The sequence below is a fragment of the Caballeronia glathei genome (genome assembly GCF_000698595.1).
Taxonomy (GTDB): Bacteria; Pseudomonadota; Gammaproteobacteria; order Burkholderiales; family Burkholderiaceae; genus Caballeronia; species Caballeronia glathei.
The window spans coordinates 1-51,298 of record NZ_JFHC01000061.1; the positions used below are offsets into that span (position 1 = coordinate 1).

Below are 51,298 nucleotides of genomic sequence, written 5' to 3' on the forward strand. Positions count from 1 at the left end.
CCTGTGCGGCATGGCGAAGGCGAAGTATCACCTGATGCTGTGCGAGCCGGTGACGGGCGAGAAGGCCGAGCAGATGGGCCTCGTCTCGCTCGCCGTCGACGATGCCGAGCTTCAGGAAACCGCGCTCGCGATCGCCGTGCGGCTCGCGAACGGCGCGCCGTCGGCGATCCGCTGGACCAAGTACGCGCTCAACAACTGGCTGCGGCAGGCGGGGCCGATCTTCGACGCGTCGCTCGCGCTCGAAATGTTCGGCTTCGGCGGCCCGGAGGTGCGCGAGGGCGTGGCGTCGTTCCGGGAGAAGCGCCCGCCGGTCTTTCATCACGACGCGGCGCTCTGAAGTCAATCGAACGGGAACATGACAGATGTCCAGGGTCCTTGAAGGAATCCGCGTCCTCGATTTCGGACGCTACATAGCCGGTCCATTCTGCGCCGCCCTGCTGGCCGACTTCGGCGCGGACGTGATCCGCATCGACCGCGTGGGCGGCAGCGAAGACCGCTTCGTGATGCCCGTCACCGAATCGGGCGAAGGGGCGTTCTTCCTGCAGGTCAATCGCAACAAGCGCTCGCTCACGCTCGATATCGACCGCCCCGAGGGGCGCGAGGTCGTGCGGCGGCTGCTCGGCTCGGCTGATGTCGTGGTCGCCAACATGCCGCCGCGAACGCTCGCGAACCTCGGGCTCGACTACGAGTCGCTCTGCGAGGTGAAGGCGGACATCATCCTCACGGCGTCCTCGGCGTTCGGCAATCACCAGGACGCGAGCCATCGCGTGGGCTTCGACGGCGTCGGGCAGGCGATGAGCGGCGCGGTGCACATGTCCGGCCTGCCGCAGAGCCCGATGAAGGCGATGGTGCCGACGGTCGATTTCTCGACGGCGCTCTCGTGCGCGCTCGGCACGGTCATGGCGCTCTACGAGCGGCAGCGCAGCGGCCGGGGGCAGTGCGTGCAGGCGTCGCTGCTGCAGACGGCGCTCAATCTCGCGAGCGGCGCGCTGATCGAGGAAGCCGCGCTCGGCATCAATCGGCAGCCGACGGGCAACCGCAGCCCGATCGCGGGGCCGTCGGACATCTTCCGGGTGGCCGATGGCTGGATCATCGTGCAGGTGATCGGCCAGTCGCTTTTCAGGCGCTGGGCGCGGCTCATCGACAGGCCCGGACTCATCGACGACCCGCGCTTTCTCGACGACCGCCGCCGCGGCGAAAACGGCGAGGCGCTAAGCGCGATGATGGCGGCGTGGTGCGAGTCCCGCTCGCGCGACGAGGCACTGCGCGCGCTGGAGGAAGCGAAGATTCCGGCGGGCCCGGTCTACTCGCCGAGGGAGGCGCTGGAAGACGCGACGATCCGCGCGTCCGGCGCGTTCAGGTGGATGGCGTATCCCGGCCTCGCCGGCGAGGTGCCGATCGTCGCGCCTCCCGCGACCCTGTCGCGCACGCCGCCCGATATCGTGCGCCGCTCGCCGCAGGTCGGCGAGCATACGGACGAGATCCTCGCCGAAGCGGGCTACGGCAGCGCCGAGATCGCGGCGCTGCGCGGGCTCGGTGTCGTCTAGATGCGCATGCTGACAAGAAGAAGGAGGCAGGCTTGAAGCGCCCTCGCACACACATCGAGATGCTTCCCGTCGATCTGCACGGCGGCTGGCAGACGCTCGCAGGATTTCCGCCTGGCCTCGAGGTCAAGGTGCTCGCAGACGACCTCGACGAATCCGCGCGCTCCGGCGCGCGCACGCGGCTCGTGAGATTCGCGCCGGGCGCGGCCACGCATTCGCAACTGGTGCACGCGTACTGGGAGGAGGCCTACGTGCTCTCGGGCGACCTGTACGCGCTCGCCGATACGCCGGGCCGCCACGCGAACACGCCGTCTTACTCGTGCCGGCCGCCCGGCACGCCGCACGGGCCATTCGCATCGGCGCATGGCTGCGTGCTCTTCGAAGTGCAGTACTTCATGCGTCGGCAACATCCCTAACCACAGGAAGCTCACGATGTCCGGTCTCTTCGATCCGCTCACGCTGCGCGGCGTGACGCTGCGCAATCGCATCGGCGTGTCGCCGATGTGCCAATACAGTTCCGTCGATGGCTACGTCAATCCGTGGCATATCGTGCATCTCGGCTCGCGCGCGGTCGGCGGCGCGGGACTCGTGCTGACCGAAGGCACGGCCGTCGTGCCGGAAGGCCGCATCACGCCGTCCGATCTCGGCCTCTGGAGCGACGGTCATGTCGAGCGTCATCGCGAGCTTGCGTGCTTCATCGCGGCGCAGGGCGCCGTGCCCGGCATCCAGCTCGCGCACGCCGGGCGCAAGGCTTCGCGCGTGCCGCCGTGGGAGTCGGACCCGCGCCAGACGCAGGGCCGGCCGCTCACGATCGACGAAGGCGGATGGCGGCCGGAGGGCGCGAGCGAGATCGCGTTCGATGCGGGCTACACCGTTCCGCACGAACTCTCGCAGCAGGAGATCGCGCGCGTGGTCGACGCGTTCGCCGCCGCGGCGGTGAGAGCCGGCGAGGCCGGCTACCGGTGGATCGAAGTGCACGGCGCCCATGGCTATCTGCTGCATTCGTTCAACTCGCCGCTGTCGAACGCGCGCACCGACGAATACGGCGGGTCGCTCGCCGCGCGCTGCCGGATCACGCGCGAAGTGGCGCGGGCGATCCGCCGCGTATGGCCCGCCGACAAGGTGCTCGCGTTCCGGCTCTCCTACACGGACTGGGTGGACGGTGGCTGGAGCCTCGACGACACCGTCGAGCTCGCGCGCTGGCTCAAGGAGGACGGCGTCGATCTGATCGATGCGAGTTCAGGCGGCGGCGTGCCCCGCCCGGCGATTCCGGTCGGGCCCGGCTATCAGGTGCCGGGTGCGGAAGCGGTGCGCCGCCGTGCGTCGGTGCCGGTCGCGGCGGTGGGCTGGATCGACGATGCGCGGCAGGCGGATGCGATCGTGCGCGACGGCCAGGCCGATCTCGTCATGCTCGCGCGCGAGATGCTGCGCGATCCGTACTGGCCGTTGCGCGCCGCCGTCGAACTGGAAAGAAGCGGCAGCGCGCGCATTCCGGTGCAGTACAACTCGGCGTGGGCGCACCTCGGGAGTTTCGCGTTCGACCCGATCACGGCGCCGAAGATCACGCGCTCGGGCATCGACAAGGTGGACGCCGCGCGGCGCAACAGCCTCGGCTGAAGAGGGCGACATGTTTCGGAGGGCCGTTCGCGCGAAGGTGCGAACGGCCTGCGTGCTCAGCGCGTGTTCATGAGACCGTCGCGCGGCCGTTGTTGAGCACGACGACATCCCGCTCTTTCGATTTCGCGCGAAACAGCACTTCTTTGGCCCCGTGCCACATCTCGATGCTGATCGTTTCTCCGGGCATCACCGGTGCGGAAAAGCGCGCGTACAGCATGCCGAGCCGCGCGGGATCATAGTCGCACACGCCTTCCAGGATCGCGCGGCCGGCAATGCCGAAAGTGGCGAGGCCATGCAGGATGGGGCGCGTAAAACCAGCGGCGCGCGCAACGCCGGGATCGGCATGCAGCGGATTGGGGTCGCCGTTCAGGCGATAGAGCAACGCGGCATCAGGACGCGTGCGCAGCTCGCGGATGAGGTCGGGCGCCGTGCCGGGAACGGCGGGCGGCGGAGGGGGCGCGTCGTCGCCGGGTTGCCCGCGCTCGGTGAAGCCGCCATCGCCGCGGCAGAAGTTCAGTTGCTCGACGCTCGCGAGCAGCGCGCCGCTCGGCTTGTCGATCACCTGCCGCTCGATCAGCACCAGCGCGCCCTTGTCGCGCCCCTTGTCCGCGACGGCCTTCACGCGCGAGCGGCCGATGATCGTGCCGCTCGCCGGCATCGGCTTGAAGAGCCGGATGCACTGCTCGCCGTGAACGACCTTCACCCAGTCGATGCCGGTATCGGGATGCCGCATCCATTGTCCTGGAAAGCCGAGTACGGCGGCCATCGTCGGCGCGGCGCGCAGCGCCGGGCCGTAGGTATAGTCGAGCGCCCGCAGGTCGAGGGGATCATCGCCGAAGCCCACGCTGAGCGCATAGAGAATCGCGTCGCGTTCGGTATAGCTGTGCTCGATGTCTTCGAACCGCCAGGCCTTGAGCGCGTGGTAGTGGATTGGCATGTCACGCCCCTTCCTGCGGCGCAACGCGCAACGCATACGATCCGTGGAATGAATGGAGGTCGCCGCGCATCATGCCGGGTCCCAGCTGAACACGTCGCCCGATCGCTCCATCGGCACGAACGATGCCTTCAGTGCGGGCATGCCGTGCGCCGCGATCGACTCGGGACTCCAGCCCTCGCTGCGATGCACGGAGCGCACCGGGCGCGGCTGGCTCATCAGGAAGATCTCGTTGTTGCGCACCGTGAAGATCTGCCCGTTGACGTCGCGCGCCGCATCGCTTGCGAGATACACCGCGAGCGGCGCGATCTTGGCGGGCGTCATCTGTTTGATCTTTTCCACGCGTGCCGCCTGCTCGGGCGTGTCGGTCGGAATGGAGCTGACCATGCGGCTCCACGCGAACGGCGCGATGCAGTTCGAGCGCACGTTGAACTTCTCGAGGTCGAGCGCAATCGACTTCGACAGCCCCGCAATGCCCATTTTCGCGGCGTTGTAGTTGGCCTGCGCGTGATTGCCGATGAGACCCGACGTGGAGGTCATGTGCACGAACGCGCCGCTGCCCTGTTCCTTGAAATGCGGCGCGGCCGCGCGGCTCAGGCCGAACGTGCCGTAGAGATGGACCTTCAGCACGGCATCCCATTCCTCATCCGACATCTTGTGAAAGAAGCGGTCGCGCAGGATGCCCGCATTGTTCACCACGCAGTCGATGCGGCCGAACACGTCGAGTGCATGCGACACGATGCGCCCGCCCGCGCCCGCCTCCGCCACGCTCTCCGTATTCACAGCCGCCTCGCCGCCGGCCTCGATGATCTCGCTGGCGACGCGCGCACCCGGCGTGGCATCGCGGCCCGCGCCATCGAGCGACGCGCCGATGTCGTTGACCAGCACGCGCGCGCCGTAGCGTGCCATCAGCAACGCGATGTCGCGGCCGATGCCGCCGCCCGCGCCCGTGACCACCGCCACCTTGCCGGCCATCAGGTCCCTGTTCGTCATGTGTATCTCCATTGCATGATAGAGGCCGCGGTCACACGTGCCGCGACGCGCATTCACAATGAGTCCGCGCACATCGGGGTGTCAACGCAGCGCCCGCGCACATTCCGTACTCTGGAACGGGCACGTGCCCGCAAGGCCCGCAGCGGCCGCTCATGTCCCTGAAAGAGCCATGTCGATGTACGGAACGATCGTGCGCAGGCCATTGACGGGCACGCCGGCTTCGCGGCAGCATGAGTGACCGGTTACGCAACGCGAAGGGACGACGACCATGATCCGAGACAACGAAACGATGAACGTGCTGCGCGACAACATTGCGCGCTTCGTGCGGGAGCGCCTGATTCCGAATGAGGAGCGCGTCGCCGAGACCGACGAGATTCCGGCGGACATCGTCGCCGACATGAAGACGATGGGCCTCTTCGGCCTCACGATTCCTGAGTCGTACGGCGGCCTCGAGCTGACGATGGAGGAAGAGGTGCTCGCGATGTTCGAGCTGGGCCGCGCGTCGCCTGCGTTCCGGTCGCTGATCGGCACGACGGTCGGCATCGGCTCGCAAGGCATCCTGCTCGACGGCACCGAAGAACAGAAGACGCGCTATCTGCCGCGTCTCGCGACGGGCGAGCTGATCGCCTCGTTCGCGCTGACCGAGCCCGAGGCCGGCTCCGACGCGGCGTCGCTGCGCACGAGCGCGAAATGCGACGGCGACGTCTACGTGGTCAACGGCACGAAGCGCTTCATTACGAACGCGCCGCAAGCCGGCATCTTCACACTGATGGCGCGCACCAATCCCGAGGAGAAGGGCGCGGGGGGCATCTCGGCGTTCATCGTGGAGGCGAACACGCCGGGCATCACGCTCGGCAAGCTTGACAAGAAGATGGGGCAGAAGGGCGCGCACACCTGCGACGTGATCTTCGAGAACTGCCGCGTGCCGGCGGAGAACCTGATCGGCGGCGTGGAGGGGCGCGGCTTCAAGACCGCGATGAAGGTGCTCGACAAGGGCCGCATCCATATCGCGTCGATATGCGTGGCCGTCGCGCAGCGCATGCTCGACGACACGTTGCGCTATGCGATCGAGCGCAAGCAGTTCGGCCAGCCGATCGCGGAGTTCCAGCTCGTGCAGGCAATGCTCGCCGACAGCCGCGCCGAGCTGTACGCGGCGCGCTCGATGGTGGTCGATGCCGCGCGCCGGCGCGACGACGGCGAGAACGTGAGCACCGAGGCGTCGTGCGCAAAACTCTTCGCCTCGGAGATGTGCGGCCGCGTGGCCGACCGCGCCGTGCAAATCCACGGCGGCGCGGGCTATGTGAGCGACACCGGCATCGAGCGCTTCTACCGCGACGTGAGGCTCTTTCGCATCTACGAGGGCACGAGCCAGATCCAGCAGCTCGTGATCGCGCGCAACATGATCCGGGAAGCATCGCGCTGATTTGAAAGCGCACCGCGATCCGCGCGCGACCGACACGGATCGCGCGGATGCGAAGGCCCTGCCTTACGCGCGCAGCAGCGGATCGCCCGCATCGAGCCAGTCGTTGCGCGGCGGATTGAAGATGTCGTATTCCAGCGTGTCTTCGAGCACCTGTGCGCGATGCGGAAGATTCGCGGGAATCACGATCACTTCGCCCGAGCGCACCACGCGGCCGTGCTCGTCGGCTTCACCGCACCAGAACCGCATCGCACCCTCGACGACGAAGGTGAACTGCTCGTTCGGGTGCGCATGAAGCGGCACGAGATCGCCGCGCCGCAACCTCACTTCACCGATCATCATGCGATCCGACGCGATGAAGCGGCGCGTGACGCCGCCCAGAATGGTTTCGCTGGGCCGCTCGGACCACCGGTAGTGGCTTGCGGCTTGTGCGGTGTGTGTGGATTGGGGCAAGGGCGTGTCTCCGGTATCGACGGAATGTCGTGCCCCTACGATGCGTTCCCGCGCCGGCAGGCGTCAAGGAAACCGGCCGGAGATTCCGTACCTTGAAAGCGCGGCGCGGGAAGACTCAGGCCGCATCGGTATCGAGAATCTCGATCACGAAGTCGATGAACGCGCGCACCTTCGCCGCCGGCAGATGGCGCGACGGATAAAGCGCATAGAGCATGTACGTCTCGCCGGTCCATTCCGGAAGCAGTTCGACGAGACGCCCCTTGCCGAGCAGGTCCTGCACGCCGCTCGCCTTCATGCGCGCAATGCCCGCCCCGGCGAGGCAGGCGCCCAGCATCGTGCCGAAGTCGGTGACGAGCAGACGCCCCGTCGTCTTCACGGGGGTGATCCTGCGGCTGATCTTGTACTCCCACTCGAGCGGCTGGCCGGTCACGGGGCTGCGCATCTGGATGCAGTCGTGACCGGCGAGGTCGGCCGGCGCTTCGGGACGCCCGTGCTTCCTGATGTACGCCGGTGAGGCGACGGTCACCGTGCGCGTCTCCATCAGCTTGCGCGCGATCAGCGACGATGACGGCGGCTGACCGAAGCGCACGGCGATGTCGAAGCCGTCCGCCACGAGGTCGCCGAGCTGATCGCGCGTCACCAGTTCGAGCGAGAGCTCCGGATAGCGCTCCAGGAACTTCGCGACGTGCGGCGCAAGCATCCTTCGCGAGAAGAACGAGTCGACGTTCACGCGCAGACGGCCCCGCACCGCCGCGGATGCCCCGGCCGTGAGCGTCACCGCGTCGCCGATACCCGCGAGCAGCGGGCCGATTTCCTCATACAACTGCCGGCCCTCGTCCGTCAGCATCACGGAGCGCGTGGTGCGATCGAGCAGGCGCACGCCGATGCGCGACTCGAGCCGGCCCATCGCGCGGCTCACGCCCGAGGGCGAGAGCCCGAGCGCCTGCGCGGCACGCGCGAAACTGCCGCTTTCCACGATCGCGGCGAGAACACTGACATTTGAAAGCAATCGTCCGTCGAAACTCATTTTTCTGACTCGTGCGAAAAGGTCACTAATTATGTGACGTGGTGTCGATTCCATCAATGATCGCTGGCGCCTATGATTCAACCCATCGCAGGCAAATCATGCCGACCCTCTCTGAACAAAGGGCGTTTCCGCGTTCAGGGACACGGCGACCCGACATCATGCGGCCGCCTGTCGCCGTCAACACTATGCAAGGAGCTTCCATCATGTACGCAATCACTGGCATTACCGGAAAGGTCGGCGGCGCACTCGCAAGCGCGCTGCTCGCGGCGAACGAGCCCGTTCGCGCGGTTGTCCGCGACGGCGAAAAGGGCCGCGCGTGGGCCGAGCGCGGCTGCGAAGTCGCGCTCGCTGACATGGACGACGCCGCCGCGCTCAGCGCCGCCTTCGACGGCGCACGCGGCGTCTTCATCCTCCCTCCGTCGGAATTCGATCCGGCGCCAGGCTTCCCCGAAGCGCTCGCGGTGATTTCGGCGGTGCGGACGGCGCTCGAAACGGCGCGGCCGGGGAAGGCCGTCTGCCTGTCGACGATCGGCGCGCAGGCAGCCCAGTCCAATCTGCTCACGCAGCGCACGCTGATGGAACAGGCGCTCGGCAAGCTGTCGATGCCGATCGCCTTCCTGCGGCCCGGCTGGTTCATGGAGAACGCGGCATGGGACGTCGGACCGGCTCGCGAAGACGGCGTCATCCAGAGCTTCCTGCAGCCGCTCGACAAGCCCGTGCCGATGGTCGCGACTGCGGATGTCGGGCGCGTGGCGGCCGGTTTGCTTCGTCAAAGCTGGGACGGGCGGCGTGTGGTCGAACTGGAGGGGCCGCGGCGCGTGAGCCCGAACGACATCGCGGCGTGTTTTGCCAGCATTCTCGGCCGCCCGGTGCGGGCCGAGGCGATTGCGCGCGAAAGCTGGGGCGCGCTGTTCCGCTCGCAGGGCACGCGCGATCCGGTGCCGCGCATCCAGATGCTCGACGGATTCAATGAAGGGTGGATCGAGTTCGAAGGCGACGCGGCGAGCAGGGTCAAGGGCGAGGTCGAACTGGAAACCGTCCTGCGGGGGCTCGTGCAGGGCGCGGGCTGAGGCGGTCCCGCAGTACCGGCGAGGCGCCGCGCACATGGGCGGCGTCCTCACGCCCGCGGGCCCGGGCGCCCGGAACGAACGATCGCCTGCACGCCTGTGCAAGCGATTGTTCGTTCCGGAACAAGTCGCGGCAATTTCGTCCACCTACTCTCGAACGCGTGCGATGCACCACGCCAGCCACGGCGTGACCATTTTCGTTGCCGCTAAGGGAGTTTCACATGCACGACCATTGTCTCGACGACCGGCACGCCCCGCGCGCCGGAGGCGGCCTTTCGGCGCGCTGGCGCCATGCGCTCGCAAGCGTCGTCTGTCTTCTCACGCTGGCCGTCTGCGGGCACGCCCGTGCCGCCGCGGTCGCCGCGCCGGCCGAGTGCCAGGCCCTGCAGGCCAAATATCCGCAGCTCAAGGGCAAGACGCTCGTCAACGCCATCAATCCGCACACGCCCGGATACGAAGCACTCGATCCCAGCGACCCGAGCAAGTACATCGGCTTCGACATCGATCTGGGCGAGACCATCGGCAACTGTCTCGGCTTCACGATGACCTACAAGCCCGTTACGTTCGCCGCGCTGCTCACCACGCTGCAGAGCGGCCAGGCGGACATCGTCATCTCCGACATCTACGCGACCGAGGAACGAGCCAAGGCCGCCGACTTCATCACCTATTCGAAGGTCTACGACGGCGTGCTGGTCGCGAAGGGCAATCCGAAGAAGATCACCGGCATCAACACGTCGCTGTGCGGCGCGACGGCCGCCGAGAACACCGGCTACGTCGAGATACCGCTGATCCAGAAGCTCGGCCCGGCCTGCAAGGCGGCGGGCAAGCCGGAAGCCGCCATCCAGCTCTACGACAACAACGCGAACTGCATTCAGGCGATCCTCGCGGGCCGGGCGGACACGTATATCAACGACGTCAACACGGTCGACCAGGCGGTCAAGGCCTACCCTGACAAGCTGGAAAAGGCGGTCGCCGTGACCTTGCCGTATTCGGTCGGCATCGGCGTGCCCAAGAACAAGCCCGAGTTCCGTGACGCCATCATGGCGGCGCTGGTTGCGATTCAGAAGGCGGGCATTCAGACCCAGTTGCTCAACAAGTGGGGTCTCGGTGCGGAAAACCTCGAGACGCCGAAGCTGATCGTGGCGAACTGATGGATCTGTTCCTCCACTACCTGAGCCTGCCGTATCTCCTGCGCGGCATCGGCTTCACGATCGCCGTCACGGTGCTGGGGCTCGGTGGCGGGCTGCTGGTGGGGCTCGTGCTCGCCACGATGCAGTTGAGCCGCATCGGGCCACTCGCGGCGATCGCGCGGGGGTACACGGTAATCTTCCGTGGTACGCCCCTGATCCTGCAACTCGTCTTCGCATACGACGCACTGCCGCACATCGGGCTCAAGCTGAGCGCGATGGGCGCGGCGGCCCTTGCGCTCGCAGCCAACGAAGGGCCGTTCATCGCGGAGATCCTGCGCGCCGGGGTGCTTGGCGTCGATCGCGGTCAGACGCTGGCGGGGCAGGCGCTCGGGATGACGCCGGCGGTGCTGATGCGCCGCGTGATCGCGCCGCAGGCGATCCGTACGATGGTGCCGGCGTTCGGCAACGAGTCGGTGAGCGCGCTGAAGAATTCGTCGCTGGCGTCGGTGATCGCCGTCGATGAACTGACGTTGCGCAGCACGCAGCTCGCGTCGTCGACATTCGACTTCTTCTCGATCTTCTTCGCGTCCGGCCTCATGTATCTGCTGCTGACCGGCGCTGTCGCGATGATCCAGCTGATCGCCGAACGGGCGCTCGATCTGGACCGGCCGCCATCGTCGCGGCCGTTCGCGCGCTTGCTGCCCTGGTCGCGGGGAGGCCGTGCGGCGTCACCGTCCCCCGCGACGCCGGGAAGTCCCGGCGGCGATGGACCATCGGCGCTGCCGGCGCACGCGAAGGCCGACCGGGCGAATCGCGCCGCGCAGCTCGCGCGCAACGGCGCCGCCGTTCAGATCAGCGGACTGAAGAAGCGCTACGGCGAACAGGTGGTGCTCGACGGCTTCGATCTTACGATCCGCTCGGGCGAAGTCATCGCGCTGCTCGGGCCGAGCGGCTCGGGCAAGAGCACGCTGCTTCGCTGCATCAACCACCTCGAGCAATGGGATGCGGGCGAGATACGCGTCGGCGGCAGGCGGCTCGGCTTTCGCGACGACGGCAGGCCGCTGGGCGCCCGCGAGCTTGCGAACGAGCGTGCGGGCGCGGGCGTCGGCATGGTGTTCCAGCACTTCAACCTGTTCAGTCATCTGAGCGCACGCGAGAACATCGCCGGGCCGCTGCGTTGGGTCCACGGCGTGCCGGCAGAGGAGGCCGACCGCCGCGCGCTCGCGCTGCTCGAACGCGTGGGCCTGAGCCATCGCGCGGACGCGCTGCCGCGGCATCTGTCGGGCGGGCAGCAGCAGCGGGTCGCGATTGCGCGGTCGCTCGCGCCGAACCCGCGCGTTCTGCTGCTCGACGAGCCGACCTCCGCACTCGACCCGGAGCTCGTCGGTGAAGTGCTCGAAGTCGTGCGGCGCCTCGCCGTGGAGGACGGCCTCACGATGATCATCTCCACGCACCAGTTGCGCTTCGCGCACGAGGTCGCCGACCGCGTCGTGTTCATGAGCGGCGGGTGCGTGATCGAGGAAGGGCACGCGCATGAGGTGCTGACGAGGCCGAAGCATCCGCTGACGGCGCGCTTTCTGCGCGTCATGGCCGCAGACAGCGAACTCGCCGTCACCCCATGAGCGAGGCGTCGCGCGACGCCTTTCGCAAACCGCGCAGCTCTCCCGATGACCGTGCGCGGCATGGACGAAGACGAAGCGAGCCGTATTGATGTCCGTCGATGCGAACGGGGCGCCACGACGGTGCACGCGTGCGCGACGCTGGCGCGGCGGCGCGGCAGGGATGCCGCTGCCGTGCACGCATCGCCGCGGCAGATGCGCGCCTGTCATGGCGTGTCGGGCCGCGGTATCGCTGAAAAGCCCTATGGCGCAAAGGTTGCTTTCATGATCCGGGAGTGCGCGACCGGCACCGGATGCCAACCGGTAACGGGACCGCGCGCGACGCAGCCGCGTCGCTTGCCACCCGCCTGGAGCCTGCCTTGGATTTGCTGCGCTTTACCACCGAGTCCTATCCCGAAGCCGAACGCCAGCGTGCATGGCAACAGGCGCTCGACCGGCTGGGGGTGCGCAGCGACACGCTTCAGGCCGCGCGTTCGCTGCACGGCACGATCGATTCGCAGAGTTCGGCGGGCGGCTTCGACCTGAGCCTCGTGACATCGGTCGCGCAGACGTTCAGGCTGAAGGAGTCCGCCGCCGACAGCCTGACCATCGTGCTGCTTCTCGACGGCGAGGCCACGCTCACGATCGACGGCGACCGCGAGGCGCTCGCGCTGCTCGACATCGCTTATCTGTCGCCACGCGAGCCTGGCGCGCTCGCCTTCACCTCCGATTTCCGCGCGTTCGTCGTTTCCGTGCCGCGCGAGACGATCGGCCAGCGCCTGGTCGGGCCTTCGTCGGTGCGCACGGGGCGGATCGCCGCAGCGACCGGGATCGGCCATGTGTTCTCGGGGTTCCTGCATTCGATTGCCGAGAGCATCGACACGCTATCGGCCGACGAGCTTCGGCCGCTCGAACTCGCGCTCTCCGAGTTCCTCGTTGCGAGCCTCGCGGGGCACGAGCGGGAGGGCGGCTTCAGCGGCCTCACGTCGTCGCAGGCCGCGATCTTTACGCGCGTGTGCCGCTGCATCGAGGCGCGCCTGGCCGACCCCGAGATGAGCCTCGCGCTCGTCGCGAAGGAAGAGCGCGTGTCGCCGCGCTACCTGCAGAAACTCTTCGAAACCGTGGGGCAAAGCTTCTCGACGTATCTGCGGCTGCGGCGCCTCGAACGCTGCCGCGCCGAGCTCGTCGATCCGCGCTTCGAGAAGATGTCGATTTCCAACATCTGCTTTCGATGGGGCTTCAACGATCCCGCGCATTTCAGCCGCGCCTTTCGCGAGCAGTACCGGACCTCGCCGCGCACGTTCCGCCACGAGGCGAGTCTCGCGCTGGCGCGGCATCTGGTGCGGCGCATCTCGCGCGGGCTGCCTGTCAACGCGCAGGGGCTGCTCACGCATGCGCGGCAGGGCGAGCCTGCGGCGGATCGCCGGCCGCCCGCCGCATCGAACGATGCGCGCGCGCTCCTCGCCCAGCCACACGCAGACGAACAGGCCGGCGACGTCGAGACCGTGGTGCGGCGTTCGGGCAAGCCGCGCCATCACTTGCTGCGTGCGACGGCGAACACCGTGCACTGGGGCTATTTCAGCCACGACCTGAAGCCCGTGCTCGAAGTGGAGAGCGGCGACACGGTGACGATCGAGACGCTCACGCAGCACGCATCGGATGACTGGGCGCGCATGGTCGCAGGCGACCCGGGCGCCGAGAGCGTGTTCCACTGGACATCCGAGCGCAAGAACGTCAACCGGCGCGGCGCGGGTCCGATCGATGCATCGATCTATGGCCGTGGGGCGGGCGAGGGCTTCGGCGTGCACATCTGCACCGGGCCGGTCGCGGTGCGCGGCGCGGAACCCGGCGACGTGCTGGAGGTGAGGATCCTCGACATCCACGCGCGGCGCTGCGCAAACCCGCAGTTCGCCGGGCGCGTGTTCGGCAGCAATGCGGCGGCGTGGTGGGGCTTTCATTATCGCGAGCTCCTGACCGAGCCGAAGCCGCGCGAAGTGGTCACCATCTACGAACTCGACGCGGAGCTGACCGACAGCGGCGCCGCGTGCGCTCGCGCCGTCTACAACTTTCGCTGGACGCCGCAGCGCGACCCCTTCGGCGTGATGCATCCGACGATCGACTACCCCGGCGTGCCGGTCGATCATTCGACGGTCGTCGAGAACCACGGCATTCTGAAGGACGTGAAGATCCCCGTGCGTCCGCACTTCGGACTGATCGCGGTCGCGCCGCAGCAGGACGGGCTGATCGACTCGATACCGCCATCGGCATTCGGCGGCAACCTCGACAACTGGCGGCTCGCGCGCGGCGCGAGCGTGTATCTGCCGGTGGGCGTGGCGGGCGCGTTGCTCTCGATCGGCGACCCGCATGCGTCGCAAGGCGACTCGGAGCTGTGCGGCACGGCCATCGAATGTTCGCTGACGGGCGACTTCAGGCTCGTGCTGCACAAGAAGGAGACGCTTGCGAACCAGCCGTTCGCGGACCTGACGTATCCGCTCGTCGAGACCGCCGACGAATGGGTGCTGCACGGCTTCAGCCACGCCAACTATCTCGCCGAGTTCGGCACGCAGGCGCAAAGCAAGGTCTATGAAAAGTCGACGCTCGATCTTGCGATGCGCGACGCGTTCATCAAGACCCGGCGCTTCCTCATGACGACGCGCGGCCTGACCGAGGACGAGGCGATCTCGCTGATGTCCGTCGCGGTCGATTTCGGCGTGACGCAGGTGGTCGACGGCAACTGGGGCGTGCACGCGATCATCCGCAAGTCGCTGTTCGAGGACTAACCAGGCGGCGCCCCAACCGGGCGCTGACGGGGGCGGATCAGAGCATCGGCATGTGCAGATGATGCGGGTCGGCGAGCGTATCGGCGACGCGCCGCAACGCCTCGCGGCAGTCCTCGCGGTCCTGCGGGCCGCCGAGGCACAGGCGCAGCGCGTTGGGCGGATTGCCGTCGGTCGAGAAGGCCGCGCCCGCCACCGCGCCGATGCCCTGCGTGCGAAGCTGGAGCGCGAGTTCCGACGCGCTCCAGTCGCAGCGCGAAGGAATCGGCAGCCAGAGGTGAAAGCCGTGGGGATGCGCGTCGAAGGCGAAATCGCCAAGCGTCTGACGCGCGATCGCCTGGCGGGCGCCCGCCTCGGCACGAATGGAAAGCAGCATGTCGCGCGCGGTGCCGTCGTTGATCCATTGCGTCGCGAGCAGCACGGTGAAGGGGCTTGGCATCACGGTGGTCGCGCGCAGCGCGCCCGCGACGCGCTGCGTCTGCCGCGCGGTCGGCGCTTTCAGATAGGCGACGCGCAAGCCCGCGCCGAGTGTCTTTGACAGCCCTGTCACGTGATAGGTCAGCTCCGGCGCAAGCGCGGCGAGCGCGGCGGGCGCGTCTTCGGGCAGCATGCCGTAAGGCTCGTCTTCGATGATCGGCACGTTGTAGCGCAGCGCCACGTCGGCGAGCGCTTCGCGCCGCTGCATCGAGAGCGTCAGCGTGCTCGGATTCTGCAGCGTCGGGTTGCAGTAGAAGCCCCCCGGGCGCTCGACCTTGCAGAGCGCCTCGAACGCATGTGGCAGCGGTCCTTCGTCGTCGCGTGCGAGCGCCTGCAGACGCACGCCGAGCTGCGACGCGATCGCCTTGATGCCGGGGTACGCGAGCGAATCGAGGCAGAGCATGTCGCCCGGCCGCGCAAGCTGCGAGACCAGCGCGACGAGCGCGCTGTGAATGCCGGGGCACACGAGCACCGTATCGTCCGTGCAGTCCGGCAGACGGTGCCTGAGCCACGCGATGCCTGCAGCGCGGTCGGCCGCGGTGCCGCCAAAGTCCTGATAGCGCAGCAACTGGTACGGGTCCGTGTTCTGCAACAGGTTTGCCGCCGACGCGCGCAGACGCGCGGCGAGCTCGGGCGGCTCGGGCGGCATGTTCATCGACATCTCGATGCTGCTGCCGCCCGCGAGCGGCAGCGTTTGCGTGCGGCCGCGCACGAACGTGCCGCTGCCCGCGCGCGCATCGAGCAGGCCGCGCTTGCGGGCCTCGGCATAGCCGCGCGCGACGGTGGTGTAGTTCAGGCAGAGCGCATCGGCGAGATCGCGCAGACCGGGCAGCCGGTCGCGCGGGCGCAGCCGTCCGCTTGCGAGATCTTCCTCGATCAGATCGGGAATCGTCAGATAAGCCGGCTTGCGGCTTTGCTCCAGCTTTCTGATCCAGTGATGCGCCGGGTTATTCATGACGGTATTTCATCCGTTGAGTTTGATCGACATTAGCACGCGCAATAGGAAAACAAAAAAACATATCGCGCGCATTCTGGTGCATTGATCGCATTGATTGCATCAATGCACGGCTTCGGTGTGCCGCGCACCAGCCGCACGCGCACATGCGCAGAAAACGTGCGTCCCGGCGTTGGCGCGGGAAGCGTGCAACGCCGCCGGACCGCTGTCGCATAGGGCTTTGCGAAAATTTTTTCGGCTCCGCTTCGCACTCGTGTTTTGCTTGATTGCAAAGTGATTGCATTTAACGGGCCAATCATTGGCATATCCGTTGCATTTAATGGCCAGCAGTCTGAATCAACCATCGGATTTTCATTTCATAAACCAGAGATTAAATAGGAGCGCGCCATGCCTGCTGTCAGCCATCCCCTTCATAAAAGCGGCGACTATCTGGTCGACTACGAGGAAAAGGTGTTCGAGGACGTGAAAGCCGAGCCCGGCGAAAAGGCGCTCGTCACCTTTCACACGGTCGCGTTCGAAGGATCGATCGGCTTCGTCAACCTGCTGCAGGCAACTCGCCTTCAGCGCAAGGGCTTCGAAACATCCGTCCTGCTGTACGGACCCGGCGTCACGCTCGGCTTGCAGCGCGGCTTCCCGACGCTCGGCGACGAAGCGTTTCCCGGTCACCTGAACTTCAACAAGCAACTGATGAAGTTCATGGCCGAGGGCGGCAAGGTCTACGCATGCCGCTTTGCCTTGCAGGCGCTCTACGGTCACGGCGAAGCGTCGCTGATCGAGGGCATTCGCCCGATCAGCCCGCTCGACGTGCTCGACATCCAGCTGCTTCACCGCAAGGAGAATGCGCTGGTGATCCACACGTGGACCGTCTAGCGCGAGAGTGACGACCATGCCCGACAAACGCATCGTTCGCGCGGCCGCCGTGCAGATCGCACCGGACTTCGAGCGCCCGGGCGGCACGCTCGAGAGGGTTTGCAGCGCCATCGACGAAGCCGCGTCGAAGCGCGTGCAACTGATCGTGTTCCCGGAAACGTTCGTGCCGTACTACCCGTACTTCTCGTTCGTGCGGCCGCCGGTCGCCTCGGGCGCCGATCACATGCGGCTCTACGAAGAGGCGGTCGTCGTGCCGGGGCCGGTTACGCAGGCCGTGTCCGAGCGCGCGCGCCTGCACCGGATGGTGGTCGTGCTCGGCGTCAACGAGCGGGACCACGGCAGCCTCTACAACACGCAGCTCGTCTTCGATGTGGATGGCCGCCTCGCGTTGAAGCGCCGCAAGATCACGCCGACCTTTCACGAACGCATGATCTGGGGCCAGGGCGATGCGGCGGGGCTGAAGGTCGCGCAAACGGGCATCGGGCGGGTCGGCGCGCTTGCGTGCTGGGAGCACTACAACCCGCTCGCGCGCTACGCACTGATGACGCAGCACGAAGAAATTCACTGCAGCCAGTTTCCGGGCTCGCTCGTCGGGCCGATCTTCGCGGAGCAGATCGAAGTGACGATCCGTCATCACGCGCTCGAATCGGGCTGCTTCGTCGTCAACGCGACGGGCTGGCTCACCGAGGCGCAGATCGCCTCGGTGACGAGCGACCCCGCGTTGCAGAAGGCACTGCGCGGCGGCTGCAATACGGCGATCGTCTCGCCGGAAGGCCAGCATCTTGCCGAGCCGCTGCGCGAAGGCGAGGGCATGGTGATCGCGGACCTGGACATGTCGCTGATCACGAAGCGCAAACGCATGATGGATTCGGTCGGCCACTACGCGCGCCCCGAACTGCTGCGCCTTGCGATCAACGCCGATCCGGCGTCGACCGTCATGCCGATGGCATCGCATCCGAACACCCCATCAACCGGAGAGCCGGACCATGAAAGCGAGCGAGAACCTGTCGGCGTCGAGCCGTCAGCTGATGACTGAACTGCAGTCGGCGGGACTGCGTCTCGTCGATCCTCGCGCGGGCGCGTCGAGCCGGCGCGGTGGCGCGGGGCCGTCGGACCACAAGGCCGTGACCGTGGATGGCGTCACGATCATGGTGCCGGTGCATACGAGCACCGCGTGGAATTCGCCCTTCATCGCGTCGCAGCCGGACGCGCACGGCACGAGCGCGCTCATGCGCGGCACGATTCCGATTGCGAACATCAGCTTTCCGAAGGCGCCGCGCTTTTACGGCATGCAGACGCTTGACGGCGTGCCGTATTCGCATATCGCCACACTGCACAGTGCCGATGTGCTCGCGACCACGGTCCTGCAAACGTGCATACGCTATGAAAGCCGGCGCAAGTCGTGCAAGTTCTGCGCGATCGGACAGTCGCTCGCGGCGGGACGCACCATCGCGCGCAAGACGCCGGAGCAGCTTGCCGAAGTCGCGCGCGCGGCCGTGCTGCTCGACGGCGTGAAGCACATGGTGCTGACCACCGGCACGCCGCCCACGCCCGATCGCGGCGCGCAGATCCTGTGCGACAGCGCGTTCGCCATCAAGGCCGCGGTCGATCTGCCGATCCAGGCGCAATGCGAGCCGCCCGACGACGACCGCTGGTTCGAGCGCATGAAGGCGAGCGGCATCGATACGCTCGGCATGCATCTCGAAGTGGTCACGCCCGCGTTGCGTGAGCGGATCATGCCCGGCAAGGCAAGCGTGCCGCTCGCGCGCTACATGGAAGCGTTCAGGGCGGCCGTTGCGGTGTTTGGGCGCGCCCAGGTGAGCACGTATATCCTCGCCGGGCTCGGCGACAGCGCCGAGGCGATCGTCGATATCGCGCGCGAACTGATCGGCATCGGCGTGTATCCGTTCGTCGTGCCCTTCGTGCCGATCAGCGGCACGCCGCTCGAGGATCATCCCGCGCCCACGCCCGAGTTCATGCGCTCTGTGCTTGCGCCCATCGGCGCGATGCTGGCGCAGGCCGGCATGCGCTCGGCCGACATCAAGGCCGGCTGCGGCAAGTGCGGGGCATGCTCGTCGCTCTCGTCCTACGAGGTCTGACCATGTTCATTGATGCCATCGAGCCCGATGTCTCCGCGCTCGCGTACACGCCCGCCGAGTACCGCATCAAATGGGCGACGCTGCCGTGGGAAGCCGAGGAAGCATACAAGCTCCGGCGCGCCGTGTTCTGCGTCGAGCAGGGCGTTTTTGTCGGCGACGATCGCGACGACACCGACGAACACGCGCAACTGCTCGTCGCGCTGAGCTGCGTGGCCGGCATGCCGGAACAGGTGGTCGGCACCGTGCGCATTCATGAAACGGGGCCGGGCGTGTGGTTCGGCTCGCGGCTCGCCGTGCATGCCGCGTTCCGCTCGCACGGCAAGATCGGCTCGACCCTGATCCGGCTCGCCGTGAGCAGCGCGCATGCGCTTGGCTGCAAGACGTTCCTCGCTCACGTGCAGGCGCAGAACGTGCCGCTGTTCCGGCGTCTCGGGTGGGACACGCAGCGCGAGGAAACGATCTTCGGCCGGCCTCATCACCTGATGCAGGCGCGGCTCGAAGCGTACCCGCCCTGCGCCACGCCCAGAAGCGGCTTCGTCGCATCCGCGCGGAGGGCGTCATGAGCCTGGGCGCGATGATCGCGCGGCTCTGCGCAAGCCGCGGTTTTCTGCACAAGAACGATATCGCGGATGTGGTCGCGACGCTCGCCGAGCGGCTGCCGCGCGGCGAGCGCGATCTCGCGCAGGCGGTCGCGGTGGGCGACGACTGCGCGGCCATTCGCGACGGCGACGGCTACCTGCTCTTCGCGATTGAAGGCATGGTGAGCGACTTCGTCGAAGCGATGCCGTGGTTCGCGGGCTACAGCAGCGTGATGGTGAACATCAGCGATGTCTACGCGATGGGCGGCCGACCGCTTGCCGTCGTCGACGCATTGTGGAGCGACGGCATCGGCGCCGCGGATCAGGTGCTCGCGGGCATGGCCGCGGCGTCGGTTGCCTACGGCGTGCCGGTGGTCGGCGGACACAGCAATGTGCGCAGCACGCAGTCACAGCTTGCCGTGGCGATCCTCGGCCGCGCGCAGGCACTGCTTTCGAGCTTCGACGCGCGCCCCGGCGACCGGCTCCTGATGGCGGTGGATCTGCGCGGCCGATTCGAGGACCCGTATCCGTTCTGGAACGCATCGGTGGGCGCGCCCGAAGGACGCCTGCGCGCCGACCTCGACGTGCTGCCGTCGCTCGCGGAAGACGCGCTTTGCGCCGCGGCGAAGGACATCAGCATGGCGGGAACACTGGGCACCGCATTGATGCTGCTCGAATGCTCCGGCGTGGGTGCGCGCATCGACCTCGGCGCGATGCCGCGCCCCGCAGGCGTCGATTTCGAGCGCTGGCTCACGGCGTTTCCGAGCTTCGGCTTTCTGTTGTCGGTGCGCGAGGAGCATATGCAGGAGGTCATCGCGCGCTTTGCCGCACGCTCGCTCGCCTGCGCGGCGATCGGGACCGTCACGGCGTCGCGCGAGGTGATCGTGCAGCAAGGCGAAGAGAGCGCGCCGCTATGGAACTTCGATGAAGCGCCCTTCATGCGCGCACGCGAGAAGAACGCAGCGGACCCGGACGCGGTGGACGCGCAAGCAACGGGCGCGCCGCGCGACCACCATTCCATCCGGACGGAGGCCTGAACATGCCAGCCATGCATTTCACGATCAGATGGCCCGACGGCGAGGAAGCGCGTTGCTATTCGCCTTCGACCATCGTGCGCGAGTTCTTCGCGGCGGGGAGCGACTATGCGGTGGGCGAGTTCGTCGCGCGCTCGCGCGAGGCGCTGACGATCGGGTCCGAACGCGTGCGCCAGAAGTACGGTTTCGCGTGCTCTTCCGCGCTCGATCAGCTTGCGCAAATCGAACACCATGCGCGCCGCTTCGACGGCGAGCCGCGCGCCGTCGTCACCGTGCTCGCGCTCGGCTGAGCGTGCAGGCACGTCGGTCTTCAGTGGTCTTGTCTTCGTTTATCGGGAATCGAACATGTCGAACGCAACCTTGGCGAAAGAACCCTCGCCCGCAAGCGGCGCTCATTACAGCGTGATCGTCGTGGGCGGCGGGCAGGCGGGCCTGTCCGTGAGCCACTATCTTCAGCAGGCGGGCATCGATCACCTCGTGCTGGAGAAGCACTCGGTGACGCATACCTGGCGCAGCCAGCGCTGGGACAACTTCTGCCTCGTCACGCCGAACTGGCAGTGCCAGTTGCCGGGGCACCCGTACAACGGCACGGACCCGCACGGCTTCATGAAGAAGGACGAGATCATCGCGTATCTGGACGCGTTCGTCGCGAAGGTGGACGCGCCGGTGCTGGAGCATGCAGCCGTCGAGCGCGTGCAGCGCGGCGGCGACGGCCGCTTTACCGTGAAGAGCACGCGCGGCGAATTCACGGCGGATCAGGTGGTGGTGGCCTCGGGCGGCTATCACACGCCCATCGTGCCGCGCATGGCCGAGCGTTTGCCTGGCCGCATCGTCCAGTTGCAGTCGTCGGAGTACCGCAACGCGCAGGCGTTGCCCGACGGGGCGGTGCTCGTCGTCGGGTCGGGGCAGTCGGGCGCGCAGATTGCCGAAGACCTGCATCTGGCCGGGCGCAAGGTGTACCTCGCCGTCGGAGAAGCGCCGCGTTGCGCACGCTTCTATCGCGGCCGCGACGTGGTCGACTGGCTCGCCGACATGCGCTACTACGAGATGCCGGTGCAAGAGCACCCGTTGCGCGAAGGCGTGCGCGACAACACCAACCACTACGTGACGGGCCGCGACGGCGGCCGCGACATCGATCTGCGCCGCTTCGCGCTGGAAGGCATGGAACTGTTCGGGCGGCTTGACGACCTGCGCGACGGGCAACTGCGATTCGCCCCCAACCTTGCCGCCAATCTCGACGACGCCGACGAAACCTATAACCGCATCAACGCGAGCATCGACGGATTCATCGCCAGGAATGGCATCGATGCGCCGCCTGCAACGAGGTATGAAGCGCTGTGGCGGCCGTCCGAAGAACGCACGGCACTCGATGTGGAGGCGAGCGGCATTGCCTCGATCGTGTGGTGCATCGGTTTCAGGCCGGACTTCAGCTGGCTCGACGCGGCGGTGTTCAACGGCCGCGGCCACCCGGCGCACGTGCGCGGCGTGACGGCGTCGCCGGGCATCTATTTCGTCGGGCTGCCGTGGCTGCATACATGGGGGTCGGGACGTTTCTCCGGTGTGGCCCGCGATGCGCAGTTCGTCGTCGATGCGATCCGCGCCGCGCGCGAGACGGTTGTTGCCGACCAGACTGCCGCCGTCTCGGCCTGACGCGATGATGATCAGCTCAGAAGCGTGCTATCTCGCGGGCATGCCGCAGCTCAACTTCACGGGCCTGTCCGAGAACTGGCTGCTCAAGGAGTGCGGCCATCGCCACTGGGAGGCGCTCGCGCGTGAGTCGGGGCGCACGGTGCCGGATTTTGTCGCGGATGACGGAAGCCGCGCGTATGCGGCCTTCACGTCGGTTCGCATGCGCGCGCATGCCTTCGACGAGGTCGGCGAGAACGACGAATTCACCATGCAGACCACGCTTTCCCGCACCGGCGCGGTGCGCCATTTCAGCGAGCATCGGATTGCCTCGCGCAAGGGCGCGATTGCCGACGTGCTGATGTCGTCGACGTTCGTGCGCCGCACGCAGGCTGGCAACAACCGCTCGGTTGCGCGCGCGACGTTCGCGAGGCTGGCCGGAGACATCGCGCCGCCGCCCTCCGACGCCTCCGGCATGCACGCGACGGCCAAGCTGCTGCGCGCCGGAGCGGTGGCGCCGGACGTCGAACGCCTCTTCGGTCAGGCATGCGATCGCGAGCCGGTGGAATTTCTGCCATGTCCGAACAGCGACTTCAACGGTGCGGACTTTCTGTACTTCGCGAGCTTTCAGGCGTTTGTCGACCGTGCGGAGTGGCACGCCCACCGCTTTTTGCAGCCGCCGGTGCTGGCGGACCGCGATCTGTATTTCCACGCCAACATCAACGTCGGCGATACGCTTCGTGTGCGCTTCATGAAGGAGTCGAAGGAACCGGCACATCTGGCGCACTGGTGCGCGATCTTTCGCGCGAGCGACGGCGCGCGGATCGCCGACGTGGTGACGCGCAAGCGCTGGAGGAAGGCATGACGGGCCGCAAGCCGCCGCCGCCGGCCTCGCGTGCCGGTTCGTCGCGGGCAGCGCGGCATCGGCCCGTCGAGATGAAACGCGTCTATACGCCGGCCGATCTGGAGAGCGTGCCGCATCTCGCGAGCCTGCCCGGGCAGGCGCCGTTCGTGCGCGGACCGTATGCGACGATGTACACGCAAAAGCCGTGGACCATCCGTCAGTACGCCGGCTACGCGGATGCCGCCGATTCCAACCTCGCCTTTCGCACGGCGCTCGAACGCGGCGCGCAGGGCCTGTCGGTCGCGTTCGATCTGCCGACGCAGCGCGGCTACGATTCGACCGACGCCGAGGCGCTCGCCGACGTCGGCATGGCAGGCGTCGCGATCGACACGGCCGACGACATGGCGCGTCTTTTCAGGGATATTCCGCTGGACCGCGTATCCGTATCGATGACGATGAACGGTGCCGTGCTCCCCGTGCTCGCCGCCTTCATCGTGGCGGCAGAGGAAAGCGGCGTCGCGCTGCGGTCGCTTTCGGGCACGATCCAGAACGACATCCTGAAGGAGTTCATGGTCCGCAACGCGTATATCCACGCGCCCGAGCCCTCGATGCGAATCGTGGGGGACGTGGTGCACTTTCTGTCGGAACGTGCGCCGCGCTTTCGGCCGCTGTCGGTGTCGGGATATCACTTTCAGGAGGGCGGCGCGGACGCTGTGCTCGAGCTTGCGCTTACGTTCGCGAACGCGCGCGAATACGTGCGCACGCTGCAAGCGCGAGGACTGAACGCCGAGCACGTCTGCGAGCAGTTCAGTTTCTTCTTCGGCGTCGGAACGGATTTTTTCGTCGAGATCGCCAAGCTGCGCGCTGCGCGCATCATCTGGTCGGGCATCGCCGGGGAAGCGGGAGCGCGCTCCGATGCGAGCCGCGCGCTGCGCATGCACTGCCAGACTTCGGGCTGGTCACTGAGCGCGCGGCAGCCGGACAACAATATCGTGAGAACGACCGTCGAGGCGATGGCGGCCGTATTCGGCGGCACGCAATCGCTGCATACGAACGCTTTCGACGAAGCGCTGGCGTTGCCGTCGCCCGAGGCCGCCCGGCTCGCGCGCGACACCCAGCTCGTCCTTCAGCACGAGATGGGGCTCTGCGATGTCGTCGATCCGTGGGCCGGGTCGTACATGATGGAGTCGCTCACCTCGCAACTGGTCGAACGCGCGCGCGGCCTGCTCGACGAGATCGAGGCCCAGGGAGGCGTTCTCGATGCGATCCGCTCGGGATGGGTGCAGCACCGTATCCAGGCGTGCGCCGTCGCGACGCAGGCACGCATCGATGCGGGCGAGCAGGTGATCGTCGGGGCGAACGCGTTCGTCTCGCCCGATGCAGCCGACGAGACGCCCCCTTGCTTCGAAATAGACGCGGGGCGCGTGCGCGCTCAGCAAGCGGCGCGGCTCAACGACGTGAAGGCGCACCGCGACGGCGCACGCGTCGAGTCCGCGCTTGCAAGGCTCACGCGCGCCGCGCGCGACGGTTCGGAGAACCTGCTCGCGGTGGCGATCGAATGCATGCGCCTGCGCGCGACAGTCGGCGAGTGCACGCGCGCACTGGAAACGGTGTGGCCGCGCCATGTGCCGTCCGGGCGCACGATTTGCGGCGGCTATGGCACGCGGCTCATGCACGATCAGGCGTGGGATGCCGCGTGCGACAAGGTGCGCGGGCTGACGTCGGCGCTCGGCAGGAAGCCGCGCGTGCTGCTCGCGAAGCTCGGACAGGATGGCCACGACCGCGGCATCGCGGTCGTGGCTGCCGCGCTGTCCGACGCGGGCTTTCATGTGCTGCCGGGCGAACTCTTCGCCTGTGCCGCCGATACGGCGGCGCGCGCCATCGAGGAAGGCTGCGACGTCGTCGGGGTATCGTCGCTGGCCGGTGCGCATCTCGCACTCGTGCCGCAGCTTGCGCAGGAACTCGCTGCGCGGCGTGCGCCGATCGACGTGGTGGCGGGCGGCATCATTCCCGATCCGCACGTTCCGTTGCTGCGGGCGCGGGGCGTGGCGGACGTCTTCGGGCCGGGCGTCGCGCTTCATGCGATCGTCGACCGCCTTGCCCGGCTGATCGAGAGAAGGCGTGCGCGGACCGGCGATCCGGGCGTTCGCGAGCAGGCGGTGGAAATCGCGGCGAGGGCATAAAATACGGGGCATCTTCCAGCCTCCGAAACCCGATCATGCGCTCATGGCGTCTCGACACTCCCAGACTGACCGGGCACCTGGATCTCTCCCGGGCGACGAGCCTCGTGTCCGCCATCGGCGGCAGCGATTCGAACGCGTTCGCCGCCGAGGTCCTGAAGATGCTGGGCGACGTCGGCGCGATTTCGCAATGCACGGTGTTCGCCTACGAGTTCGGCAACCGGCCGCGCACGATGTCGGTCGCGGATCACCGCGGCGGGCGCTTCCTGCGCGATGTCGCGGACACCTATGCCAAGCTCTTCTACGCACTCGACGGCAATCAGAAGATCGTATCCTCGGCCGGGACCCGCAGGCACGCCCCGGACGTCCTCCTGCATCAGCAGACGAGCGATGACATCGCTCACCGGGGCTATCGCGCCGCCTGCTACCACCAGCCGAACGTGTCGGACCGGCTCTCGCTCCTCTTGCAGCCGACGGCGGATATCTGGCTGTCCGTGAACCTCTACCGCGACCGCAGCGGCGGCGTGTTTCAGGCGCGCGAGATCGCGCTGATCGAATCGTTCGCGCCGCTGATCGCTGCTGCCGCAAAGCATCACTATGCGTTGCTCGGACAGGTCCAGATGGGCATTCCGCAGCTCATGCTGGCCCGCGTCCGCGGCCTGTGCCCCGACTTGTCGAAGCGGGAACTCGACGTGCTGCGCGGTGTGCTCGAAGGGCTGACGGCGCAGGATATCGGCGAGGTGATGGGCGTGAAGGCGTCGAGCGTGGTCACGTATCAGAAGCGGGCCTTCCGCCGCCTCGGCATTTCGAGCCAGCGTCAGTTGTTCGCGCTTTGTATTGCGCCGGGGAAGGTGTAGGCGCCTCCTCGATAAATCAGATCATTGGGCGCGCGCCCGCGCGCCCCTTCTGCCGTGACATCCCGCCGCAGCTTGTACCCATTTTGGGGACAAGCGCACGCGGTGCGCGCTCCATACTCCGGTCATCGCCATACGTCGGTTCATCGACGGAAAAGAAGCGATCGCATTGAGCCTCAGACGCTCGAGTCAGATCCAACCGGAGACAACTGCATGGAAACGACCCCATCGGCCGCAACCCCATCGGCCGATCACAGCGTGCCCGCTGCCCGTGCGCCGCGCGGCGACGCACCGGAACGGCAGGTCATCGCGAAGGTTTCGCGGCATCTGCTGTGGTTCCTGTTCATCCTCTTCTTCTTCTCGTTCCTCGACCGGATCAACATCGGTTTCGCGGGACTGACGATGATGAAGGACCTCGGGCTGAGCGGCGTGCAGTTCGGCCTTGCCACCACGCTCTTCTACATCGCCTATATCGCCTTCGGCATTCCGAGCAACATCGTTCTCGCGCGCATCGGGGCACGGAAATGGATCGGGACGATCATGATCGCGTGGGGCCTCGCCTCCACGGCGACCATGTTTGCGACGAGCCCCGGCACGCTCTACGTGCTGCGCATTCTGGTGGGCATCACCGAAGCGGGCTTTCTGCCCGGCATCCTGCTCTATATGACGTACTGGTTTCCGGGCGCCTATCGCGCGCGAGCCAACGCGCTGTTCATGATCGCCATGCCGGTGACGGCGGCGGTCGGCTCCGCGCTGTCGGGCTTCATCCTGGCCCTCGACGGCACGCTCGGCCTGAAGGGCTGGCAATGGCTGTTTCTGCTGGAAGGCATGCCATCAGCGATACTCGGACTCGTGGTCTACGCCTATCTGCACGACGCGCCGGGCGATGCGCCCTGGCTCGACGCCGACGAAAAGCGCACGCTCGCCCGGACGCTCGCGGCGGAGCATGGCGGCGATGCCGTGCCGCACGCGGTGACGGAAAAGAAGAGCCTCGTCGCCGAACTCATGTCGCCGACGGTCCTGAAGTTCGCGCTCGCCTATTTCTGCCTGGTCAATACGCTCGCGATGGTGGCGGTCTGGACGCCGCTGATCGTGAAGAGCTTCAGCGCCGACGCGAGCAACCGCACGATCGGCCTTCTCGCGGCGATTCCGCAGATCTGCACCATCATTGCGATGATCTGGTGGGGCAGGCGCTCCGACCGCAAGCAGGAGCGCAGATGGCACCTGATGCTGCCGATGCTGTTTTCCGCCGCCGGCTGGCTCTGCACCGCATACTCGGTCAATCCGGTCGCGCAGATGCTGGGGATTTGCCTCGCGTCGGCGGGTTCCTATACGGCCATGTCGATCTTCTGGACCACGCCCGATCATGCGTTGAGCTTTCGCGCCCGCGCGGTCGGTATCGCGGTGATCAACGCCACCGGCAATATCGGTTCGGCGCTGAACCCGCTGGCGGTGGGCTGGCTGAAGGATCTTACGCACAGCTTCTCTGCCGGTCTGATCTATGCGGCGGTGCTGCTCGTGATCGGCGCAGTGGTCGTGGCGGTCCTGCCGATCCAGTCCGCGCCGCGACCTTCCAATGGAGCAAGCAATGAACGCTGAATTCAAGCCCTATCCCTTCACGGCGACGAAATACGCCGCCTGCATCCCCGCGCTGAATGACGGCGTCGAGACGAAGCGGCACGCGGTGACGATCGTGGGCGGCGGCCCCGTGGGTCTGTGCGTCGCGCTGGGGCTCGCCAATCACGGTGTGGCGTCGGTGCTGATCGAAGCGGACGACTCCGTTTGCTACGGCAGCCGCGCGATCTGCATCTCGCGGCGCAGCCTCGAAATCATCGAGCGTCTCGGTGCGCTGGACGGCTTCCTCGAAACGGGTCTGCCGTGGGAGGGCGGCCGCAGCTTCTACCGCGACACCGAAGTCCTGCACTTCAGGATGCCGCAGGACGAGAACCAGAAGCTGCCGCCGATGGTGAACCTCGCGCAATATCACATCGAGCAGTTCCTGCTGGATGCCGCAGAGAAGCGATCCGACCTGATCGACATTCGCTGGCAGACGCGCGTCGCCGCCATCGATTCGCGACCGGACGGCGCCACGCTCAGTCTCTCGACTCCCGAAGGCGACTATGCACTCCGGTCCGACTGGGTGGTCGCATGCGACGGCGGCCGCAGCACGATCCGCGAGGCGCTCGGCCTGCAGTTGAAGGGAACGAGTTACGAAGGCCGCTACGTGATCGTCGATATCGAGCTCGAAAGCGACCGGCCGACCGAGCGTCTCGCTTACTTCGACCCCTCGTCCAATCCGGGCTCGACGGTCCTCGTTCACAAGCAGCCCGACAATGTCTGGCGCATCGATTACCAGCTGCGCGACGGCGAGGACGCCGACGAAGCCGTGAAGCCAGAGAACGTGATGCCGCGCGTGCAGAGCCTGCTCGACATGATGGGCGAGCGCGGCGCATGGTCGCCAATCTGGATCACCATCTACAAGGCGAACGCGCTGACGCTCGAGCGCTATCGGCACGACCGCGTGCTCTTTGCCGGCGACGCCGCGCATCTCGTGCCGATCTTCGGCGTGCGCGGCGCGAACTCCGGCATCGACGACGCCGACAATCTCGCGTGGAAACTGGCGCTGGCCGTGCGGGGCCTCGCATCGGACGCACTGCTCGACAGCTATTCCGACGAACGCGTGTTCGCCACGCACGAGAACCTGAGCTACGGCACGAAGAGCACCGAGTTCATGGCGCCGCCGTCGTTCGCCTTCGACCTGATGCGCCGCGCCGTGCTGAGCCTCGCGGTGAAGCATGAAGGAGTGCGGTCGCTCATCAATCCGCGGCAGACTTCGGCCATCTGCTACACGGAGTCGCCTTTGAACGCGGCGCCAGGCGAGTCATGCGCATTCACTGCCGGTCCTGTGCCGGGCGCCGTGCTGCCGGAGTGTCCGGTGACGATCGTCGCGCGCGGCAGCGAGCGCGAAGGCCATCTCACCGATCTGATCGGACCTTGCTTCGCGCTGCTGCATTTCAGCGAAGACGGATCGATTCCCGCTGAGTTCGCGGCGCTCGAAGCTGCGCTTGATGAGCGGAAGCTGCCGTTCAGGCTGCTCGCCTTGAGTGCGCACGCGCACACCGATCAAACGCGGGACTTCGCACACGATCACACGGGCAGGCTCTTCGCCATGTTCGATGCAACCCCCGGCACCTTGTATGTGATTCGCCCGGACGGGCACGTGCTCGCGCGCTGGAAAGCGCCGCACGCCGCGCAGATTGCGGCAGCGATCGACAGTGCACTTCATTTGCGATCCACTCACTAAAGGAGCACGCCATGACCGACAGCGAACTCGATATTGTCTATACGCGTCTTTGCAACGCGATGACCGGCGTGGGCGAGGCAAGCGCCTCCTTGTTCCTTGCGCGCTTTGCGCTTCTTGCGATCGACACGATCGGTGACCGGGACGTGTCGCTGCGCCTGATCGAAGAGGCGCGCGAGGGCATGACCGGCTGACGCCGTCTTCGCATTCAACACTCATCCTCAGCGAGGCGCTGAGCCACCCGGCCCGCAGTCGAGTGGCGGCGCCTCGCCTCTCTCGCAGTTCATCTCACCGTCCCTTCGGACCGGTCCTCCCTGCCGCGCCCCTTTTCGGTGCGACGCGCGCCTTTGCATCGGTGGAATAAACCGACGAATCCGGTTGTTCTGACCTACGCATTCCCTGCGTTCCTCCCGAAGCTGCGGCATTGCCCGTCATCGCTTCGCGGCTGTTTTGCTTTCCTTTTCAACAAGAGCACGACGAACAACAACTCTCAGGAAATCTGTTCATGATGATGAAGAAGACACGCAGGACCGTGACCGCCATCGCGCTTGCCGCCGTTACCCTGACCGGCCTCGCAGCATGCGGGGGAGGGGACGACGACTCCCCGCCGTCCACGCCGTTCAAGGCGACGACGCTGGTTTCCGATGGCAGTGTCGCCGCGCCCCATACCGATCCGAACCTGCAGAACGGCTGGGGCGTCGCGCTCAGCGCCAAGAGCACGTTCTGGGTGTCCGACAACAATGCGCACAAGGCAACGCTATACGACGGCAACGGTGTCGTGCAGCCGCTCGTCGTCACCATTCCAGACGGCACGAACGGCCCTTCCGGTCCGACCGGCATCATCTCCAATGCGACGACGGACTTCGTGATCAGCGCGAGCGGCAAGTCGAGCAGCGCGGCCTTCATCTGGGCGACGGACGCGGGCACGATCGCGGCATGGTCGCCCAACGTGCTGCCGACCGAAGCCGTCACCGCCTTCGACGACGCGGCGGGCGGGGCGGTCTACCGGGGCCTGACGGCTGCAACCGTGAACGGTCAGAACATGCTGTACGCGGCCGATTTCCATAACGCCAAGGTCGACGTCTTCAACGCGTCGTTCCAGAAGTTCCAGCTCGACGGACAGTTCAAGGACCCGACACTGCCCGCCGGCTTCGCGCCGTTTGGCATCCAGACGATCGGCAACAGCATCTTTGTCACGTACGCGAAGCAGAACGCGGCTGCGGTCGCGCAGGTCGTCGGCGCCGGCTTTGGCATTCTCGACCAGTTCGACACCAGCGGTCACTTCATCAAGCAGTTCGTCGGCGTGGGCGGCGTGCTCAATGCGCCGTGGGGTGTGGCGCAGGCGCCTGCGAACTTCGGGCCGCTCAGCAACCAGCTTCTCGTCGGCAACTTCGGCGACGGAACGATCGAAGCATTCGACCCGACGAGCGGACACGACCTCGGCAAGCTCGTGCTGAGCGACGGCAAGCCGTTCACGCAGGCGGGATTGTGGGGGATCAGCTTCGGCAACGATACCAACAACCAGCCGAAGAACACGCTGTTCTTTGCAGCGGGGCCGAGCAAGCCGACGGGCGTGTTCGGCCGCATCGACGCGTCGGGCAACTAGTTTCGCGCGCGTCATCGTCGTAGAGGCGCGTGCATCGCATGCGCCTCTTGAGCGGATGCGTACTCCGCACGCACTGACAGATCCAAGGAATAAACCCTTCGGACGATTGTTCTACGGATGGAGCCGCCCGTCGCTGCTGGTGGTGTCGAGGTATCGGAAGGATTCGGCAACCGCATTTCCAGTCGGGACGCGCACTCGCTCGCGGCTCCGTTCTATGTGGTCGCGGCGCGCAGCTTCTTTCAGGGCATTCAGGCAGCGAAGGGCGAGTAACACGGGAGACGTCATGGCCCGGATACAGCCGTCGGGGCGAATTCCAATTCGACCCCGATTGTATTTCCCACTCCTTTGCGACTCCTCTGCGAGCCCGTGTGCGCAAAGCCGAGAGGTGCGCAGATGATCCGTCCCGTCTCTTTCGTGTTACGAATCGTAGCAATTCGCCGATCAAAATTACAGGACGTTTATGTATGCTTCGGGCACGACAAACGACGCGAGGTCGTTACGTTTCCTCGACACGGAGAAAAGCATGAAGCGCCTTATGTCGGTCCTGCTCGTAAGCGCGAGCGTCTTGAGCGGATGTGCGGTCTATGTGCCGGACGCGCCTGTCGTTGTCGGCAAGCCGCAGGGCGGGCCGGGCAACGGCTTCTGTCCGCCGGGCCAGGCGAAAAAGGGCAATTGCTGAAGCACCGGACCGATGCGGCTCATGCCGCTTCGTACGCCGCACCGATCGCCCTTTCGTCACAACCGTCCCCGCTCTTTCGTCTTGTCGAGAGCAATCGTTCATCAACCCGCCCCCGTGCATCCATGTTAAAAATGCTCGTCCCTCTCGCGCTGTGCGCAGGCATGGCAGGGTGCATCGTCGCGCCCCCTTACGCGTATGCTCCGGCTCCCGCATACGGCTATGCCTATGCGCCCGGCTATGCCGTCTATCCTTCCGTCGATGTAGGCGTGCGCTACCGGAGCGGCGGCCGTCACGGCTGGTAGCCGCATGCAGCATACGAACACACGAACCGCGTCTCCCGATGTGGCGCCCGAGCGCGAGTCTGCACGGGGCGACGTGACACCCTACCTGGAAGTCACCGACAGCGAATGGGCGCTCGTCTCGGCACTTGCCGCCCAGCCGATGCGAACGGTGAACCAGCGCGGCCGTCCGCGCGCCGATCCGCGCATCGTGCTCGATGCCGTGCTCTGGCACATCACCACCGGCGAGCGCTGGTCCAGACTTCCGTCCCACTATCCGACCGCGCCAACGTGCCGTCGCCGTTTCATCGACTGGAGCCGCGACGGAACGCTGATCGAAATAGTGGGGCTGCTCGCCTCGACCGGCCGCGTGTTTTCCTACGTGCCCAAGCCCGTTGCCGCGCCATCGAATGCGCCGGACGCAGAGGGAGCGCAGCCGGCCAGTGCAGCGGGGCCCAGCGTGCGCTGGCTCAGGCCGGAGGAATGGCAGACGCGCGATGCGTCGCTTCAGGAGAGCGAGTTGCAGCATGCCTCTTCTCGCGCACCCGTCACACACGAGATGGCGAGAATGCACGAAGATCGCCGCCGCCGCGCGGCGGGTGTCCGGCCTTCCGCTTCGCCGTGCAAGGTGATCCCGCTCGTCGATGGCTATGAGATTCACGCGATCGCCCGTGAAGTCGCTCACGGCATGTTCCGGGGCTGGGCGGAAGTGTTCCGCAACGGCCGGCGGGTCGAACGTTCCGGGCTGATCGGTCCGCGCTGCGTGCGCCCGGATCAGGCGCACGAGCACGCTCGCGCCTGGGCAGAGGCGTGGCTCGAATCGCAGGGCGGCGTGGCGTCGAGGTCCGGCGCGTTGCGGCAAGCCTTCGATACGATGAGCACCCGGACCAGGGTGCCGGAGTGGAAGCATCGGCGGCGTCCGTAGTGTTTGCACGGCGGTGCCCTGGTGGTGACGCGTGCACGGCGCAAGGCCGCCCGCGATGACGCGCGGCAGGCTGCTGCCATCGACTGCCGGCGCCCTTCGTCAGGACCCGCAGCGTCTGTGTTGCGAGCCGCGTCCATAGGCTATGATGTGCGCCGGTTCGACGCCTGAACCGCAGCCCGCTTCCTTACATTCCGAACCGAGAAGGACAACGCCCTTTGGTGCCGCCCGCATCCGCCCGACCGCGCGACGCGCTCGATGTCCTGTGCGCGTTCTTCAAACTCGGACTCACATCGTTCGGCGGGCCGGTTGCCCATCTCGGCTACTTCCGCCGCGAGTTCGTCGAGCGGCGGCAATGGCTCGACGAGAAGACGTACATCGATCTGGTCGCGCTCTGCCAGTTCCTGCCGGGGCCCGCCAGCAGTCAGGTCGGATTTTCGATCGGTCTCATGCGTGCCGGATGGATCGGCGGGCTCGCCGCCTGGTGCGGCTTCACGCTGCCGTCCGTGTTGCTCCTGATCGGGTTCGCAGTGATCGCGCCGGATCTGAATGGACCGCTCGGGCAGGGCCTGATCCACGGCCTCAAGCTCGTCGCCGTCGCGGTCGTCGCTCAGGCCGTGTGGGACATGGCGAGGCGCTTTTGCCCGGACCGGCGGCAAGCGGGCATTGCGCTCATCGCTGTCGCGATTCTTTCGATGCTGGCGACCGTCTATGCGCAATTGCTGGTGATCGCTCTGGGCGCGTTGCTCGGTGTGGTGCTTTGCCGGGATCAGCACGTACCGGCGGACCAGCCCGCGAGCGACGCCCGGCCGTCGATCGCCGTCTCGCGCGCAGCCGGATGGGCAGCACTGGCGGCGTTTCTTCTGCTCCTCTTCGGCTTGCCTGCAATGTCGAATCTGCTCGCGGCGCGAGCCGTCGACATGTTCGATGCGTTCTACCGCTCCGGCGCGCTCGTGTTCGGCGGCGGTCATGTCGTTCTGCCGCTCCTGCAGCAGGAGACGGTCACCACGGGATGGATTCGCCCGGGCGAATTCCTCGCGGGCTACGGAGCCGCGCAAGCCATGCCGGGACCGCTCTTCACGTTCGCCGCATTTCTCGGCTGGAGCATGGCCGATCCGCCGCATCAGTGGGCGGGCGCGGCGCTCGCGACCGCAGGCATCTTTCTGCCGGGCCTCCTGCTCGTGATCGCGGCGCTGCCATACTGGCAAACGTTGCGCACGCGCCCGGGCAGCGCGGCGATGCTCGCGGGCGTGAACGCGGCGGTGGTCGGATTGCTTGCGAGGGCGCTGTATTCGCCGGTCTGGACGAGCGCCGTGATCTCGCGGGTGGATATCTTCATCGCGATCGCCGCATTCTTCATGCTCGTGCGCTGGCGGATGCCGCCGCTTGCCGTGGTCGCGCTCTGTGCGCTCGCAGGCATCGCTGAAGGCGCGTTGCGCTAGATCGCCGCGTCGTATCGAGCGCTTGCAGCGCTCGCGCTTCACGCTTCACGCTCCCTTCCCTGCGCAGTCCCCGCATGCGGGGACGATTTCCCTCCCAAATCGGGGTGTCGAAGACGCGCCATTTGCCGGAAAGTGGCGGCATGAAAACACGGCCCGAATGAAGTCACCACGCGGCCGGACGTCTCCACAACAACACCCTTGCGTAGCGATCGCCTTCAACTCGCTCACCCACGTCTTCTTTTCCCGTTTCCCGTCGCCGGCACTTGATGTGCGTTGCCAGCGCGGGGCGACGAATACTTCGCCTCCAGTACGAGCGAGGCCAACCGTGAAGGACGTACCTGATTATCCCGGCCGGTTCGCGCAGTCGAACGATCGCAATGCGCACGATGCTTCAGCATTGACCCCGTGTGTTGAGCGATGCAGGCGGCATCGGTCGGGAGAACCTGTCAACAGCAAGAGGAAACTGACATGACATGCCCGATTCGATTTGCGCGTTTGGTCATCGCGACGACCGCGACGCTGGCGCTCGGAGCCTTCGGCCAGATCAGCGCGGCAGCCACCGGCAGCGATGGCGCGGACGGTATGCAAGCGGCCCCGGCGGTGGCGCACAATGCGGATATGCGCCGCGAGCAGGCGGCGAGCGGCGCCGGTTCGCCGCTCACGCTGATCGTGCAGACGCCGTCCGGCGGCACATCGCGACTCACGTATGTCGAGAACGACGGCTGGCGGGTCGACGACCGCACCGCCGCACGCGATCCCGACGAAGCGCGGGTGATGCCCGTCGCGACGCAACAGGAGGACCCGGCCGTGAAGCAGCCACTGACCGTTTTCATCGACGGCCCGAGCGGCTACACGTATGTCTGGATGCGCGATGAAGGCTGGAAGTTCGTCGGCCGCATTGCCGGCCGGAGTCGCTGATCCGGAGCCAGGGCTGAAATTCGGCGATGGGTGTTCGATCATGCCAGGCCATTCGACATCGCTACGTAAAACGCTCGCGCGCCCTGTGCCCCGTTGGGGCCAGCGGCGCGCGCGCACGGCCCTGATCGCGCTCGTGTGCCTTGCCGCGGCCACCGCGGTCCGCGCGGGCACGGATGCTGTAGAGGCTGGAAACGCAGCGGCCGACCCGGCCATCGTCAGCGCGTGGCGCACGCTGCGCGCCGCCGACTGCGCCCGCTGCCACGGAAAGGACTATGAGGGGCTGGCCGCTCCCTCCATCGTCGGCTTTGCGCGCTCGCAGAGCCGCGAGATGTTCGTTACCGCCATCCTCGACGGCAATCCGCCCCGCGGCATGCCCGCGTATCGCGACAATCCGCACGTCGCGGACCGCATCGACGACATCTACCGCTATTTCGCGGGACGCGCCAACGGGAGCATCCCCGACGGTCCGCCATCGCGAGGCAAATAGCGGCGCGCTCGCGCGCGGTCGCCCGCCGCTAGCCGCTTACAGAAAACCCCGGTTTCGCCGGACATACAAACACGCCGGCCCAGTGACTACACTTTGATCATTGAGCCATCGCGCAAACACCACCGACGGAGGCGCGACATGAATACCGCAGACGTGGGCAATGGCACGGGCTGGGTCGATCAGTCCGACGACGCGGACGCCATCGCGATGCTCGTGGACAAAGTCCGCGCGCAGCAGAATGCGATTGCCGCGAGCGCTCACACGGCACTGGATGGGCGCATCGATCGCGCGCAGCATCAGAAGCAATTGCTTGGCGCAGTCGGTGTCCTGCGGATCTTCGACACGCTCCCCGCCATCGCAAGAGCCGGTCCTTTTCTGAAGCGCGCCGCGGCAGGCGAGCCCGTTGAATATCGCGTCGCGTGCCGTTTCTCGAACGGTCAGCCGTGTCCGTTCGCCGATACGGCCGCCGACGTACGCGGCGTCGCCCTGAAGTTCTTTACCGACGAAGGGACGCAAACCGATCTGCTCATGACAAACGAGGGCGGCCGCTCGCATGCGAGAAACGCAGTGCAGTTCATGGCTGTCGCCGACATCATCGTCGCGAAGCTCGCAAACGGTGTTGCGGGCGGGCTCACAAAGGCATCGCGCGAATTGCTCACCGGTGAAATCGGGCCCGTGGAGGCAGCGCGTATCCTTGCCATTCTTTTCAATGAAACGAAGGTCCACACGGTCGAAAGCCTCGCTACCGAGCGCTACTGGGGTTCGGTCGTGCAACTGGGCGCGGCCGCGGTCAAGTACTCGCTTCACCCGCACGAGACGAGCCCGACGGGCACCGCGGCGGACCGTTCGGGCGAGCACTATCTGCGCGAGGATATCGTGAACCGGCTGGCGGAAGGTCCCGTCAAGTGGCAGCTTTGCCTGCAGCTTTTCATCGACGAAGACAGCACGCCGGTTCGCGACGCCTCCGTCGCGTGGAAGGCGCCGCTCGTTCCGCTCGGCGAGCTGGAGATAAGCGCTCCGCCATCCTTGGCCGACGAAGCATGCATCAGCCAGATGGCGTTCAATCCCGCCAACGGCTTTCGACCGCTCGGAATCACGCATGCCCGCAAGGATGTCTATGCCGCGAGCGCGGCCAACCGCAAGGATCGCGGACTGCTTTCGGGCGAGGCGGCGCGCGCGTTTCTTCAGGATACGGCGGCCAGGCCCTGACGGCGATGCTGGCCGGCTTGCCGTATCCAGAACTTCGCGATGCCGTCATCGCGCATCTGACGATGGCGGGGGACTGGGGCCGCTATTGTCGAACGTGCCGCCCCGGTCCCCGCAGAGCGGTGTCGCTCCGGGCGCCGCTCGATGATCACGGCGCCGCGTTCCATACATGCGATGCGGCGCGCCACTTTCCGTCCGCGGACCGGTTCATGATCATCAGCAGGACGCCCTTGTATTCAGGCACCTTGCCGTCTTTCTCGGCGCCTTGCGCGCGCCAGTTCGCCACCTGGTACACGACATTGCCGCTGCGATGCGCGTCGATCACTTCAGTCGAATGGTTGCGCACGCCGCCATCGAAAAAGCTCTTGAAAAGCTTCTCGATCTCGGCTCGCCCCTGAATCGACTTTCCGTTGCCCGGCGACACCGTGGCCTTTTCATCGTAGAGCGCGGCGAGCGCGTGCGCGTCGCCGCTGTTGAAGGCCTTGTTCCAGGTGACGTTGGCGGCATCCACGATGTTCGTTGCGTCTGACTTTTGCGCGAGCGCGGGCTGTGCCGCCGCTAGCGCAACCGACAGGCAGACGACCAGATGCGTCATGTGCTTGTTCATTGCATGTTCTCCGGTAGCGATGGGCGGCCCTGACATCCGTGAAGGACTGGCTCGCTGCGCGTCTCGGGAGGTCCGCGAATGACGGCTTCGATTGCCGGGCGTTGCAGCAGGAAACGATGAATCGTGATCGCAAGCCGGGTCGCTCGTGATTGCGGTCAGCGCTGCTGCCGGCGCGTGGAGTATAGGTTTCGGCATATCCAGTAATCAACTAAGGCGACACGTGCGCGGCGGCAGATGTCAGCCTCGATGACACGGCATGCGGCGGTGGAGGATAACAGGAAGCGGCAGGAATCTGTCGATTGCTGCTTTCAGCTCGCGCGCTGGCGCGCCTGTATGCGCCCATGTGCGCCGGCTGAAAGCAGTCAGAAGAAGTCGCGCCGGCGATAAGCCGCGCGTCCTCATGTATTCAATGTTCTTGTTATGCGGCGGGTGACAGCTCGAAAGGCGAGCGGGGCAGCGGTTCGCCATCGACGAATGCGGTGGCGCTTCGTACGGCGAATGCGAACGCGCATTCCTGGCTGGCGAATTCTCCGAGCACGCCCAGTGACGTGGCTTCGCCATCCTCCTCGAGAATCGATACGCGCGCAATGAATGCCTTGCCGTGCTTCGTCACGCAAGGCTGAATCGCTGCACCGCGGTGGTATAGAACCATTGCAATTCCTCCGGTGATGTCCGTTGTGGTCAACCAGAGAATTGTAGTGTCCTATTTTCGTTCAGGGTAGACCGTTACGTTTTCTCGCAAGGCGCATAAATCCGATGCAAGCCGACGATGCCCGACGAAGCGCCTGATCCCGGCGCCTTACGGCTGGTTCGGCAACGTAAGGCTTGCTTGCAGTCCGCCTTCGGGCCGGTTCTGCAAGTGCAGCGTCGCGTTCATCGCGAGCGCGAGCTGACGCGCGATCGCAAGGCCCAGACCCGTGCCGCCCGAATCGCGGTTGCGCGAACTCTCCACGCGATAGAACGGCTGAAACACCGCATCCAGTTCCTTCGGAGGAATGCCCGGCCCGCGGTCGAGCACCGTGATCGTGACCCGGCCGTCCGGCAACGTGCCCACCCGCACCTCGCTCGCCCCGGAAAACTTCACGGCGTTGTCGATCAGGTTGCTGAGGATTCTGCGCAATGCCTGAGGGCGAGTGAGCAGCGTCGTGCCGACCTTGCCGGTGAGCGATACCGCCTGGCCGGCATCGACATAGTCGCACACCATGCTGTCCAGCAGCGCGTCCGCATCGACGCGTTGCGGCGGCTCGGCCGCGCCGTGCAGCGTGCGCGCATACGCGACGCCCTCGCGCACGAGCGACTCCAGTTCCTGCAGGTCCTGCTCAAGCTTTGCCTGCTGCGTCGTGTCGTCCATCAGGTCGGTGCGCAGACGCATGCGCGTGATCGGCGTCTGCAGATCGTGCGAGATTGCGGCGAGAATCTGGATGCGCTCCGTCATGTAGCTGGAAATGCGGTCCTGCATCGCGTTGAACGCCTTCGCGGCATGCGACACTTCCGTCGGTCCGTCCTCGGGCAGGCGCGTGGCGTTCATGTCGGGGCCGAGCGCATCCGCCGCCACGGCCAGCTGCTTCAGCGGACGCGTGACGAGCCGCACGGCGAGCCACGAACACACGCCGAGCACGATCAGCTGAACCAGGAGCAAGAGCGGCAGCCAGCCGGAGAGCGGGATGTTGTGCATGGGCCGCACGTCGATGGTCAGCGGCGATCCGTCGCTCAGTTTCAGGTGCACCTGAAAGCGCTCGCGATTGCCCGGAATCGCGTTGACGGTCGCGGGATAACGGGGGCCGAGTCCGCTCAGCATCGAAGCCGCCACGTCTCTCGACAGCCGGGTGTCGGGCGGCGATCCGCTCACGCCGGGCCCGAGGACGAACTCGTAGCTGCGCCGCGCGAGGCTCGGCAGCCACTGCGAGCGTTCGGCTGGCGGCAGGCGGTCGAGCAGGGCGACGGAGGCCGCCACTTCGCGCTCGATATAGCCCGTCATCATCGTGAACGTGGCGTCGTCGCGCTCCTGGAGCGTGAGCGTGGCGGACAGCGTCTGTGAAAGCAGCAACCCGCAGAAGAGGATCAGCGTCAGGCGGGCAAAGAGCGTTCGAGGCCAATGCAGCGCGGAAGCCGCGTTCATCGCGACGCCTCCTGAACCGTGACCGATGCGGAGAACACATAGCCCTCGCTGCGCAGCGTCTTGATGTAGCGCGGCTCGCGCGCCTCGTCCTGCAGGCGTTGACGCAGGCGGCTCACGAGAAGATCGATCGAGCGGTCGAAGGGGTCGGAGCGGCGGCCCTGCGTCAGATTGAGCAGTTGCTCGCGGGTCAGCACGCGTTGCGGATGATCGAGGAACACACGCAGCAGGCGATATTCCCCGCCGCTCAGCGCGACGATCGTGCCGCTCGAATCGATCAGGTGCCGTGCGACCGTATCCAGCCGCCAGTCGCCGAACTGCAGGACGGTCACGGTCTCGTTCACCTGCATGTTGGGCGGCAGCATGCGCGCGCGGCGCAGCACCGCGCGCACGCGCGCGAGCAGCTCGCGGGCCGCGAACGGCTTGGCGAGATAATCGTCGGCGCCCATCTCGAGTCCGACGATGCGGTCCGCTTCTTCGCTCAGCGCGGTCAGCATCAGGATCGGCACCGTCCGCCATTGCCCCGCACGAAGCTCGCGGCACAGCACGAGCCCGTCTTCGCCGGGCATCATCAGGTCGAGGACGATGAGGTCGGGCGTCTCCTGCTCGAGCAGCGAATACATCTGGCGGCCGTTGGATGCGAGCGAAGTCCGCATGCCGTTTTTCGTCAGATAGGTGCCGAGCAGTTCGCGGATTCCACGGTCGTCGTCGACGATCAGAATGTGGTCGGGCTTTTCCGTCGCTGAAATCATGGTGTCGAACGTTTTCGCAGTGTCTGGCGGGTATGGATCATCGAGCAGTTGACAGGCTTGCTCAGCTCGAAGCTTATACCGCCGAGCAGGAAAATGAACGCGGCGATCAGGCGCTTCATGCGTCCTCCACGACGGAGAGGCTCGCGCCGTCGGCTACGCTGAATTCGAGCGAGAACCCGTCGACATCTTTCAGGCACCCGATATTCACCCGCCACAGATCGGGGTCCTTGCGGGTCTGGTGAAACGTATAGATGCCGCAGTGCCGGCAAAAGTAGTGCTTCGCCACGCGCGTGTTGAACTGGTACAGGGTGAGCGCATCCTCGCCGCCGACGATTTTCAGCTCGGCGGCGCGAAACGGCGGCGACATGAGTGCGCCCTTGCGCCGGCACAGGCTGCAATTGCAGCGCGCCGCGGGGCTGACGGGCGTGCGGACTTCGAACTGCACCGTGCCGCAATGGCACGACCCTTTCAATGGCTCATTCGACATGGCTGGCTCCCGGGATGTTGAGCCTGCTTTATAACGCGAACCCCCACCGTCTTTTGTGTCGCATTGTATCTGCCCGTCGCGCTGATACATAACATTGCACTCGCCCCTTTTCCCCGACACAAGCCCGATACGTCCGCGCGTTCAAATGCATCAACGCCGGATTTTCCCTGAACCTGCACCTCGCGGTTCCCGCCATTCGACATCCGGCCGCCCACCTCATCCAGACGATTCAAGGAGAGCGCCATGAAGGCTTTGATGATCGCAGTGTCGTTCGTTGCATTCGCCGGCACCGGACTTGCCCAGGCCGCCGGGACCGCGCCGGCCGCCGGCACGCAGGCTACCGCAGGCTGGAACGGCCCGTCGGCGCGTGACGCGCAGGTGCGCACCCGCGCGCAGGTACGGGACGAACTCGTGCAGGCGCAAAGGAGCGGCCAGCTCGCCTACCTTAAGGGCACGCTCTACAAGGGCAGTTGACCGGGCCTCCGGTCGAGGCCGGAGGCGGCTGCGGCCCGTTTCGACGGGCGTTGCCCAAAACGGTTCGCCCCGGAATGCCCCTCAACACTATCGACAACGGCTTTTCACGAAGCCGAAAAAGCACAAGGCAAATGCCATGTTATTCATATTCCTCGCGTATCTGGGCGGCGTGCTCACCATCCTGAGTCCCTGCATCCTGCCCATGCTTCCGCTCGTATTCTCGCGCGCAGGCCAGCCGTTCGTTCGCAGCGGCCTGCCGCTTCTCGCCGGCATGGCGCTCACTTTCGCGGCGGTCGCCAGTCTTGCCGCGGTGGGCGGCGGCTGGGTTGCCCAGGCCAATCAATACGGACGCTGGATCGCGCTGGCGCTCTTCGCGGTGTTCGGCTTCGCCCTGCTCTTTCCGGGGTTCGCCGAGCGTCTCATGCGTCCCCTCGTGGGCGCGGGAAGCCGTCTCGCGCAATTCGTCCACGAAGACAGCGCGAAGCCGCGCGTGATGACTTCGGTCGTGCTGGGCGTGGCGACGGGCCTGCTCTGGGCGCCGTGCGCCGGCCCGATCCTGGGCCTCGTGCTGACAGGGGCGGCCCTGAACGGGGCGAACGCCGGCACGACCCTGCTGCTCCTGAGCTACGCAACGGGTGCCGCGACATCGCTCGCTGTCGCGCTGCTGGCCGGCGGGCGCGTATTGGCCGCGATGAAGCGTTCGCTCGACGCCGGCAACCGCGTGCGCCGCGCAACCGGAGCCGCGCTGCTTTTCGGCGTCGCCGCCATCGCGACGGGATTTGATACGGGCACGCTTGCCCGCGTGTCGGTGGACGTCACGGCCGGCATCGAGGAGAAGCTCGTCGAACGGCTGTCGCCGCGCGCGGCGCCGTCGGTCAAGCCGGCCGAAACGAGCGGCTCGCTGGCCCGGTCGGCGACACCGGACGGGTTCGTCAAGGTCTCGCTGACCGACCTGTTCACCAGCTCGTCCGCGAAGCCAGCCGAAATGAAATTACCCGTGGAGGGCAAGATGCCGAACGTGTCCGGTGCCGTGGAATGGCTGAATTCGCCGCCGCTGACGAACGAGCAGCTGCGAGGCAAGGTCGTCATCGTCAACTTCTGGACGTATTCCTGCATCAACTGCCTGCGGACCTTGCCGTACCTGAAGACGTGGGCGAAGAAATACCGCGATCAGGGGCTGGTGGTGATCGGCGTGCATGCGCCGGAATTCGCCTTCGAGCGCAACGTCGGGAACGTGAAGCAGGCCGCGCGCGATCTGGGTGTCGACTATCCGGTCGCCATCGACAACAACTACGCGATCTGGCGCGCGTTCGGCAACCAGTACTGGCCGGCTTTCTATGTCATCGATGCGCGCGGCGACATCCGCTATCACCACTTCGGCGAAGGCGCCTACGACAAGTCGGAGCGGGTCGTCCAGCAGCTGCTGAAGGAGGCGGGACACCCGGCATCGCCTGCGTCCGCCGCCAGCGAGAAGGGGAGCGGCACGCAGGCCGCCTCGGACGGCCGGGACCTGCTCTCCGCCGAGACGTACGTGGGCTACAAGCAGGCAGAAGGGCTCGCGTCGCCCGAGCGCGTCCTGCCCGACGCACCCCGCACGTACAGCGCACCCGAGAGCCTCGCGCTCAACGACTGGGCCCTCGGCGGCGCATGGAAGGTGGGCGCGGAACAGGCGCAGCTCGCGAGCGGGCCGGGCAAGATCGTCTACCGGTTTCATGCGCGCGATCTGCATCTCGTGCTCGGCCCCGGGGCCGACGCGAAGCCGGTCCGCTTCCGCGTGACCATCGACGGCGCGCCGCCCGGGCCGTCGCACGGGACGGACGTTGCCGCCGACGGCAGCGGCACCGTCGACAGCCCGCGTCTGTACCAGCTGGTCCGCCAGAGCGGGCCGGTGCGGGACCGGACCTTTGCCATCGAGTTTCTCGATCCGGGCGTGAACGCGTACGCATTCACGTTCGGATGACCTGCCGCACCGCGCCGTCAGGCGGGCCGGGAACGATTCGCCGGTTTCCGTGAAGGGGAGAGGCTTGTGAACCGCCGATTCGTCATCCGCCCGAGCGCGGGCGCATTGCTTGCAGTCGCGGGGCGCCACGGGCTACGCGCGAGCGCGGGCGCCGCGGGGGAATAAACGCGGCCCGACGCGTGTTGTGCTTCGAATACCGGTCATCGACCGGTCAACCGGAGCGGGCAGGCGGCAGAGCGCCAGCGGCTCATCGACGAGCGAAACGGAACATGTCGACTTGGTTCGCAGGCAGGCACGCGGTGGTGATTGGCGCGGGAATCGGCGGGCTGTCGGCCGCTGCGGCGCTCGCCGGCCATTTCTCGAAGGTCGTCGTGGTGGAACGCGACAAGCTGCCGCCCGGTGCGGCCGCGCGGCCCGGCGTGCCGCAAGGGAAGCACCCGCACGGCCTCCTCGCGGGCGGCATGGCCGCATTGAGCAAGCTGTTCCCCGGTCTCGCGAGCAGCCTCACGCAGGCGGGCGCCCTCGTTTCGGATGCCGGCGCCGACGCGCTGATCGAAGTCCCCGGCCTGCAGCCCTTTCCGCGGCGCCATCTGGACGTGCACACCTTCCTGATGTCGCGGCCGCTGATCGAAGCGGTGCTTCGCAACCGGCTCGCCGAGCACGAGAACGTCATGTTGCGCGACTCGACGCGCGTCATGGAGATCGTCGCGCGGCCGTCCGGCGACGTCGCGGGCGTGCGGGTCGAATCGCCCGAAGGCGAGCAGGAGGTGCTGGCCGCGGATCTGGTCGTCGACGCGTCCGGCCGCGGCGTGCCCACGCTTGATTTTCTGAAGGCAGCGGGCCGGCCGGTGCCGCAGGAGAGCGTCGTTGGCGTGGACCTCACCTACGGCACCGCGACCTACTCGTTTCCTCCCGACGCGACGCCCGATTTCAAGGTCGCGCTCACGCTCGCGAAGGCGCCGGAGCGCAGCCGCTGCGGCTTCATGATGATGCGCGAAGGCGGCTTCTGGTATGTGCTGTTCGCGGGCCGCGGCGAGGACCGGCCACCCGTCGACGAAGAAGCGTTTCTCGCGTTCGCACAGGGACTCGATACGCCCACGATCTACGACACGCTCAGGAAGGGACGGCGTCACGGCGAGATTCTGCGGTTCGGCTTTCAGGAGAGCCGCTGGCGCCATTTCGAGCGCCTCGAGAGCCTGCCCGCCGGCCTGCTGCCGATCGGCGATGCCATCTGCCGGCTGAATCCGGTGTACGGGCAGGGCATGGCCGTCGCCGCACTTGAAGCGCTGCAGCTGCGCGATCTGCTCGACGCGCAAGGCAGCGACTCCGGCTCGCTCGCCACGCTCGCGCCCAGGTTTCTGGGCGGGGCCGTGCCGCTCATCGAAACCGCCTGGAAGATGGCCGAGCTTGCGGACCTCGTGTACCCGGAGACGCGCGGCGAAAAGCCCGCCGACTTTCAGAAGACCCTGGAGATGCAAGTCGTCCTCAACCGTCTCGCGATCCAGGACGCGGACGTCCAGAAGCTGATGGTCGAAGTCAGGCACCTGCTGAAGCCCGCCACGGCGCTGCACGACCCGGAGATCCAGCGCAAGGCCGAGGCGTTGCGCGAGCACGCGCCGTCGTAGCGCGGGCGAAGCGGCGGCCGTTTGCGCCTTGCTTCACCGGCCCAGTTCACCGGCCCACTTCACCGGCTCACCTCGGCGCCTCACTTCGCCGCGCAGGCGCCCGCCGGCTTGCGGGCGGTCCTCGCGACCGTCGTCTGGACGACGCGGTTGTAGACCGCGCCTGCCACCATCACCGCCGCGGTGCCGAGAAAGACCGAGCGCATGCCGAAGTGCCCGCCGAAGAAGCCGCCGGTGAGCGGCCCCACGACCTGCCCGACGTACTGCGCGGATGTCGAATAGCCGAGCATGCCGCCCGCCACCGACGCGGGCACGTTGTGCCGGATCACGCTGGCGACGCACGGCAGCAGCCCGCCGAGCGCGAGGCCCATCAGAAATCTCAACACGATCAGTTGCCAGCCGCTCGTCACGAACGCCTGCGGAACGAGGAGGACGCCCGCCACGACGAGGCATCCGCTGATCACGTTCCAGTGGCCGATGCGGTCGGCCAGCTTGCCGAGCCGCGAGGCCGACAGGATGCTGCCGAGCGCCGCGCCCGACATCACGATGCCGGCCACGATCGTCACCTGGTGCACGGGCACGAGTTGCGCGACATAGACGGTGATGATCGGCTCGATCGACATGTTGGCGAACATGAGCAGCATGCCGGTGACGAGCATCGCGATGGTCGGCCGCCGGTCCGCGATGGCAGCCCATCCGCTTTCGCTCGCACCCTTCCTGCCCGCGGCAGCGGGGCGGTCGCGCTTGATGAGGAAGACGGTCGCGAGGAACGTGACGAAGATGAGCGCGCCGGCGGCGAGGAAGGTCGCCCGTATGCCGATCAGAGGCGGCAGCAGGCCGCCGATGAGCGGGCCCGCGAGATTGCCCGCCATGATCCCCGACGACAGCACGCCGAGCGCCCAGCCGCAGCGCTCCCTGGGCGTCTGCGTCGCGACGAGCACCATCGAGCCGGACGCGAATCCGCCGAGCAGTCCGGCGGCGAGCCGCAGCGCGACGAGCTGCCATACGTCGTGCGCCATGCCCATCAGCGACATGATGACGGCCATGCCGAGGCTCGCCCGGATCAGCATGAGCTTGCGCCCGTACCTGTCAGCGAGCTGGCCCCAGAGCGGCGCGGTCAGCGCGGCGGTGAAGAACGTCGCGCCATAGGCGACGCCGGACCATTGCGCTATTGCGGCGTGTCCGGCCACACCCAGCTGTTCTACGTAGAGCGGCAGGAAGGGCAACATCAGCGTCATCGCCACGATCGTGGTGAACGAGCCGAATACGCACACGGCGAGATTGCGGCGCCAATGGCTGAAGCCATCGGACGCAGGGTCCGGCGCGGCCGCGCTGCTCTGTTGTTGGTCCATGGTTTCCGCTTGGGTCGGCGCGGCGTTCGTGAGGAGGACGGCTGACTCACGGTAACGGAGCGATGTTGTGGGCGGAGGGTGAGAGCGGCAAGGCTTTCACGCATCCTGTCGCCCATCCTATCGCTACATGCGCTGCGGAAACAGTTTCCCGGCTATACCGGTATCGACGCTACCCCTCAATGCGGGTCGTTCACTGCGTGTGCTGATGAAACCTTGCGGCATGCCGCTGCGCGTCACGGTCACGCACACGGAAAGCCTGGCGGGCCGCCGCGACCGGTTGCCTTCGAACCCGGCGCATGCGCGGCGCAGTCTCGCCGCGCATGCCGTGTCGCGTATCGGGCCGCATCGAGACGCATCGGTCATTGACCGAAGTACACGCCAAGGGGCGAGGGCGTCGACGACCGGCTGCCGGACTGAGCCGACGCGTGCATCACGACGCCGCCGACCGCGTTGCTGTCGACGCTGGCCACTTGCTGTGCACCGACTTTCGCTTCTGCGGCCTGGATGTCTTCGGGGTAGTGCGGATCTTCGCCGCTCGGGCGGTAGCCGGCCTGTTCGATGCGCACCAGATCCGCACGCACTTCGGCGCGCGTGACGGGCGCATTCGACGATTGCGCGAAGGAAATGACCGGGCTTGCGAGTGCGCCTGCGATGAGGGCGAGCGTAATGAGGGATTTCATGATTCAGGCTTCCTTTGATTTTAGAGGTGAGACGTGGCTGGCACGTGTGCTGCTGTCGAGAGCGAATCGGCCCTGACGTGTTGTTTCCTTAGCTGCCGAAGTACGTCGAGCAGAAGCTCGCCGGTCCGACGCAGGACATCGAGCCCGGCATGGTGCGCGTGCCGCTCGCGGTCGATCCCGAGACGCGGCCGCCGACGTCGCCGCTGTCGCTCGATTTCTGCCTGAGGCGCTCGACCTGCGCCGTGTAGATCGGGCTGACGTCGGGGTACGAAGTGTCGGTGACGAAACGCGAGCCGTTGTTTTCGGCCTGGACGAGTTCCTGGCGCACCTGTGCGCGTGTTTCCTGCGCGAACGCGTTCGAGAATGCGCCCGTGGAGACGAGTGCGATTGCAGTGGCGGTGAACAAAACAAGCTTCTTCATTTTCAGCTCCTTCGTGGTGGTGGTGGTGTGTGTGCTGCGTTCATGAGCGTTAACCACGCGTGTGGTCCGGATATTCCCGCGCCCTGTGCAATTTCCTGGATAAACGACATAGACCTTCGGCCACGTCGCTTATACGAAGGTGTCATGCGCCCGATTGGCGAAGGCATCGATACGCACGCCATAAGCTGCGAATGGGCCGTTACGCGGCCTTCATCGGAGAGGGGAATAAATGCCCGCGGCCGTGCGTTGTACTGTTCTTGAGTGACCGGAGCTGCGATGGATCAACGAGCAGGACCGGCGTTGACCACGGTTGGCGAAAGCGCACGACATCCTCGTTCGTGCGTGTGGTACAGGCCGATGAACGCCTCGTCGAACACGCGCACCGGAATACACGGTGATTTGAAGCGCGCTGCCGCCTTCTTTATCATTGGTGTCCTGAACGCAGAATCCCGTAGAAGATCGGTCGCGCCACGATGCGCGCGTTCAGCGCTTGCGACGGGAACTTCATTGCTCGATGTAATGACATGAGCAGAACCGGGATCAACGTTTTCCATGAATACTCCAGATACCGTCCGTCACCTGATCGACCGCGTTCCCGCACTGGTGTGGCGCGTGACGTCCGACGGATGCGGCGACTACTTCAATGAGCGCTGGCATGCGTTCACCGGCCTTCCATCCGGTCCGTGCGATGTGCGTAAATGGCAGGCCGCGATTCATCCCGCCGATGTCGAGGATCTGCGCGGCCTTCTTGCGTCGCCCGGGGGCGGCACGACGGAAGTGCGGATCAGGAACACGGCTGGGGGCTATTGCTGGTTCGTCGTGAAGTGCGGGCCTCATGTCGGCGAGGACGATGCCCGGGCCATGCACCACGTCGTTGCACTCGAGCTGGACTCGGAGCGTCGGCCCGGGGAAGACGGCAAGGATGTCTCGAACGGCGTTCCGGTGCCCTGGGAAAACGTACCGACGATGGCATGGAGCACGCGCGCCGACGGCTATCTCGACTACGCGAACGAGCGCTGGCTGGAGTGCTGCGACCTCACGCTCGAACAGGCGCGCGGCTGGGGCTGGCGTGCGGGCGTTCATCCGGATGATCGCGAAGGCATCACGGCCACATGGCTGCGTCTGCTGGAAACGGGAGAAGAGGGCTATCACGAGGCGCGGATCGGCTCCGAGGCGATCGGGTGGCGCTGGTGCGTCTCGAAGGCGTCGCCGGCGCGCGATGCGTCCGGGCGGATCGTGCGCTGGTACGGCGCGCTGTTCGACATCAGCGACCGCAAGCTCGCGGAAGACGCGTTGCGGCGAAGCGAGGCGTATCTCGAGGATGCCCAGCGCCTGAGCCATACAGGCAGCTTCGGGCTCGATCCGCAGACGGGCACGCTCTACTGGTCGGAGGAAAGCTATCGCATCTTCGAGTATCCGCGTTCGGTCACGCCTGCGCTCGCGCTCGTGATCGCGCGCACGCATCCCGACGATCTCGGTCTCGTCGAGCGCTCGCTCGGACGAGCCAACGTGCAGGATGAGGAGATCGACGTGAGCTTCAGGCTCCTCATGCCCGACGGCCGGCTCAAACACGTGCGGATCCTCGCCCATCGGGCGCTCGGCGAGGACGGAGCGCGAACGCTGGTTGGCGCGGTGGTCGACGCCACGGCGGCGCGGCAGTCCGAAGAGCGGCTGCACCGCACGCACGCGGAACTGGCGCACGTGACGCGCGTCGCGACGATGGGCGAACTCGCCGCATCGATCGTGCATGAGGTGAACCAGCCGCTTGCGGCCATCGTGACGAATGGCGGCGCATGCCTGCGATGGCTCGATCGTCCCGAGCCCGATCTCGCCGAAGCCGCTTTATCCGTCGAGCGCATGGTGGCCGACGCGCGCCACGCAAGCGACATCGTGCGCCAGTTGCGGGCATTCGCGAGCAAGAAGACGCCCGCGAGCATGCCGGTCGACGTCAATGCGGTCATCAGGGAAACGCTGCCGCTGATCGGCATGGGGCAATTCCGCAAGGGCATCGTGCTCGAACTGCAACTGGCGGAAAAGTTGCCGGCAGTCCTGGCGGACCGGGTGCAGTTGCAACAGGTGCTCATCAATCTCATCAGCAATGCGGCGCAATCGGTCGGCGAGCAGTCCCGCGATGCGGCCACGGTCCCGATCGGAATCGAATCCGCGCTGACGGCGGACGGAGCGGTCTCGGTCACGGTTCGCGATTCGGGCCCGGGGTTTCCTCCGGACATTGCTCGCCGGGTGTTCGAGCCGTTCTTCACCACGAAGCCCGATGGCATGGGCATGGGCCTTTCGATTTGCCGCTCGATCATCGAGGCGCACGGCGGCCGCATCCACGCGTGCAACAACGACGGGCCGGGCGCCCAAGTCGGATTCGTGCTGCCCGCGCATGATCCCGCGCAGTCTGAAGCAAGCGCGTGCTGAACGAACCGGACCGGCGCACCGCTCGCCTGCGAAGCCGGCGGCGTGAGTAACAACGAAAGCGCATGAATTCCCGGCGCACGTTGATGTCTCAGTACTTGCATCGCCATTGAAAGGGGGCTGGCGTGGCACGCCGTCACAGCGAGGTGTATCGCGGTTATCTCATCTGCGTGAACGAGGTGGCGCAGGGCACGTGCGAACTCACGGTCCGGGGGCTCGTCGGCCGCGAAATGCCCGTGAGGGCGACTTCGACCATGACCGATACAGTTGCAGGCTCGCGCTTTGCGACATTCGACGATGCCCGTGCGGCCGCGTCCGATGCGCGATGCGCAATCGACGCCTTGCTCGCATGCAGCAGCACGAGCGGCTGATACCGCTGCGCGCCGGAAGCGATCGGCCTGCATGCGGAGTCCATTCACGCCACGCAGGAGACGACGATGCTTCATCCGGAGGTGTACAAGTTTCAATACACGCGCAACCTGGGCCAGCAGCGCACATACGACGTGATGCTCAATGTCGTGCAGCTCGAATCAGGCGTGTTCGCCTATGAGTCGTGGGTGCATTTCGCTCATGAATTCAAGGGCAATGGCCTTGTCTTTCCGCTCGTCGCCCAGACGCAGGCTGACGCTGCAGCGGAGGCGCGGGGCCGCATCGAGGACAACATCGAAAATCTGGCCGGCGTTGACGAATGAACGAGGCGCGGCGCGGCGGTAAACCCGGGTATATCTTCCGCGCGAACGTTCGTTATCGGCAATTAGTGCCGTAAACAATGTTATCGAGCGCACATCATTGATCTAAATAATTCACCTCAGCCAAACGTTTGCCGTGCGTGCGGAATATTCGCATCAAAGCGCATACTGATTCCCCATAACTAAAGCCAACGAGAGAGAAGACCATGTCCGGGGAAGCCAGAAAACTCTATTACTTCGGCCACGAACTGCCGAACGCTTTGCAGGCGTGCCTCGAGGAGCGCAAGTGGGGGGTGGAAGTGATCCAGCCTCGCAAGCGTCCCAAATCCGTACGGGGAAGCGGGCACGCGTCGGCCGGCATTCTTGCACTGTCCGAGTGCGAATTTCCGCGTGACCTGCCCACGCTGCATGAACTGCTGTCCAACTCGCAGATCGGATGGGTGGCAACGGGCTACCCCGAGCAGATCGAAGACGCAGCGGTGCGCCGCCTGATCCGCGACTATTGTTTCGACTACGTGACGCTGCCGGCATCGAACGACCGTATTGCCGATTCGGTCGGCCATGCGTACGGCATGGTGTCGCTGCACGACGCGGCGTCGAACGACGCGCGTGCCGAGGGCCGCGCCGAAGGCGAGATGGTGGGTTCGTGCGAAGCGATGCTCGCGCTCTTCCGCTCGATCCGCAAGGTCGCGATGACCGACGCGCCGGTTTTCATCTCCGGTGAATCGGGCACCGGAAAGGAACTGACGGCGGTGGCGATCCACCAGCGTTCGGCGCGCCGCGACCAGCCGTTCGTCGCGA

General features: G+C 66.4%; 53 protein-coding genes and 2 pseudogenes. 39 read left to right on the forward strand and 16 right to left on the reverse strand.

The annotated features are described in order from the left end of the window. The 4 genes from BG61_RS28895 to BG61_RS28910 form a co-directional block, all read left to right on the forward strand. The coding region (locus BG61_RS28895) for an enoyl-CoA hydratase-related protein (protein ID WP_035942498.1) at positions 1 to 337 on the forward strand (337 nt) is incomplete at its 5' end. 25 nt (positions 338 to 362) lie between these two features. Then, a complete protein-coding gene (locus BG61_RS28900; RefSeq protein ID WP_035928766.1) occupies positions 363 to 1,547 on the forward strand; it encodes a CaiB/BaiF CoA transferase family protein in 1,185 nt (394 codons plus the stop codon). A 32-nt stretch (positions 1,548 to 1,579) separates the two neighbouring features. Beyond that, the gene (locus BG61_RS28905) at positions 1,580 to 1,960 is read left to right on the forward strand and encodes a cupin domain-containing protein (RefSeq protein ID WP_232256055.1); all 381 of its coding nucleotides are present in this window, start codon (positions 1,580 to 1,582) and stop codon (positions 1,958 to 1,960) included. A 16-nt stretch (positions 1,961 to 1,976) separates the two neighbouring features. Beyond that, positions 1,977 to 3,161 (forward strand): NADH:flavin oxidoreductase/NADH oxidase, encoded by a 1,185-nt coding sequence (locus BG61_RS28910; RefSeq protein WP_063741137.1) that lies wholly within the window; start codon positions 1,977 to 1,979, stop codon positions 3,159 to 3,161. A gap of 67 nt (positions 3,162 to 3,228) precedes the next feature. Here the strand turns inward: BG61_RS28910 and BG61_RS28915 are convergent, their stop codons facing one another. Further along, positions 3,229 to 4,098 (reverse strand): MaoC/PaaZ C-terminal domain-containing protein, encoded by an 870-nt coding sequence (locus BG61_RS28915; RefSeq protein ID WP_035928761.1) that lies wholly within the window; start codon positions 4,096 to 4,098, stop codon positions 3,229 to 3,231. Positions 4,099 to 4,167: 69 nt separating this feature from the next. Further along, positions 4,168 to 5,088, reverse strand: coding sequence for an SDR family oxidoreductase (locus BG61_RS28920; RefSeq protein ID WP_035928758.1), 921 nt, complete (start codon positions 5,086 to 5,088; stop codon positions 4,168 to 4,170). 268 nt (positions 5,089 to 5,356) lie between these two features. Here BG61_RS28920 and BG61_RS28925 point away from each other — a divergent pair, with 268 nt between their 5' ends. Beyond that, positions 5,357 to 6,511 (forward strand): acyl-CoA dehydrogenase family protein, encoded by a 1,155-nt coding sequence (locus tag BG61_RS28925; protein WP_035928756.1) that lies wholly within the window; start codon positions 5,357 to 5,359, stop codon positions 6,509 to 6,511. A 63-nt stretch (positions 6,512 to 6,574) separates the two neighbouring features. On the opposite strand, the gene BG61_RS28930 is transcribed toward BG61_RS28925, so the two are convergent. Both BG61_RS28930 and BG61_RS28935 read right to left on the reverse strand, forming a co-directional pair. After that, positions 6,575 to 6,961, reverse strand: coding sequence for a cupin domain-containing protein (locus BG61_RS28930; RefSeq protein ID WP_035928754.1), 387 nt, complete (start codon positions 6,959 to 6,961; stop codon positions 6,575 to 6,577). Positions 6,962 to 7,076: 115 nt separating this feature from the next. After that, the gene (locus BG61_RS28935; RefSeq protein WP_035928751.1) at positions 7,077 to 7,988 is read right to left on the reverse strand and encodes a LysR family transcriptional regulator; all 912 of its coding nucleotides are present in this window, start codon (positions 7,986 to 7,988) and stop codon (positions 7,077 to 7,079) included. Between the two features lie 203 nt (positions 7,989 to 8,191). Between BG61_RS28935 and BG61_RS28940 the strand changes: the two genes are divergently transcribed. From BG61_RS28940 to BG61_RS45070, 5 genes and pseudogenes are all read left to right on the forward strand, one after another. Continuing rightward, positions 8,192 to 9,058: an NmrA family NAD(P)-binding protein gene (locus BG61_RS28940; protein ID WP_035928748.1), complete on the forward strand. Its 867-nt coding sequence runs from the start codon at positions 8,192 to 8,194 to the stop codon at positions 9,056 to 9,058. Between the two features lie 218 nt (positions 9,059 to 9,276). Then, a complete protein-coding gene (locus BG61_RS28945) occupies positions 9,277 to 10,206 on the forward strand; it encodes an ABC transporter substrate-binding protein (RefSeq protein WP_035928745.1) in 930 nt (309 codons plus the stop codon). Continuing rightward, entirely contained in the window at positions 10,206 to 11,807 is a 1,602-nt protein-coding gene (locus BG61_RS28950) for an amino acid ABC transporter permease/ATP-binding protein (RefSeq protein WP_035928742.1), read from the forward strand. Before BG61_RS28945 ends, BG61_RS28950 begins: the two co-directional genes overlap by 1 nt. A gap of 290 nt (positions 11,808 to 12,097) precedes the next feature. After that, positions 12,098 to 12,667, forward strand: a pseudogene (locus BG61_RS45225) (AraC-like ligand-binding domain-containing protein); the annotation flags it as partial. Between the two features lie 99 nt (positions 12,668 to 12,766). Further along, positions 12,767 to 14,563, forward strand: a pseudogene (locus BG61_RS45070) (acetamidase/formamidase family protein); the annotation flags it as partial. A 37-nt stretch (positions 14,564 to 14,600) separates the two neighbouring features. Here the strand turns inward: BG61_RS45070 and BG61_RS28960 are convergent. Both BG61_RS28960 and BG61_RS42205 read right to left on the reverse strand, forming a co-directional pair. Further along, positions 14,601 to 15,992: an aminotransferase-like domain-containing protein gene (locus tag BG61_RS28960; protein WP_035928739.1), complete on the reverse strand. Its 1,392-nt coding sequence runs from the start codon at positions 15,990 to 15,992 to the stop codon at positions 14,601 to 14,603. Between the two features lie 32 nt (positions 15,993 to 16,024). Then, positions 16,025 to 16,336: a hypothetical protein gene (locus BG61_RS42205; protein ID WP_129572092.1), complete on the reverse strand. Its 312-nt coding sequence runs from the start codon at positions 16,334 to 16,336 to the stop codon at positions 16,025 to 16,027. A gap of 43 nt (positions 16,337 to 16,379) precedes the next feature. On the opposite strand from BG61_RS42205, the gene BG61_RS28965 reads away from it, so the two are divergent. From BG61_RS28965 to BG61_RS29060, 22 genes are all read left to right on the forward strand, one after another. Next, the gene (locus BG61_RS28965) at positions 16,380 to 16,862 is read left to right on the forward strand and encodes an MSMEG_0572/Sll0783 family nitrogen starvation response protein (protein ID WP_035928737.1); all 483 of its coding nucleotides are present in this window, start codon (positions 16,380 to 16,382) and stop codon (positions 16,860 to 16,862) included. Between the two features lie 16 nt (positions 16,863 to 16,878). Continuing rightward, positions 16,879 to 17,898, forward strand: coding sequence for a Nit6803 family nitrilase (locus tag BG61_RS28970; protein ID WP_035928734.1), 1,020 nt, complete (start codon positions 16,879 to 16,881; stop codon positions 17,896 to 17,898). Further along, positions 17,891 to 18,961 carry an MSMEG_0568 family radical SAM protein gene (locus BG61_RS28975; RefSeq protein WP_035928934.1) on the forward strand — a complete coding sequence of 357 codons (1,071 nt, stop codon included), beginning with the start codon at positions 17,891 to 17,893 and terminating at the stop codon, positions 18,959 to 18,961. Before BG61_RS28970 ends, BG61_RS28975 begins: the two co-directional genes overlap by 8 nt. A 2-nt stretch (positions 18,962 to 18,963) precedes the next feature. Beyond that, positions 18,964 to 19,524, forward strand: coding sequence for an MSMEG_0567/Sll0786 family nitrogen starvation N-acetyltransferase (locus BG61_RS28980; protein WP_035928731.1), 561 nt, complete (start codon positions 18,964 to 18,966; stop codon positions 19,522 to 19,524). Then, positions 19,521 to 20,576 (forward strand): sll0787 family AIR synthase-like protein, encoded by a 1,056-nt coding sequence (locus BG61_RS28985; protein ID WP_081868211.1) that lies wholly within the window; start codon positions 19,521 to 19,523, stop codon positions 20,574 to 20,576. The genes BG61_RS28980 and BG61_RS28985 overlap by 4 nt, the downstream gene beginning before the upstream one ends. Before the next feature lie 2 nt (positions 20,577 to 20,578). Next, a complete protein-coding gene (locus BG61_RS28990) occupies positions 20,579 to 20,863 on the forward strand; it encodes an MSMEG_0570 family nitrogen starvation response protein (protein ID WP_035928729.1) in 285 nt (94 codons plus the stop codon). Between the two features lie 55 nt (positions 20,864 to 20,918). After that, positions 20,919 to 22,223: an MSMEG_0569 family flavin-dependent oxidoreductase gene (locus BG61_RS28995; protein WP_035928726.1), complete on the forward strand. Its 1,305-nt coding sequence runs from the start codon at positions 20,919 to 20,921 to the stop codon at positions 22,221 to 22,223. A 4-nt stretch (positions 22,224 to 22,227) separates the two neighbouring features. Then, positions 22,228 to 23,064 carry a Pnap_2097 family protein gene (locus BG61_RS29000; protein ID WP_370818056.1) on the forward strand — a complete coding sequence of 279 codons (837 nt, stop codon included), beginning with the start codon at positions 22,228 to 22,230 and terminating at the stop codon, positions 23,062 to 23,064. Continuing rightward, on the forward strand, positions 23,061 to 25,226 hold the full coding sequence (gene scpA, locus BG61_RS29005; RefSeq protein WP_051672846.1) for a methylmalonyl-CoA mutase: 2,166 nt from the start codon (positions 23,061 to 23,063) through the stop codon (positions 25,224 to 25,226). The genes BG61_RS29000 and scpA overlap by 4 nt, the downstream gene beginning before the upstream one ends. Before the next feature lie 35 nt (positions 25,227 to 25,261). Next, positions 25,262 to 26,080: a helix-turn-helix transcriptional regulator gene (locus BG61_RS29010; protein ID WP_035928723.1), complete on the forward strand. Its 819-nt coding sequence runs from the start codon at positions 25,262 to 25,264 to the stop codon at positions 26,078 to 26,080. A gap of 210 nt (positions 26,081 to 26,290) precedes the next feature. Next, positions 26,291 to 27,676 carry an MFS transporter gene (locus tag BG61_RS29015; RefSeq protein ID WP_035928720.1) on the forward strand — a complete coding sequence of 462 codons (1,386 nt, stop codon included), beginning with the start codon at positions 26,291 to 26,293 and terminating at the stop codon, positions 27,674 to 27,676. Continuing rightward, positions 27,666 to 29,381, forward strand: coding sequence for an FAD-dependent oxidoreductase (locus BG61_RS29020; protein ID WP_035928717.1), 1,716 nt, complete (start codon positions 27,666 to 27,668; stop codon positions 29,379 to 29,381). Before BG61_RS29015 ends, BG61_RS29020 begins: the two co-directional genes overlap by 11 nt. A gap of 11 nt (positions 29,382 to 29,392) precedes the next feature. Continuing rightward, the gene (locus tag BG61_RS29025) at positions 29,393 to 29,572 is read left to right on the forward strand and encodes a hypothetical protein (RefSeq protein WP_035928715.1); all 180 of its coding nucleotides are present in this window, start codon (positions 29,393 to 29,395) and stop codon (positions 29,570 to 29,572) included. Between the two features lie 311 nt (positions 29,573 to 29,883). Beyond that, a complete protein-coding gene (locus BG61_RS29030; RefSeq protein ID WP_306434156.1) occupies positions 29,884 to 30,984 on the forward strand; it encodes a TIGR03118 family protein in 1,101 nt (366 codons plus the stop codon). Positions 30,985 to 31,101: 117 nt separating this feature from the next. Further along, positions 31,102 to 31,254, forward strand: coding sequence for a hypothetical protein (locus BG61_RS42965; RefSeq protein WP_161783709.1), 153 nt, complete (start codon positions 31,102 to 31,104; stop codon positions 31,252 to 31,254). 253 nt (positions 31,255 to 31,507) lie between these two features. After that, positions 31,508 to 31,663, forward strand: a complete 156-nt coding sequence (locus BG61_RS43385) for a hypothetical protein (protein ID WP_035928926.1) — start codon at positions 31,508 to 31,510, stop codon at positions 31,661 to 31,663. 122 nt (positions 31,664 to 31,785) lie between these two features. Further along, positions 31,786 to 31,965, forward strand: a complete 180-nt coding sequence (locus BG61_RS40455) for a hypothetical protein (protein WP_035928712.1) — start codon at positions 31,786 to 31,788, stop codon at positions 31,963 to 31,965. A gap of 4 nt (positions 31,966 to 31,969) precedes the next feature. Then, complete coding sequence (locus tag BG61_RS29040) at positions 31,970 to 32,866, forward strand: transposase (protein ID WP_081868212.1); 897 nt, start codon at positions 31,970 to 31,972, stop codon at positions 32,864 to 32,866. 215 nt (positions 32,867 to 33,081) lie between these two features. Beyond that, positions 33,082 to 34,305, forward strand: a complete 1,224-nt coding sequence (chrA, locus tag BG61_RS29045) for a chromate efflux transporter (protein ID WP_051672848.1) — start codon at positions 33,082 to 33,084, stop codon at positions 34,303 to 34,305. Between the two features lie 417 nt (positions 34,306 to 34,722). Continuing rightward, positions 34,723 to 35,223: a hypothetical protein gene (locus BG61_RS29050; RefSeq protein WP_129572091.1), complete on the forward strand. Its 501-nt coding sequence runs from the start codon at positions 34,723 to 34,725 to the stop codon at positions 35,221 to 35,223. Continuing rightward, positions 35,177 to 35,710: a c-type cytochrome gene (locus BG61_RS29055; RefSeq protein WP_232256054.1), complete on the forward strand. Its 534-nt coding sequence runs from the start codon at positions 35,177 to 35,179 to the stop codon at positions 35,708 to 35,710. Before BG61_RS29050 ends, BG61_RS29055 begins: the two co-directional genes overlap by 47 nt. Positions 35,711 to 35,848: 138 nt before the next feature. Beyond that, a complete protein-coding gene (locus BG61_RS29060; protein ID WP_035928710.1) occupies positions 35,849 to 36,919 on the forward strand; it encodes a catalase family protein in 1,071 nt (356 codons plus the stop codon). Positions 36,920 to 37,064: 145 nt separating this feature from the next. Here BG61_RS29060 and BG61_RS29065 read toward each other — a convergent pair whose 3' ends face one another. The 6 genes from BG61_RS29065 to BG61_RS29085 form a co-directional block, all read right to left on the reverse strand. Then, on the reverse strand, positions 37,065 to 37,523 hold the full coding sequence (locus BG61_RS29065; RefSeq protein WP_035928709.1) for a YybH family protein: 459 nt from the start codon (positions 37,521 to 37,523) through the stop codon (positions 37,065 to 37,067). Positions 37,524 to 37,941: 418 nt separating this feature from the next. Further along, positions 37,942 to 38,175 (reverse strand): hypothetical protein, encoded by a 234-nt coding sequence (locus tag BG61_RS29070; RefSeq protein WP_035928706.1) that lies wholly within the window; start codon positions 38,173 to 38,175, stop codon positions 37,942 to 37,944. A gap of 147 nt (positions 38,176 to 38,322) precedes the next feature. Then, the gene (locus BG61_RS29075) at positions 38,323 to 39,642 is read right to left on the reverse strand and encodes an ATP-binding protein (protein WP_035928704.1); all 1,320 of its coding nucleotides are present in this window, start codon (positions 39,640 to 39,642) and stop codon (positions 38,323 to 38,325) included. Further along, positions 39,639 to 40,391 carry a response regulator gene (locus BG61_RS29080; RefSeq protein WP_035928701.1) on the reverse strand — a complete coding sequence of 251 codons (753 nt, stop codon included), beginning with the start codon at positions 40,389 to 40,391 and terminating at the stop codon, positions 39,639 to 39,641. The genes BG61_RS29075 and BG61_RS29080 overlap by 4 nt, the downstream gene beginning before the upstream one ends. Further along, positions 40,388 to 40,510: a hypothetical protein gene (locus tag BG61_RS44700; RefSeq protein ID WP_267908581.1), complete on the reverse strand. Its 123-nt coding sequence runs from the start codon at positions 40,508 to 40,510 to the stop codon at positions 40,388 to 40,390. Before BG61_RS44700 ends, BG61_RS29080 begins: the two co-directional genes overlap by 4 nt. After that, positions 40,507 to 40,878, reverse strand: coding sequence for a GFA family protein (locus tag BG61_RS29085; RefSeq protein ID WP_035928698.1), 372 nt, complete (start codon positions 40,876 to 40,878; stop codon positions 40,507 to 40,509). The genes BG61_RS44700 and BG61_RS29085 overlap by 4 nt, the downstream gene beginning before the upstream one ends. 243 nt (positions 40,879 to 41,121) lie before the next feature. Here BG61_RS29085 and BG61_RS29090 point away from each other — a divergent pair, with 243 nt between their 5' ends. The 3 genes from BG61_RS29090 (at position 41,122) to BG61_RS29100 (ending at position 44,937) form a co-directional block, all read left to right on the forward strand. Then, complete coding sequence (locus BG61_RS29090) at positions 41,122 to 41,352, forward strand: DUF4148 domain-containing protein (protein ID WP_035928696.1); 231 nt, start codon at positions 41,122 to 41,124, stop codon at positions 41,350 to 41,352. 136 nt (positions 41,353 to 41,488) lie between these two features. Further along, positions 41,489 to 43,312 (forward strand): cytochrome c biogenesis protein DipZ, encoded by a 1,824-nt coding sequence (locus tag BG61_RS29095; RefSeq protein WP_035928693.1) that lies wholly within the window; start codon positions 41,489 to 41,491, stop codon positions 43,310 to 43,312. 269 nt (positions 43,313 to 43,581) lie between these two features. After that, a complete protein-coding gene (locus tag BG61_RS29100; RefSeq protein ID WP_051672850.1) occupies positions 43,582 to 44,937 on the forward strand; it encodes an FAD-dependent oxidoreductase in 1,356 nt (451 codons plus the stop codon). A gap of 80 nt (positions 44,938 to 45,017) precedes the next feature. On the opposite strand, the gene BG61_RS29105 is transcribed toward BG61_RS29100, so the two are convergent. The 4 genes from BG61_RS29105 to BG61_RS42210 form a co-directional block, all read right to left on the reverse strand. Further along, a complete protein-coding gene (locus tag BG61_RS29105; RefSeq protein ID WP_035928690.1) occupies positions 45,018 to 46,286 on the reverse strand; it encodes an MFS transporter in 1,269 nt (422 codons plus the stop codon). A 359-nt stretch (positions 46,287 to 46,645) separates the two neighbouring features. Then, positions 46,646 to 46,966 carry a DUF4148 domain-containing protein gene (locus BG61_RS29110; protein WP_370818055.1) on the reverse strand — a complete coding sequence of 107 codons (321 nt, stop codon included), beginning with the start codon at positions 46,964 to 46,966 and terminating at the stop codon, positions 46,646 to 46,648. 88 nt (positions 46,967 to 47,054) lie between these two features. Continuing rightward, complete coding sequence (locus BG61_RS29115; RefSeq protein WP_035928687.1) at positions 47,055 to 47,387, reverse strand: DUF4148 domain-containing protein; 333 nt, start codon at positions 47,385 to 47,387, stop codon at positions 47,055 to 47,057. Between the two features lie 281 nt (positions 47,388 to 47,668). After that, complete coding sequence (locus tag BG61_RS42210) at positions 47,669 to 47,941, reverse strand: hypothetical protein (protein WP_129572090.1); 273 nt, start codon at positions 47,939 to 47,941, stop codon at positions 47,669 to 47,671. On the opposite strand from BG61_RS42210, the gene BG61_RS29120 reads away from it, so the two are divergent. The 4 genes from BG61_RS29120 to BG61_RS44705 form a co-directional block, all read left to right on the forward strand. Next, the gene (locus BG61_RS29120) at positions 47,940 to 49,811 is read left to right on the forward strand and encodes a PAS domain-containing sensor histidine kinase (protein WP_051672851.1); all 1,872 of its coding nucleotides are present in this window, start codon (positions 47,940 to 47,942) and stop codon (positions 49,809 to 49,811) included. The two genes, BG61_RS42210 and BG61_RS29120, sit on opposite strands and share 2 nt — an antisense overlap. 122 nt (positions 49,812 to 49,933) lie before the next feature. Further along, positions 49,934 to 50,179: a hypothetical protein gene (locus BG61_RS42215; RefSeq protein ID WP_129572089.1), complete on the forward strand. Its 246-nt coding sequence runs from the start codon at positions 49,934 to 49,936 to the stop codon at positions 50,177 to 50,179. 66 nt (positions 50,180 to 50,245) lie between these two features. Further along, positions 50,246 to 50,500 (forward strand): hypothetical protein, encoded by a 255-nt coding sequence (locus BG61_RS29130; protein ID WP_035928681.1) that lies wholly within the window; start codon positions 50,246 to 50,248, stop codon positions 50,498 to 50,500. A gap of 203 nt (positions 50,501 to 50,703) precedes the next feature. Next, positions 50,704 to 51,298, forward strand: a 595-nt coding sequence (locus BG61_RS44705) for a VpsR-related response regulator (protein ID WP_035942499.1), incomplete at its 3' end; no start/stop codon positions are given.

What these genes read in the sequence shown, in the direction of transcription:
- BG61_RS28900 (WP_035928766.1), top strand. Translation starts at nt 363, where the DNA reads ATGTCCAGGGTCCTTGAAGGAATCCGCGTCCTCGATTTCGGACGCTAC.
- BG61_RS28910 (WP_063741137.1), top strand. Translation starts at nt 1,977, where the DNA reads ATGTCCGGTCTCTTCGATCCGCTCACGCTGCGCGGCGTGACGCTGCGC.
- BG61_RS28915 (WP_035928761.1), bottom strand. Translation starts at nt 4,098, where the DNA reads ATGCCAATCCACTACCACGCGCTCAAGGCCTGGCGGTTCGAAGACATC.
- BG61_RS28920 (WP_035928758.1), bottom strand. Translation starts at nt 5,088, where the DNA reads ATGACGAACAGGGACCTGATGGCCGGCAAGGTGGCGGTGGTCACGGGC.
- BG61_RS28925 (WP_035928756.1), top strand. Translation starts at nt 5,357, where the DNA reads ATGATCCGAGACAACGAAACGATGAACGTGCTGCGCGACAACATTGCG.
- BG61_RS28935 (WP_035928751.1), bottom strand. Translation starts at nt 7,988, where the DNA reads ATGAGTTTCGACGGACGATTGCTTTCAAATGTCAGTGTTCTCGCCGCG.
- BG61_RS28940 (WP_035928748.1), top strand. Translation starts at nt 8,192, where the DNA reads ATGTACGCAATCACTGGCATTACCGGAAAGGTCGGCGGCGCACTCGCA.
- BG61_RS28945 (WP_035928745.1), top strand. Translation starts at nt 9,277, where the DNA reads ATGCACGACCATTGTCTCGACGACCGGCACGCCCCGCGCGCCGGAGGC.
- BG61_RS28950 (WP_035928742.1), top strand. Translation starts at nt 10,206, where the DNA reads ATGGATCTGTTCCTCCACTACCTGAGCCTGCCGTATCTCCTGCGCGGC.
- BG61_RS28960 (WP_035928739.1), bottom strand. Translation starts at nt 15,992, where the DNA reads ATGAATAACCCGGCGCATCACTGGATCAGAAAGCTGGAGCAAAGCCGC.
- BG61_RS42205 (WP_129572092.1), bottom strand. Translation starts at nt 16,336, where the DNA reads ATGGTTGATTCAGACTGCTGGCCATTAAATGCAACGGATATGCCAATG.
- BG61_RS28965 (WP_035928737.1), top strand. Translation starts at nt 16,380, where the DNA reads ATGCCTGCTGTCAGCCATCCCCTTCATAAAAGCGGCGACTATCTGGTC.
- BG61_RS28970 (WP_035928734.1), top strand. Translation starts at nt 16,879, where the DNA reads ATGCCCGACAAACGCATCGTTCGCGCGGCCGCCGTGCAGATCGCACCG.
- BG61_RS28975 (WP_035928934.1), top strand. Translation starts at nt 17,891, where the DNA reads ATGACTGAACTGCAGTCGGCGGGACTGCGTCTCGTCGATCCTCGCGCG.
- BG61_RS28980 (WP_035928731.1), top strand. Translation starts at nt 18,964, where the DNA reads ATGTTCATTGATGCCATCGAGCCCGATGTCTCCGCGCTCGCGTACACG.
- BG61_RS28985 (WP_081868211.1), top strand. Translation starts at nt 19,521, where the DNA reads ATGAGCCTGGGCGCGATGATCGCGCGGCTCTGCGCAAGCCGCGGTTTT.
- BG61_RS28990 (WP_035928729.1), top strand. Translation starts at nt 20,579, where the DNA reads ATGCCAGCCATGCATTTCACGATCAGATGGCCCGACGGCGAGGAAGCG.
- BG61_RS28995 (WP_035928726.1), top strand. Translation starts at nt 20,919, where the DNA reads ATGTCGAACGCAACCTTGGCGAAAGAACCCTCGCCCGCAAGCGGCGCT.
- BG61_RS29000 (WP_370818056.1), top strand. Translation starts at nt 22,228, where the DNA reads ATGATGATCAGCTCAGAAGCGTGCTATCTCGCGGGCATGCCGCAGCTC.
- scpA (WP_051672846.1), top strand. Translation starts at nt 23,061, where the DNA reads ATGACGGGCCGCAAGCCGCCGCCGCCGGCCTCGCGTGCCGGTTCGTCG.
- BG61_RS29010 (WP_035928723.1), top strand. Translation starts at nt 25,262, where the DNA reads ATGCGCTCATGGCGTCTCGACACTCCCAGACTGACCGGGCACCTGGAT.
- BG61_RS29015 (WP_035928720.1), top strand. Translation starts at nt 26,291, where the DNA reads ATGGAAACGACCCCATCGGCCGCAACCCCATCGGCCGATCACAGCGTG.
- BG61_RS29020 (WP_035928717.1), top strand. Translation starts at nt 27,666, where the DNA reads ATGAACGCTGAATTCAAGCCCTATCCCTTCACGGCGACGAAATACGCC.
- BG61_RS29025 (WP_035928715.1), top strand. Translation starts at nt 29,393, where the DNA reads ATGACCGACAGCGAACTCGATATTGTCTATACGCGTCTTTGCAACGCG.
- BG61_RS29030 (WP_306434156.1), top strand. Translation starts at nt 29,884, where the DNA reads ATGATGATGAAGAAGACACGCAGGACCGTGACCGCCATCGCGCTTGCC.
- BG61_RS42965 (WP_161783709.1), top strand. Translation starts at nt 31,102, where the DNA reads ATGGAGCCGCCCGTCGCTGCTGGTGGTGTCGAGGTATCGGAAGGATTC.
- BG61_RS43385 (WP_035928926.1), top strand. Translation starts at nt 31,508, where the DNA reads ATGAAGCGCCTTATGTCGGTCCTGCTCGTAAGCGCGAGCGTCTTGAGC.
- BG61_RS40455 (WP_035928712.1), top strand. Translation starts at nt 31,786, where the DNA reads ATGTTAAAAATGCTCGTCCCTCTCGCGCTGTGCGCAGGCATGGCAGGG.
- BG61_RS29040 (WP_081868212.1), top strand. Translation starts at nt 31,970, where the DNA reads ATGCAGCATACGAACACACGAACCGCGTCTCCCGATGTGGCGCCCGAG.
- BG61_RS29050 (WP_129572091.1), top strand. Translation starts at nt 34,723, where the DNA reads ATGCAGGCGGCATCGGTCGGGAGAACCTGTCAACAGCAAGAGGAAACT.
- BG61_RS29055 (WP_232256054.1), top strand. Translation starts at nt 35,177, where the DNA reads ATGAAGGCTGGAAGTTCGTCGGCCGCATTGCCGGCCGGAGTCGCTGAT.
- BG61_RS29060 (WP_035928710.1), top strand. Translation starts at nt 35,849, where the DNA reads ATGAATACCGCAGACGTGGGCAATGGCACGGGCTGGGTCGATCAGTCC.
- BG61_RS29065 (WP_035928709.1), bottom strand. Translation starts at nt 37,523, where the DNA reads ATGAACAAGCACATGACGCATCTGGTCGTCTGCCTGTCGGTTGCGCTA.
- BG61_RS29070 (WP_035928706.1), bottom strand. Translation starts at nt 38,175, where the DNA reads ATGGTTCTATACCACCGCGGTGCAGCGATTCAGCCTTGCGTGACGAAG.
- BG61_RS29075 (WP_035928704.1), bottom strand. Translation starts at nt 39,642, where the DNA reads ATGAACGCGGCTTCCGCGCTGCATTGGCCTCGAACGCTCTTTGCCCGC.
- BG61_RS29080 (WP_035928701.1), bottom strand. Translation starts at nt 40,391, where the DNA reads ATGATTTCAGCGACGGAAAAGCCCGACCACATTCTGATCGTCGACGAC.
- BG61_RS44700 (WP_267908581.1), bottom strand. Translation starts at nt 40,510, where the DNA reads ATGAAGCGCCTGATCGCCGCGTTCATTTTCCTGCTCGGCGGTATAAGC.
- BG61_RS29085 (WP_035928698.1), bottom strand. Translation starts at nt 40,878, where the DNA reads ATGTCGAATGAGCCATTGAAAGGGTCGTGCCATTGCGGCACGGTGCAG.
- BG61_RS29090 (WP_035928696.1), top strand. Translation starts at nt 41,122, where the DNA reads ATGAAGGCTTTGATGATCGCAGTGTCGTTCGTTGCATTCGCCGGCACC.
- BG61_RS29095 (WP_035928693.1), top strand. Translation starts at nt 41,489, where the DNA reads ATGTTATTCATATTCCTCGCGTATCTGGGCGGCGTGCTCACCATCCTG.
- BG61_RS29100 (WP_051672850.1), top strand. Translation starts at nt 43,582, where the DNA reads ATGTCGACTTGGTTCGCAGGCAGGCACGCGGTGGTGATTGGCGCGGGA.
- BG61_RS29105 (WP_035928690.1), bottom strand. Translation starts at nt 46,286, where the DNA reads ATGGACCAACAACAGAGCAGCGCGGCCGCGCCGGACCCTGCGTCCGAT.
- BG61_RS29110 (WP_370818055.1), bottom strand. Translation starts at nt 46,966, where the DNA reads ATGAAATCCCTCATTACGCTCGCCCTCATCGCAGGCGCACTCGCAAGC.
- BG61_RS29115 (WP_035928687.1), bottom strand. Translation starts at nt 47,387, where the DNA reads ATGAAGAAGCTTGTTTTGTTCACCGCCACTGCAATCGCACTCGTCTCC.
- BG61_RS29120 (WP_051672851.1), top strand. Translation starts at nt 47,940, where the DNA reads ATGAATACTCCAGATACCGTCCGTCACCTGATCGACCGCGTTCCCGCA.
- BG61_RS42210 (WP_129572090.1), bottom strand. Translation starts at nt 47,941, where the DNA reads ATGGAAAACGTTGATCCCGGTTCTGCTCATGTCATTACATCGAGCAAT.
- BG61_RS29130 (WP_035928681.1), top strand. Translation starts at nt 50,246, where the DNA reads ATGCTTCATCCGGAGGTGTACAAGTTTCAATACACGCGCAACCTGGGC.